This window comes from Clostridioides sp. ZZV15-6388, assembly GCF_020657755.1.
Taxonomy (GTDB): Bacteria; Bacillota; Clostridia; order Peptostreptococcales; family Peptostreptococcaceae; genus Clostridioides.
In genome coordinates, this window is record NZ_JAGWCU010000023.1 from 1 (window position 1) to 57,671 (window position 57,671).

Annotated in this window: 43 protein-coding genes, 1 tRNA gene and 3 riboswitches (1 of these 47 running past the window's edge); of the genes, 9 read left to right on the forward strand and 35 right to left on the reverse strand. The window is 27.7% G+C overall.

Features of this window, described 5'->3' with window-relative positions:
- Nucleotides 1–147 precede the first annotated feature (147 nt).
- Entirely contained in the window at nt 148–1,425 is a 1,278-nt protein-coding gene (locus KGF48_RS13600) for an amidohydrolase family protein (RefSeq protein ID WP_227868142.1), read from the forward strand.
- A gap of 263 nt (nt 1,426–1,688) precedes the next feature.
- Here KGF48_RS13600 and KGF48_RS13605 read toward each other — a convergent pair whose 3' ends face one another.
- The 5 genes from KGF48_RS13605 to KGF48_RS13625 form a co-directional block, all read right to left on the reverse strand.
- Nucleotides 1,689–2,423: a hypothetical protein gene (locus KGF48_RS13605; RefSeq protein WP_227838832.1), complete on the reverse strand. Its 735-nt coding sequence runs from the start codon at nt 2,421–2,423 to the stop codon at nt 1,689–1,691.
- Nucleotides 2,416–4,659: a M1 family aminopeptidase gene (locus tag KGF48_RS13610; RefSeq protein WP_227868143.1), complete on the reverse strand. Its 2,244-nt coding sequence runs from the start codon at nt 4,657–4,659 to the stop codon at nt 2,416–2,418. Before KGF48_RS13610 ends, KGF48_RS13605 begins: the two co-directional genes overlap by 8 nt.
- Nucleotides 4,659–5,534 (reverse strand): ATP-binding cassette domain-containing protein, encoded by an 876-nt coding sequence (locus KGF48_RS13615; RefSeq protein WP_227868144.1) that lies wholly within the window; start codon nt 5,532–5,534, stop codon nt 4,659–4,661. The genes KGF48_RS13610 and KGF48_RS13615 overlap by 1 nt, the downstream gene beginning before the upstream one ends.
- A gap of 197 nt (nt 5,535–5,731) precedes the next feature.
- Nucleotides 5,732–7,222 carry a sensor histidine kinase gene (locus KGF48_RS13620; protein ID WP_227868145.1) on the reverse strand — a complete coding sequence of 497 codons (1,491 nt, stop codon included), beginning with the start codon at nt 7,220–7,222 and terminating at the stop codon, nt 5,732–5,734.
- Nucleotides 7,209–7,889, reverse strand: a complete 681-nt coding sequence (locus tag KGF48_RS13625; RefSeq protein WP_227838836.1) for a response regulator transcription factor — start codon at nt 7,887–7,889, stop codon at nt 7,209–7,211. The genes KGF48_RS13620 and KGF48_RS13625 overlap by 14 nt, the downstream gene beginning before the upstream one ends.
- Nucleotides 7,890–8,203: 314 nt before the next feature.
- On the opposite strand from KGF48_RS13625, the gene KGF48_RS13630 reads away from it, so the two are divergent.
- On the forward strand, nt 8,204–8,521 hold the full coding sequence (locus KGF48_RS13630) for a pyrimidine/purine nucleoside phosphorylase (RefSeq protein ID WP_227829710.1): 318 nt from the start codon (nt 8,204–8,206) through the stop codon (nt 8,519–8,521).
- 94 nt (nt 8,522–8,615) lie between these two features.
- Here KGF48_RS13630 and KGF48_RS13635 read toward each other — a convergent pair whose 3' ends face one another.
- From KGF48_RS13635 to KGF48_RS13665, 6 genes are all read right to left on the reverse strand, one after another.
- Nucleotides 8,616–10,973: an HAD-IC family P-type ATPase gene (locus KGF48_RS13635; RefSeq protein ID WP_227868146.1), complete on the reverse strand. Its 2,358-nt coding sequence runs from the start codon at nt 10,971–10,973 to the stop codon at nt 8,616–8,618.
- 236 nt (nt 10,974–11,209) lie between these two features.
- Nucleotides 11,210–12,157: a DMT family transporter gene (locus KGF48_RS13640; protein ID WP_227868147.1), complete on the reverse strand. Its 948-nt coding sequence runs from the start codon at nt 12,155–12,157 to the stop codon at nt 11,210–11,212.
- Nucleotides 12,158–12,325: 168 nt separating this feature from the next.
- Nucleotides 12,326–13,783: an aminomethyl-transferring glycine dehydrogenase subunit GcvPB gene (gcvPB, locus tag KGF48_RS13645; RefSeq protein ID WP_227838840.1), complete on the reverse strand. Its 1,458-nt coding sequence runs from the start codon at nt 13,781–13,783 to the stop codon at nt 12,326–12,328.
- Nucleotides 13,783–16,257 (reverse strand): aminomethyl-transferring glycine dehydrogenase subunit GcvPA, encoded by a 2,475-nt coding sequence (gene gcvPA / locus KGF48_RS20365; RefSeq protein WP_255642524.1) that lies wholly within the window; start codon nt 16,255–16,257, stop codon nt 13,783–13,785. Before gcvPA ends, gcvPB begins: the two co-directional genes overlap by 1 nt.
- A gap of 206 nt (nt 16,258–16,463) precedes the next feature.
- Nucleotides 16,464–16,568, reverse strand: a riboswitch (glycine riboswitch).
- Between the two features lie 701 nt (nt 16,569–17,269).
- Nucleotides 17,270–17,350: transfer RNA gene (locus KGF48_RS13660), tRNA-Leu, on the reverse strand.
- 111 nt (nt 17,351–17,461) lie between these two features.
- Nucleotides 17,462–19,192 (reverse strand): Na+/H+ antiporter NhaC family protein, encoded by a 1,731-nt coding sequence (locus KGF48_RS13665; RefSeq protein WP_227868148.1) that lies wholly within the window; start codon nt 19,190–19,192, stop codon nt 17,462–17,464.
- Between the two features lie 144 nt (nt 19,193–19,336).
- A riboswitch (Lysine riboswitch) is annotated at nt 19,337–19,513 on the reverse strand.
- Between the two features lie 168 nt (nt 19,514–19,681).
- Between KGF48_RS13665 and KGF48_RS13670 the strand changes: the two genes are divergently transcribed.
- The 3 genes from KGF48_RS13670 (at nt 19,682) to KGF48_RS13680 (ending at nt 22,477) form a co-directional block, all read left to right on the forward strand.
- Nucleotides 19,682–20,668, forward strand: coding sequence for a lipoate--protein ligase (locus tag KGF48_RS13670; protein ID WP_227868149.1), 987 nt, complete (start codon nt 19,682–19,684; stop codon nt 20,666–20,668).
- A gap of 90 nt (nt 20,669–20,758) precedes the next feature.
- Nucleotides 20,759–20,864: riboswitch (SAM riboswitch) on the forward strand.
- 113 nt (nt 20,865–20,977) lie between these two features.
- Nucleotides 20,978–21,775, forward strand: coding sequence for a MetQ/NlpA family ABC transporter substrate-binding protein (locus tag KGF48_RS13675; RefSeq protein ID WP_227868150.1), 798 nt, complete (start codon nt 20,978–20,980; stop codon nt 21,773–21,775).
- Between the two features lie 102 nt (nt 21,776–21,877).
- Nucleotides 21,878–22,477, forward strand: a complete 600-nt coding sequence (locus tag KGF48_RS13680) for a TerD family protein (protein ID WP_227838844.1) — start codon at nt 21,878–21,880, stop codon at nt 22,475–22,477.
- Nucleotides 22,478–22,720: 243 nt separating this feature from the next.
- On the opposite strand, the gene KGF48_RS13685 is transcribed toward KGF48_RS13680, so the two are convergent.
- The 7 genes from KGF48_RS13685 to KGF48_RS13715 form a co-directional block, all read right to left on the reverse strand.
- The gene (locus tag KGF48_RS13685; RefSeq protein ID WP_227838845.1) at nt 22,721–24,580 is read right to left on the reverse strand and encodes a putative bifunctional diguanylate cyclase/phosphodiesterase; all 1,860 of its coding nucleotides are present in this window, start codon (nt 24,578–24,580) and stop codon (nt 22,721–22,723) included.
- Nucleotides 24,581–25,991: 1,411 nt separating this feature from the next.
- Complete coding sequence (locus tag KGF48_RS13690; RefSeq protein WP_227868151.1) at nt 25,992–26,960, reverse strand: ABC transporter substrate-binding protein; 969 nt, start codon at nt 26,958–26,960, stop codon at nt 25,992–25,994.
- A gap of 84 nt (nt 26,961–27,044) precedes the next feature.
- Entirely contained in the window at nt 27,045–27,800 is a 756-nt protein-coding gene (locus KGF48_RS13695) for an ABC transporter ATP-binding protein (protein WP_227829720.1), read from the reverse strand.
- Nucleotides 27,797–28,753: an iron chelate uptake ABC transporter family permease subunit gene (locus tag KGF48_RS13700; RefSeq protein ID WP_227838847.1), complete on the reverse strand. Its 957-nt coding sequence runs from the start codon at nt 28,751–28,753 to the stop codon at nt 27,797–27,799. Before KGF48_RS13700 ends, KGF48_RS13695 begins: the two co-directional genes overlap by 4 nt.
- Nucleotides 28,743–29,696: an iron chelate uptake ABC transporter family permease subunit gene (locus tag KGF48_RS13705; protein ID WP_227868152.1), complete on the reverse strand. Its 954-nt coding sequence runs from the start codon at nt 29,694–29,696 to the stop codon at nt 28,743–28,745. Before KGF48_RS13705 ends, KGF48_RS13700 begins: the two co-directional genes overlap by 11 nt.
- Before the next feature lie 239 nt (nt 29,697–29,935).
- Nucleotides 29,936–30,919 (reverse strand): membrane dipeptidase, encoded by a 984-nt coding sequence (locus KGF48_RS13710; RefSeq protein WP_227838849.1) that lies wholly within the window; start codon nt 30,917–30,919, stop codon nt 29,936–29,938.
- Between the two features lie 58 nt (nt 30,920–30,977).
- Nucleotides 30,978–32,180 (reverse strand): DUF819 family protein, encoded by a 1,203-nt coding sequence (locus tag KGF48_RS13715; protein ID WP_227838850.1) that lies wholly within the window; start codon nt 32,178–32,180, stop codon nt 30,978–30,980.
- A gap of 197 nt (nt 32,181–32,377) precedes the next feature.
- On the opposite strand from KGF48_RS13715, the gene KGF48_RS13720 reads away from it, so the two are divergent.
- Nucleotides 32,378–32,932, forward strand: a complete 555-nt coding sequence (locus KGF48_RS13720; RefSeq protein WP_227838851.1) for a cupin domain-containing protein — start codon at nt 32,378–32,380, stop codon at nt 32,930–32,932.
- 100 nt (nt 32,933–33,032) lie between these two features.
- On the opposite strand, the gene KGF48_RS13725 is transcribed toward KGF48_RS13720, so the two are convergent.
- The 10 genes from KGF48_RS13725 to KGF48_RS13770 form a co-directional block, all read right to left on the reverse strand.
- Nucleotides 33,033–33,824 carry an HAD hydrolase family protein gene (locus tag KGF48_RS13725; RefSeq protein WP_227838852.1) on the reverse strand — a complete coding sequence of 264 codons (792 nt, stop codon included), beginning with the start codon at nt 33,822–33,824 and terminating at the stop codon, nt 33,033–33,035.
- A 27-nt stretch (nt 33,825–33,851) separates the two neighbouring features.
- Complete coding sequence (locus KGF48_RS13730) at nt 33,852–34,940, reverse strand: cysteine protease StiP family protein (RefSeq protein ID WP_227868153.1); 1,089 nt, start codon at nt 34,938–34,940, stop codon at nt 33,852–33,854.
- Nucleotides 34,941–34,993: 53 nt separating this feature from the next.
- Nucleotides 34,994–36,232 carry a phosphoribosyltransferase family protein gene (locus KGF48_RS13735; RefSeq protein WP_227838854.1) on the reverse strand — a complete coding sequence of 413 codons (1,239 nt, stop codon included), beginning with the start codon at nt 36,230–36,232 and terminating at the stop codon, nt 34,994–34,996.
- The gene (locus KGF48_RS13740) at nt 36,210–37,286 is read right to left on the reverse strand and encodes an HpcH/HpaI aldolase/citrate lyase family protein (protein ID WP_227838855.1); all 1,077 of its coding nucleotides are present in this window, start codon (nt 37,284–37,286) and stop codon (nt 36,210–36,212) included. The genes KGF48_RS13735 and KGF48_RS13740 overlap by 23 nt, the downstream gene beginning before the upstream one ends.
- Before the next feature lie 60 nt (nt 37,287–37,346).
- Nucleotides 37,347–38,483 (reverse strand): toxic anion resistance protein, encoded by a 1,137-nt coding sequence (locus KGF48_RS13745; protein ID WP_227838856.1) that lies wholly within the window; start codon nt 38,481–38,483, stop codon nt 37,347–37,349.
- Nucleotides 38,484–40,046, reverse strand: a complete 1,563-nt coding sequence (locus tag KGF48_RS13750; RefSeq protein WP_227838857.1) for a YceG family protein — start codon at nt 40,044–40,046, stop codon at nt 38,484–38,486. It abuts the gene before it with no gap.
- Between the two features lie 86 nt (nt 40,047–40,132).
- On the reverse strand, nt 40,133–42,892 hold the full coding sequence (locus tag KGF48_RS13755; RefSeq protein ID WP_227868154.1) for a calcium-translocating P-type ATPase, PMCA-type: 2,760 nt from the start codon (nt 42,890–42,892) through the stop codon (nt 40,133–40,135).
- Nucleotides 42,882–43,511, reverse strand: coding sequence for a TerD family protein (locus tag KGF48_RS13760; protein ID WP_227829733.1), 630 nt, complete (start codon nt 43,509–43,511; stop codon nt 42,882–42,884). Before KGF48_RS13760 ends, KGF48_RS13755 begins: the two co-directional genes overlap by 11 nt.
- A gap of 85 nt (nt 43,512–43,596) precedes the next feature.
- Nucleotides 43,597–44,175: a TerD family protein gene (locus tag KGF48_RS13765; protein ID WP_227829734.1), complete on the reverse strand. Its 579-nt coding sequence runs from the start codon at nt 44,173–44,175 to the stop codon at nt 43,597–43,599.
- A gap of 34 nt (nt 44,176–44,209) precedes the next feature.
- Complete coding sequence (locus tag KGF48_RS13770) at nt 44,210–44,788, reverse strand: TerD family protein (protein ID WP_227829735.1); 579 nt, start codon at nt 44,786–44,788, stop codon at nt 44,210–44,212.
- A 328-nt stretch (nt 44,789–45,116) separates the two neighbouring features.
- On the opposite strand from KGF48_RS13770, the gene KGF48_RS13775 reads away from it, so the two are divergent.
- Nucleotides 45,117–46,553, forward strand: coding sequence for a trypsin-like peptidase domain-containing protein (locus KGF48_RS13775; RefSeq protein ID WP_227850443.1), 1,437 nt, complete (start codon nt 45,117–45,119; stop codon nt 46,551–46,553).
- A gap of 73 nt (nt 46,554–46,626) precedes the next feature.
- Here KGF48_RS13775 and asnB read toward each other — a convergent pair whose 3' ends face one another.
- Nucleotides 46,627–48,510, reverse strand: coding sequence for an asparagine synthase (glutamine-hydrolyzing) (gene asnB, locus KGF48_RS13780; RefSeq protein WP_227838860.1), 1,884 nt, complete (start codon nt 48,508–48,510; stop codon nt 46,627–46,629).
- A gap of 171 nt (nt 48,511–48,681) precedes the next feature.
- Here asnB and KGF48_RS13785 point away from each other — a divergent pair, with 171 nt between their 5' ends.
- Together KGF48_RS13785 and KGF48_RS13790 are read left to right on the forward strand one after the other, a co-directional pair.
- The gene (locus KGF48_RS13785) at nt 48,682–49,386 is read left to right on the forward strand and encodes a superoxide dismutase (protein WP_285891640.1); all 705 of its coding nucleotides are present in this window, start codon (nt 48,682–48,684) and stop codon (nt 49,384–49,386) included.
- 112 nt (nt 49,387–49,498) lie between these two features.
- Nucleotides 49,499–50,035 (forward strand): metal-dependent hydrolase, encoded by a 537-nt coding sequence (locus KGF48_RS13790; protein ID WP_227829738.1) that lies wholly within the window; start codon nt 49,499–49,501, stop codon nt 50,033–50,035.
- 127 nt (nt 50,036–50,162) lie between these two features.
- On the opposite strand, the gene KGF48_RS13795 is transcribed toward KGF48_RS13790, so the two are convergent.
- The 6 genes from KGF48_RS13795 to KGF48_RS13820 all read right to left on the reverse strand — a co-directional run.
- The gene (locus KGF48_RS13795; RefSeq protein WP_227829739.1) at nt 50,163–50,783 is read right to left on the reverse strand and encodes a TVP38/TMEM64 family protein; all 621 of its coding nucleotides are present in this window, start codon (nt 50,781–50,783) and stop codon (nt 50,163–50,165) included.
- Nucleotides 50,784–51,000: 217 nt separating this feature from the next.
- Nucleotides 51,001–53,532, reverse strand: a complete 2,532-nt coding sequence (locus KGF48_RS13800; RefSeq protein WP_227868155.1) for an FAD-dependent oxidoreductase — start codon at nt 53,530–53,532, stop codon at nt 51,001–51,003.
- A gap of 107 nt (nt 53,533–53,639) precedes the next feature.
- Nucleotides 53,640–54,257, reverse strand: a complete 618-nt coding sequence (locus tag KGF48_RS13805; RefSeq protein ID WP_227868156.1) for a PepSY domain-containing protein — start codon at nt 54,255–54,257, stop codon at nt 53,640–53,642.
- Between the two features lie 448 nt (nt 54,258–54,705).
- Nucleotides 54,706–55,590, reverse strand: a complete 885-nt coding sequence (locus KGF48_RS13810; protein ID WP_227841478.1) for a mechanosensitive ion channel domain-containing protein — start codon at nt 55,588–55,590, stop codon at nt 54,706–54,708.
- 184 nt (nt 55,591–55,774) lie between these two features.
- Nucleotides 55,775–57,025: an MFS transporter gene (locus KGF48_RS13815; protein WP_227829743.1), complete on the reverse strand. Its 1,251-nt coding sequence runs from the start codon at nt 57,023–57,025 to the stop codon at nt 55,775–55,777.
- A gap of 258 nt (nt 57,026–57,283) precedes the next feature.
- A protein-coding gene (locus KGF48_RS13820; RefSeq protein ID WP_227829744.1) for an ABC transporter permease crosses the window boundary here: on the reverse strand, nt 57,284–57,671 show its 3' portion. 377 nt of this gene lie beyond the right edge of the window; only the last 388 of its 765 coding nucleotides appear in the window; the start codon falls outside the window, past its right edge — the gene reads right to left on this strand; its stop codon occupies nt 57,284–57,286.

Sequence of the window (57,671 nt, forward strand, 5' to 3'; positions counted from 1 at the left end):
AACAAACGTATTTCACTACTATTTACTATTATTTAATAGTATTTATAACTCAGATTTGATATAATACATATGGTAAAATTTTAATCAATAAAGCCTATATATTACTTATATATTAAAGTTAACAAATTTAAAACTAAGGAGAGCTATATGTTAAAAGCAATAAAAGGAAATATAATTTTTACAAAAACTTCAGATACTTTTACAGTATTTGAAAATAGCTACATTATACTAAACAAGGGTAAAGTAAAAGGTGTCTTTAAAGATATCCCTAAAGAATGTAAAAATTTAGAAATCATAGACTACACTGATAAACTTATAATACCTGGTATGAACGACCTTCATTGTCATGCACCCCAATTTAGAAATTTAGGCATGGCTATGGATAAAGAACTTATACCATGGCTTGAAACTTATACATTCCCAGAAGAATCAAAGTATATAGATATAGAATATGCTACAAAGATGTATAAAAAATTTGTAAAAGAAGTCTGGAAAGCAGGTACTACTAGAATAGCTGTATTTGCAACAGTACATAAAAAAGCTTCTATGAAACTTATGGATATTTTTAAAGAAGTTGGTCTTGGAGCATATGTTGGTAAAGTAAATATGAACATGAATTGTCCTGACACTCTACTAGAAAATACGGAGGATTCTATCAACGATACAGAAGAAATAATAAGCAAATACAATGACATAAATTCTATTGTAAAACCAATTATAACGCCTAGATTTATACCTAGTTGTACAAGTAAACTTTTAAAAGAATTAGGCGATTTATGTTTAAAATATAATGTTCCTATACAATCGCATTTATCTGAAAATCATGATGAAATTGAATGGGTTAAAAGTTTAGAACCTGAATCTAAATTTTATGGAGATGCCTATAATAGATACAATTTATTTGGTCAAACCCCTACATTAATGGCTCATTGTATTCACTGCTCTCAAGAAGAAATAGATTTAATGAAAGAAAATGAGGTTATGGCTGTTCATTGTCCTGCTTCTAATTTTAATGTTGGTAGTGGAGCTATGCCTATTAGAAAATTACTTGATAATAATATTAAACTAGCCCTTGGTTCTGATATAAGTGGTGGCCATACACTATCAATATTTAAGGCAATAGTATCTGCAATACAGTTATCAAAATTATACTGGGTAAATTCTAATAAGAAATGTAATTTTCTATCTTTATCTGAAGCCTTTTATATTGCAACTAAAGGTGGAGGAAGTTTTTTTGGAAATGTTGGTAGTTTTGAAGAAGACTACGATTTTGATGCATTAATTATTGATGATTCAGATTTAAATCATGACAATTATTCTATACCTGAAAGACTTGAAAGATTTATATATGTTGGTGATGACAGAAATATCATTCATAGATATGTATGTGGAAAATTAATTGAAGAACCTAATATAGAATTATAATAAAAATTTTGATTATATAGAATTTGTTTATATAATTTGTTTAATTTATATAACTATAACTAGTAAAAGAGTATATTTTGAACCTAAAAAACTATAGGTTAAAATATACTCTTTTTCTTTAGTCTATTTATAACTTTAGTAATTATATCATATTTCCCTTAATATAATCCCCTATTCACATCTTAGATTATCTATATACATCCAAATATAAAAAAATAATTATGATTTTATAGAACTAATCAATTTTTTCTTTGTAAGCATTTTTAAACTTTATTTTTACTTTTGTTGTATGCTTTACATACACTAACTATTAAGAGTATACCTATAACTCCAAGTGATATTCTACTGATTACAAATCCCTGTGGAATATTAAATGCAAGATTCCCCATCATATCTGCAACTTTACTCTCCAGTATAGAGTTTACTAGACTCTTACCAGATATAATAGATAGTGCACCAGAATTTGTTATAAGAAATATTATTGGAATAAAAATATATAGTAAATTTCCATTTATATTACCAATAAACATACCCATCCCTAATACAAATAATACAGATGGTATTAAAATAAGAAATATAGGCTGTACAAACTGACCAAAGTTATTGAATTGAAATACTCTATTGTAAAAAATAAAACTTATCGCAATTACAATTACAACTGTTAGAAGATATGCAACTGCTATTGTAATACTTTTTAAGCAAAAATATGTTGTAGGCTTTATCTTAGTTGTCATAGTAATCGTCCTTACTGCTTCTTCTTTTTTTGAAAATATATATGTACAAAACATAAGAACTATAACTAGTAAAAATGGATTTACATCAAGTAAAAAACTTGAATAGCTCCACTCTGAAAATGGTGCTGTATCATTTAAACCATAGATTGTTTTTGTCTTAAGAACATTGTAGGAGAACCATCCTGTTATTAATAGTAAAACTAAATACACCTTAGAAAATAATAGTCTCTTCATTTCATATTTCATTATTTTTAAATTATTCAAGATTCAATTCCTCCCCTGTAAGATTACAAGCTTTTAAGAAATCATCATATTTTAATATATTGTACTTGTATTTATCATATAAACTTTTGAGAATAGTTTCAAATTTATCTTGACCTAAAATCTCTTCCGCCTTTAAAAGTTGTAGTGGCATTTTGTTGTAAAGAAGTCTCATAGAATTAGGTGATAAAATATTAAATACATAGTTCTCAGGTAACTTTTCTAGATATTGTGGATTATTCATATAGAAATTTCTCTTAAGTTTATCATTTTCTTTTTTCCAATTATCTATAGTTTTTTTACTATACTCTTTTCCATATTCATACTCCATAAACTTATTAGTCGCATAATTTGTTATACCTTCTGCTGACCAAGGTGATACCATTGGATCAACTTGTACTATAATTCCCCACCATTGATGACATATTTCATGTGCCAAAACTTCAGCCCCATTACTACCTTCTCCTATACTATTTTCAAATACATCTGGGTTGAAAATACTTTCATCCATATAACTTATATTCTCATATGCTTTTCCTCCAGCCCCAATGCTTGATGTAGCTCCTCCTTCTACTAACTTAAGTGGAATAACTTTATAACGCTCTAATTCTCCATATTGCTTCGTATAAAAAGCAATAGAACCTTTTATAATTTTCTCTGCATTCATTTTGTTTATCTTGTCTTCATTCTTTCTATTATAATAAAACTGTACCTTAATCCCACCTGCTTGTATATCTTTTTTTACATAGTCCGCAGCTATTATAGTTAATCTAGTTCCTTGTGTATTGAATTTCCATGTACATTCATTATTCTTTTTATCAACTTTTAGTTTTTCTGTACTGATTCCACTTATTACAGGTGTTGTACCTGTAGGTAAAGTGATGTTACCGTGAATCATTGATTCCATTGTATTCATAACATCAATTTTAGGTTCTGGGTATATTGAGCTACTAACTATCTTAATATTCTCTTCACTTATTATATATCCTGAAAGAATTTCTTCTAGCAATTGATTATTTATTAATTTACCTCCATACTCAATTTCAATTTTAAGATTTTTTTCTTTAGTTGTATCTAAACTAATTCGTCCTTCTGGTTGCTTCTTTTTAGAGATATCAAATTTAGCTTTTTTACCATTTATCTTGATATCTTTAACATTGTATCCAGGATTTAAATCAAATTTCAATTTTTGTTCTTTACCACTATTATTTTCCATAGTATATTCTATTTTCCCATCCAAGCTTGCCTTCTTAGGATTTATTTTTATATCAAGACTTGAATCAATTAATTTTATATCCTTATTTAACTTTTCATTCTCTTTAGTAGCCATAACTACACCTGAACCAGATTTCTTATCTACTACATTCTCCATTTTAGTTGGAGGACTATCATCATAGTACGGTTCTAATGCATATATACTATAAGAACTAGCAATTAACACTACAGTTAAAATTGATATTGATACTTTCTTCATATTAAACATCATAGATGAAAAGATATTTTTTTCATATTTTCTTGTGCATATTACACCCATTAAATAAGTTGATATTGACACGAAACTCCAAAGCAGTCTATTCCAATATAAAGCTCTTAATTGCAAGGCATTTCCAAAACTAGAAGAGTAAATAGTTACCTTTGTCTGTACCCAATCAATAAGATAACTATCTTTTACATTTATAGATAAAAATATTAGTATAAGTAACATAATTATACTTAAATCAATGCGTCTTGTTATAGAGTAAAATCCAGCTGAAAGTAAAATACCAAATAATATAGCTGGTAACATTAAAACTAAGTAATTTATCAGATAAATATTTAAACTAAAATCCTCACTCATCTTAATGATAGAGTATGGTAGACAGATAATCATTGAAATTATTACAGATACTATAGCTGATACAAGAATAGAAATTACCTTAGCTAGATTTAAACTTTTGGCATCCATGATAGTTTCTATAATCCCATTAGTTTTGTTTCTGTAGACATTATCCATCTCATATATTGTAAACATCGAAAATAAGACTGTGCCTATTAAAGCCCCTAGTTTTGCTGGATTAAGTAAAACAGGTACACTCAAACTAAGCTCTTGTCCTAAATTACTTTGTAGTAATAATTCAGGCATTTCATACATTATTATTGATAAACCTGGTATCAATGCTATTACTAATATGAAAGTCCATGTAATCTTTGAACTAAAAAGCCTCTTTATCTCATCTTTGATAAATTTAATTGATTGCATTACTTTATCTCCTCCTCAGATATTAAAAACATATATGCATCCTCTAGGGATGGTTCTACAGATATTGCAAAATCTGGAAGTTTATGACTTACAATACGATATGAAGTTCCTGTTGTGGTAAGAATACTTGATGTAACTTTAAATTTGCTTTTTCCATTTTTATGTATTTTTCCATTTTTATCTTCATAAATACCAACATGTCCTTGTGCTTTTTTAATTAACTCTTCTGAGCTTCCATCAAACAGTACATTTCCTTTATTTATCACGATTAGTCTATTACATACTGACTGAACATCCTCTATAATATGTGTCGACAATATTACAATTTTATCTCTTGAATTTTTTGAAAATAAGTTACGGAAGTTTATTCTCTCCTCAGGGTCTAATCCAACTGTAGGTTCATCCAGTATTAATAGTCCTGGATTTCCCATTATTGCTTGGGCTATACCTACTCTCTGTTTTTGTCCCCCTGACAGGGTTTTAATTTTTGAGTTTCTTTTTTCTAATAAATTGGTCTGATTAATAACTTCTTCTATTATCTTTTTTGTGTTTTTATTAATACCTTTTAAAACTGACATATATTCGAGGAATTGATACACTGTCAATTCATCATATAATCCAAATTCTTGTGGTAAATATCCTAATTTACTTTTTAACTCTGTCTCACACTGTTGAAGAGGTTTACCATTTACTAAAATCTGACCTGAGGTTTGTAATATTCTTGAAGTTAGTAGCTTCATTAAAGTGCTTTTTCCTACTCCATTTGGACCCAATAAGCCTATAAAATTTGGACTTTCAAGACTCATATTTATATTTTTTAGTGCTTCCTTCCCTGCTTTATAAGTCATATTTAAATTTTTAACATCGATTTTCATATTTCACTCACCTTTCATATTTTTAGTTTCTTATTACATTTTTTATTATATAAATGAAGTATGTAGTTAATATGTTCTTGCCTTGTTTTTTATATGGTACCTAAATACTTTTTAAATACATATTTATACTCAAAATAACCCTATACTAAAATTTAACTTTAAAATTTTAGTATAGGGTTATTTTATTTATAAAATATTTACTGCAATGTATTTTTTAATGCGATAGGAAATATAGCTGTAAATTTTACACCCACTGATGTATTTTCAATTTTATATTTAACCTTGTGCATATCAAATATAATTTTAATAATATACAATCCTAAACCACTTCCGCCAGATTGTCTGCTTCGTGACTTATCTACACGATAAAAAGGATTAAAAATATTTTCTATCTCAGATTCTTCTATAAATATATTTGAATTTTCAACCTCAAAAACTCCACATTCATTATTCTTATACAATTTTATATTTACCAAAGCACCGTTTTTTGAGTGCTTAATTGAGTTGTTAATAATATTAGAAATAGCTTTTTTCATCAATTTTATATCTACAAAAGAGTATAAATTTTTTTCTATATCACTAAGAATATCTATATTCTTATTTTCTGCTAATATTAAGTAATTTTGTATTGATTTTTGTATTAATGAACTCATATTGATTTCTACTGTATTTAATTTAAATCCAGATGACTCCATACGAGAAATATCAAGAATTTCACGTACCATTTCTTCCATGCTTTCCATTACCTTAAGTGAATGTCTTAAATAAGTATCTCTATCCTTATACATGCCAATATTATATATCATGCCTTCAAGTTGACCTTTTATAATCGTAATTGGCGTTTTTAGCTCATGAGATACCGCTGCAAAAAAAGCTCTTCTACTTATTTCGTTCTTTCTTTCCTTTTCAATATCTTCTTGGAGCTTTGAATTTGCATATTCAAGATTATTAAGTGTAATTGATAAATTATGTGCAAGTTCATTTAAACTTAAGGCAAGAGAACCTATTTCATCGTGACTTTCTACATCACATCTAACATCTAAATTCATCTGTGCAATTTTTTTTGAAGTGTTACTTATCTTGACAACAGGTTTTGTAATTACTCTGGAATAAATAAATGCAGTAACTAGTGATATTATCAAAATCATTATTGCGACTACTGGTATCAATTTTAATAAAATTATAGAAGCTTCATCAACTACCATCAATTTTGGTACAACAGAGAGAATATATTTATCTGAACTATCTTTAAATGTAATCTCAGTGGATATAGCACTTACATAGCTACTTCCCGAAATTTGATTATTATTTAAGTACTTATATAAAAAATTATCTTCATTGAATATAGCTTTTTGCTTCTTATTTGATATAATATTTTCATCACCTAATTTACCATACTTTATATTAGATGGTATTTCTACTAATTTTCCATTTTTCACTAAATCAATAGACACATTATTTTCAATTATAAAATCATAAAATTTAGGTGCTGAATCCTCATATTTAGTATTCTCAATAACTTTAACAAATTCATCAAGATTTTTTTTGATATCATCAGTTAGGTATGATTTATATGTTTTGGGCATTGACATCATGATAAATATATAAATTAGCGTACAGGACAAAATAAGTATCAAGGTTGTACTTAAAAAAACTTTTCTATTTAGACTTTTCTTAATCCAATACATCAATCCTATATCCTACCCCTCTTATTGTTTCTATGTAATCCACATCAAGTTTTTTTCTAAGATTTTTTATATGTGTATCTACAACCCTTTCATCTCCTAAAAAATCATACTTCCACAGGCTATTTATTAAATTTTCTCTAGTAAGTACACGACCCTTGTGTTCTATTAATTCCTTTAGAACTTCAAATTCTCTAGCAGTCAATTCAATCTTTTTACCATTAACAAAAACTTTATATCCTTCAACATCAATATTGATATCTCTATATAATAAAAATTCCCTATCTTCATGATTTTCTTCTTTGTCACCGATTCTTCTTAATACTGCCTCTACTCTTTTTAGAAGAACAATTGTAGAAAAGGGCTTTGTAATATAATCATCCACTTTTAATTCAAATCCTTTTACTTGGTCTGTTTCTTCATCCAATGCTGTAAGTATAATAATTGGAATATTAGATTCATTTCTTATCATTTCACAAACTACAAAACCGTCTATCTTTGGCATCAAAATATCCAATAAAATCAAATCAAATTGTTGTTTTTTAAACTTCTCAATCCCATCAAGACCATCATTTGCTGTTATAATAGTATAACCTGCATTTTCTAAAAATGTTTTTATTATATTTTGGATATCTATATCGTCTTCTATGACCAATATTCTCTTTGACAAGTTTATCCCCTCTTTCTATAACTATAAACTTTAGGTTGTATAATATATATTTAGATTATACATTATCTTTATGTTTTTAATGTGTAGCATAAGGCAATTCTCATAAACTCCTCTCCTATTATATATTGGTAAAATTGTCAGTTCAATATAATATTTCTATGAAATTTTTACCATTTATTATTTTAAAAACATTCTCTTATTTTATTTTGATTAATTTTTTTTAGAAATACTAAATTTTATTTGTAAATATATAGTAATTTTTACATTATTCTTATATAATATATATGAATAAATAATTTTGGAGGGCTTGTCTAATGAGTGAATTTAAAAATGTTAATGCAGTGAAAAAAGCAAACGTTTATTTTGATGGTAAGGTAAGTAGTAGAGTACTAATATTTCCTAATGGCGAAAGAAAAACTTTAGGATTGATGTTACCTGGAGAGTACACTTTTTCTACTAGAGAAGAAGAAATAATGGAAATGCTTGCTGGAAGCATGGATGTAAAACTGCCTGGAAGCAATGAGTTTGTAACATATACAGAAGGTCAAAAATTTAATGTTCCTTCTGATTCAAGCTTTGATTTAAAAGTAACTGAAGTTGTTGACTATTGCTGTTCATACATAGCTGATTAATAAATATACATGATATTCTTATATAAAATTTAATGTAAATAAAAAAAGAACAACTCTATTTAATATTAAGTTGCTCTTTTTTATATTATTCAAGTCAGTTTAAATCTGGAGCTATTGTGTCTAGTATCTCATCTAATACAAATAACATAACTTTTATCATAATTGGCATTAATACCGCTAATACCATAGTTATAAGGATTAGCTCTTTACTTAGAGCTACAAAGGAGAATAGTCCACCTAAAAATAGAATACCAATAACAAATGATATAGTCATGCTTACAATTAAAAATAATCTTTCTTTATTAAATGGCAAGCATTGCTGTCTTAATATCAAAAGACCACATATACCAGTTAATATAGCACACATTGTAGAAAATACACTTGAACTATAACCTAAATATTCGACTATATTGTAAACAATAATTACATTTAATGTTACACATAGTGCTCCTGGTAAAGCATTTTTTAATATATTAAGCAAGAAATTTCCTGAAATTCTACTTCTATTTGCCTCAAGAGCTAAAAAGAATGATGGTATACCTACTGTTACAGCTCCAATCAAGGATAATTGAATTGGTACAAATGGATATTGTCTACTAAAGAAAAATAATGTTAATAGTGACAAGAAGAATGAAAATATTGTCTTTACTAAAAACAAAGAAGATGCTCTTTGAATATTATTGATTACCTTTCTTCCTTCCATAACAACCTTTGGCATGGATGCAAAGTTTGAATCTAATAAAACTAAATTAGAAACATTTTTGGTAGCATCACTTCCAGATGCCATAGCAATACTACAGTCAGCTTCTTTAAGTGCTAACACATCATTTACACCATCTCCTGTCATTGCTACTGTACGATTTTGTTGTTTTAATGCTATAATCATTTGTTTCTTTTGTTGTGGGCTTACTCTTCCAAAAACACTATATTTATCAACAGCATGATATATGTCTTTATCATTTTTAAGTGTTGTTGCATCAATAAATCTATTAGCTGTTTTAAGACCTGCTTTTCTTGCTACTTCACTTACTGTTATAGGATTATCTCCAGATATAATTTTTATATCTACACCTTCATTATAAAAAAATTCTAAAGTTTCCTTGGCCTCATCCCTAATTTTATCTAATATCAGTATAAAAGCAAGCGGTTTTATATCTTCAGGTATATTATTATCTTCCATATAAGAGTTACTATGAGCTAAAGCTATTACTCTATTTCCTGCTTTAGAATATTTTTCAATCTCTATTTTTAAGTCTTTATATCTATCTTTAAAAATAAACTCAAAAGCTCCTATTAGGTATGTACCTTCATTTTCAAAAACAACACCACTGTATTTTCTTGCTGATGAGAATGGAATTAAATTTTTAACTTTATATGTATCTGAAATATCATATTTATCTCTTATAGCATTTAATGTTGCATTGTCATCTTTAAGAGAATTACACAAATTTCCCATTATCTCGTTTATATCAACTTTTTCAAGCATTACTACATCATCAACTTGCATTTTACCCTCGGTAATTGTACCTGTTTTATCAAGACATAATGTGTCAACTCTAGCAAGAGTCTCTACACAATATAATTCTTGAACTAAAGTCTTGTGACTTGCAAGCTTTATTGTCCCAACAGCTAAAGCAATACTTGTAAGTAGCGTTAATCCTTCTGGTATCATTCCATTTACAGCTGCCACAGTACCTACTACAGATGTTACTATAGAATCTCCATTTCCAAAATGTTGTTTTACAAACAAGATAATTCCTAAAGGAATAATTATTACACCAACAACTTTTAATATTGCATTTAATGAATTTCTAAGTTGAGAATTGTGTTTCTTGGAAATTTTAGCATCATTAGCTATCTTATTTGCATAGTTATCTTTTCCTATGTTTTCAACTTTTACAAATGCCTCTCCAGAAACTACAAAACTACCAGAATATAAAAAATCGCCTTTGTTTTTTACAATAATATCAGATTCTCCTGTGATTAGAGATTCATTTATCTCTAACTTTCCTTCTAAAACTTTTGAATCTGCACAGATTTGATTTCCTGTTTTTAAAATCATAATATCATCTAGCACTAATTCCTGAACATCAATCTCTCTTTTCTCTTTTTCCCTTATAACAGATACTTTGCTTGATACTATAACAGATAGATTGTCCAACAATCTTTTTGCTCTTATTTCTTGAATAACACCAATAATAGTATTAATTACAGCAATAAATATAAATAAGGTATTTTTAAAAGAGCCAACTGAAACTAGCAAACAAACTAAAACAATATTTATAAGATTAAAAAGTGTAAATATATTATCTTTAAAAATTTGCTTGTATGTTTTAGTTTTTCCATTGTCAAATACATTAATTAAATTATCATCTATTCTACTTTGAAGTTGTTCACTGTTTAATCCAACATTTATATCACAATTATATCTTTTTAGGTTAACTTTATCCATATTATACTCCTTTCAACTTAACTTTTTCTTTAACATTAATATCTATAAATATATTGTAAAATTCTAATTTAGTTTAATATATCTTATTATAGTTTATATAATAAAACATAAATCTAAAGATTTAAATATCATAATTCTTAAGATTTCCTAAATTTTTTATGAATTTCGATATATTTTTATTAAGTTTAAATTAAGTTAAAAGAATAAGTAGATTTATTATATCCTATAAAATAAAACTACTCTGTATATTCAGTTTCCAAATCTTCACATTTTTCTTTACCATATATAACCATTCCTATAATTGAAATTATTATAAGCACACTTCCTACAATACTATAAAGATTGAACTCTTCATTCAGTAGAAATACTCCTGCAAATATAGATACCACTGTAGCTATGTTTGATAATATTGATGATTTTACAGCCTCTAGTTTAGACCTTGAGTAGTTATTTAAAAACATAGCTAACAAAGAACACCCCATACCCAAATAAACTATTGGAAATACAATCTCCATATTAAATAATCCTTTTGCATATTCTATTAGACTCCCTGATATCAATTCACCACCAACAGATATTGATGTAAATGATATTGTTCCAATTAGTTGCATTGCTGCTGTTATTTCAATTGGTGTAAATTCGCTTTTAGATAATTTTCTTACATATACACCATATGCACCAGCACAAATTACTGCCCCAAGTATCATTACTCTTCCAAGCATGCTACTTGTTTGATTCCCTGTATTTTGTAAGTTTACTATTATAACTCCAAAAACTGCAATTGCGATGCACACTACTTGTTTCAAGTTCATTTTTTCATTTAAAAATATAATTCCCATAATTCCTGTAACTACTGGTATCATAGATATCATAACACCAACTTCTGATGTAGATGTATACTTAACTCCAAGTGTCTCAAGCATAAAATATAGAAATGGTTGAAACATACATAAAATCAAAAGTGATTTAATATCTTTACCTTTAAAGTTTAAGCTTATAAATTTAAACTTATATAATGCTATTACTGCTATCAATCCAATTGTAAATCTTAATGATAATACTGTAAAAACCTTATTGTCAACCAAATTTAATACTGTCTTAGTAAAATAAAAAGAAAAACCAAATAGAATATTTGCCAATACCCCTAAAGTATAACCTTTTGTTACATCACTTACCTTGTTCATAAATTTAACATCCTCACATTTTCTAATAATATATAAAAAACTTTAACAGTACATACCATGTATGTCAACATATACACAAAAAAGCTATCTAATTTAAGATAGTTTAGATAGCTTTTTAATACAAATATAAAATTTTTGTATATTTAAATTATTTATTATTTTTATTATTTATCTTTGTGACCATGTTAATATAGGCTTTTTCACTGCTCTTGCATCATCAACTCTTTTAACTAAAGTATTATGTGGAGCAGTTTTTAGTAATTCTGGTTCTTCCTTAGCTTCTTTTGCGACATTCTTCATAGCTTCAATAAAACTATCTAATGTTTCTATACTCTCACTTTCTGTAGGCTCTATCATAAGCGCCTCATTTATAATAAGAGGGAAATACATTGTTGGAGGATGATATCCATAATCCAACAATCGCTTTGCTATGTCAATAGTTTTTATATTTGCTTCTCCTCTTGGTAATCCGCCTAATACAAACTCATGTTTACATAAAGTATCTATTGGTAAAATATAATCATCTTTTATACTTTCTTTTATATAATTAGCATTTAGAACTGCCATTTCACTAGTTTCTTTAAGTCCATCTCTTCCCATTGTTAATATATATGTGTAAGCTCTTACAAGGACACCAAAGTTTCCATAAAAATTTTTAATTTTTCCGATAGATTTTGGTCTGTCATAATTTAATACATATTTATCTTCTTGTTTTTCAATTACTGGAATTGGTAAAAAAGACACTAACTCTTTTTTTGCTCCAACAGGTCCAGCCCCTGGACCACCGCCACCATGAGGAGTTGAAAATGTCTTATGAAGATTAAGATGGACTACATCAAATCCCATATCTCCTGGTCTTGTTATTCCCATAATAGCATTCATGTTTGCACCATCATAATACAAAAGACCACCTGCTTCATGTACAAGGTCAGCTATTTCTTTTATATTTTTTTCAAATAGCCCAAGAGTGCTTGGATTTGTAAGCATAAGGGCTGCTACTTCATCATTTAAAACTTCTTTTAACGCATCTATATCTACAGCACCATTTTTATCAGATGTTATTTGAATTACATCAAAATTCGCCATAGCTGCACTTGCTGGATTTGTTCCATGTGCAGAATCTGGAATTATTACTTTAGTTCTTTTATAGTCTCCTCTATTTTCATGATACGCCTTTATCAGCATAAGACCTGTAAATTCACCATGTGAACCTGCTGAAGGTTGAAGTGTCACTTCATCCATACCTGTAATTTCTGCAAGCTTATTTGATAAATCATACATAAGAGCAAGAGACCCTTGTGCTGTATCTGGAGATTGATATGGATGCATTCCAGTAAAGTTTGGAAGTGCTGCCATATCTTCATTAATTTTAGGGTTATATTTCATTGTACAAGAACCTAAAGGATAAAAACCAGTATCAACACCAAAATTCTTATTTGACAATAAAGTATAATGTCTAACTAATTCTAATTCACCAACTTCTGGTAAGTTTAATTCATTTTGTCTAGCCATACTTGGGTCAATCATATCTTCTATTTTTATATCATCTATATCTAACTCTGGAATTGAGTATGCTTTTCTGCCTTTTTTAGATATATCTATCAACAAACTATTATATTCTTTCATTATAACCCCTCCATTATTCCAACTAACTTATCTATTTCATTTTTACTTCTTTTTTCAGTTACACAAAGTAAAGTTGAATTTTTTAATTCTGGATAATTGTGTTCTAAATTATAACCACCTAATATATTTTCTTCTAAAAGTTTATCGTTTATAGTATCTATATTATGATTTCCTTGTACTGAAAATTCTTTAAAAAATCGGCCTTTAAATATAGGTCTGTATTTTCCTGTTTGCACAAGTTTATTATAAGCATAGTGTGCTTTTTTCATTGATTGCATACCAACTTCTTTAAATCCTTCTTTACCCATAGTAGCCATGTATATTGATGCTACAAGAGCATTTAGAGCTTGATTGGAACATATATTAGAAGTTGCTTTTTCTCTTCTTACATGTTGCTCTCTAGTTTGTAAAGTTAATACATATGCAATTTTCCCTTCTGTATCTAAACTTTGCCCAACTATTCTTCCTGGCATTTTTCTTGTATATTTAGATTTACTAGCCAAAAATCCTACATAAGGACCTCCAAAATTAAGAGGATTTCCTAGTGATTGAGCTTCTCCAACAACAATATCTGCTCCTATTTCACCTGGTGTTTTTAAAACACCTAATGATATTGGGTCAACACTCATAATTAACATGGCTTTATTTTCATGAGTTATCTTTTCTATTTCTTCCATTTCTTCAATAATCCCAAAGAAATTAGGAGTTTGTATAAGGACACATGCTGTATCTTTATCTACAGAAGCTCTTAATTTTTCTATATCTGTAGTTCCATATTCACTACAAAAATCAATTTCTACTATTTCACAATCTTTATATTGTAAATAAGTTCTTAGTACTGATAAAGTTTCTGGATGTGTAGTCTTTGATACTACTATTTTACTTTTTCTAGTTTGATTCATTGCCATTATACATGCTTCTATTGCAGCAGTAGCTCCATCATACATTGATGCATTTGCAATTTCCATACCAGTAATTTCTGCAATCATGGATTGAAACTCAAACACTACTTGCAAAGTTCCTTGACTTATTTCTGCTTGATATGGAGTATATGCTGTATAAAATTCTGACCTTGAAGTTATATGTTTTATAATTGATGGAATATAATGGTCATACGCACCAGCTCCAAGAAAACAAGTTAAATCTTCTAGACTTAAATTTTCCTCTGACAATCTTTTTACTATTTTACTAACTTCTAATTCAGATTTTCCACTGTCTAGATTTAAATCTCTTTTTAATTTTAGTTCATCTGGTACATCTGAAAATAATTCATCAACTGAGTTTAATCCAACTACTTTTAACATTTTTATCTTATCTTCATTTGTAGCAGGTATATATGAAAATTTATTTTCTTTATTTACTACAACATTATCTTTTTTATATTGTTTTTTATAAAAAGGCTTCTTAACTGTTATAGCAGGAACAACTTTTTTTCTAATGGCTATACCTATTTCAGTTCCTGCTTTTGCATATTCAGCATCTATAATTCCCATACCTAAGATTTTCCCTGTTGTTGGAGATGCACACCCAGTAGTTACAAAACCAACTGTTTTATCTCCAACTTTTATATCATATCCATTTCTAGGCATCCCTTTGCCTTGCATTTCAAATCCTACTAATTTTCTTTTAATCCCATTTTCTTTTTCTCCTGCTAAGATTGATTTGCCAATAAATGATTCCTTATTTACTTTTACAAAAATAGATAATCCTCCTTCAAGTGGAGATATGTGTTCATTTATTTCATGTCCATATAGAGGTAAGGCTGCTTCAAACCTTAAAGTATCTCTACAACCTAGACCAGCTGGACATATATCTTCTCCTCCAACTTTTAGGACTTCATCCCAAATTGCTTTTACATGTTCATTTTTGCAATATATTTCAAAACCATCTTCTCCAGTATATCCTGTTCTTGAAACTAAACAAGAGTATCCAGATACTTTTACTTCTGGCATTGACTTATAAAATTTTATTGATTCTAAATTTATGTCTGTGATTTTTTGAAGAATTTTTTCTGCTTTAGGTCCTTGAACTGCTAATTGACAAACTTCATTAGATATATTTTTTATATTTACTTTATATCCTTCACTTTGCTTGATTATCCAGGCAACATCTTTGTCTATATTTCCTGCATTTATTACTAACAAATAATCTTCTTCCCCAAACTTATATATTAATAAATCATCAACAACTCCACCATTTTCATAGCACATAGGTGTATATATGATGTCATTGACTTTTAATCCACTTATATCATTCGTAACTAGGTTTTGTATAAATTTTTCTGATTCTACTCCTTTTACTTCTACTTCTCCCATGTGAGATACATCAAATATACCTGCACTTTTTCTAACCATTTTATGCTCTTTGTTTATTCCTTCATATTCTAAAGGCATCTCCCAGCCAGCAAATTCAACAAGCTTTGCACCAAGCTCTTTGTGTGTATTATACAAAGGCACTCTTTTTAATTCATTCATATATAACCCTCCCCATAAAATTAAACCTATTATATTTAAGCAACTTCACCACTATGTCCTGTATTTTCTCATAAAAAAAATATATAAGCATAGAAAATAATCCTAGCCTATATATCCCTGTTTGTATACCTGAAAGATTTAATAATTTAATATTATTCTGCTTCTTCGGTGACTTATAGTATTTAACTTAAGTCTCTCCAGAGTCCCATCAATTAGCGATATTTTTGCCTGAAAGCTTCTCTAAGGATTGGCATTTCTTAAATTTCTTCTTCGGCGCCTTTTTGTATAAAGTTCTCTCTCGCTAATCTCACTTGGAAATATTTATTTTCAATTTTATTTTATGAATATTTAAATCAAATGTCAACACATTATATTTATTTTTTTTTATGTATTAATTTTTTTGTTAAGTTTTTATTATCAATTATTTCTCTTTTATATTATTCACTCTTCTGCAAAGATATTATATATTAATGCAAAATAACATTTTCACTTAATTTATTATTAAAATAACACACAAATAACAAAATGTAAATTTGTATTGAGATTTACTATAACATGTTAAAAGTATATTCATACACTTGATGAAATCGTTTACAATTTTAAACTTGTGAAAAATAAGATTTTTAAAATAGAATATTTTTAATAGAATTACAACTACTGAATGGTTATGTGACTTGAATATTTCTTAAAATTTTAGTCATTTAAAAAAAGCACCTCATATTAAAGTGCCAATCTATCATATATTGATTTTTCTATTATTTTTCATCGTATCAAGACTCATTTATAAGTAGTAAATTAGTGGTAAAATAACTTCTTAAAGCCTTTGTAACTGCTTATAATTTCAATGTTTATGTGGATAATCTAACTTTTAGTTATTTTTTCGATTAAAAAACAAAATGGAAATGTTTGCATTATGTTTTAAGATAGTTATTTATCAAAAAATAAAAACGGGATAGCCCACTCCGAAAGCCAGCAACCCCAGTTTTTTTCAGCACAACTAAGTACTGTAAAGTGCGGATGAAGGGAGTCGAACCCCCACGCCAATGGCGCTAGATCCTAAGTCTAGTGCGTCTGCCAATTCCGCCACATCCGCTTATATCACTCTTTTATTTTACTATATTTCGCTATTATTTTCAATAACTTTTTAAAATTATCTAAAAATAAACAAAATAATGATAATAGAAGGTGAAATTCATTTACATCCTTATTCTGCAAGTTCTACTTCTACTTCATCTACTTTCTTACCTATAATTTGAAGACCTACAAATACAGCTGCTATAGCAACTGGCAATACTATATATATTGGCAATCCAAATCCAGCTGGTATATATCCAAATACAATAGTAATTACTGCTGTAAATATGGCATATGGCATTTGAGTATTAACATGGTCTATATGATTACATCCAGCTCCCATTGAAGAAAGTATTGTTGTATCTGAAATTGGGGAACAATGGTCTCCAAATATTGCACCTGTTAAAACTGCGCTTGTACTTACTATTACATAAGACATATCAGGATTTAGTGAATATGCAAGTGGTATTGCAAGTGGCATAAGTATACCCATTGTTCCATAAGCTGTTCCAGTAGCAAAAGATATTATTGCTCCTAATCCAAATATTAAGCTTGGTAGCAAGAATGGAGGCAATGAACCTGATAATAAATGTATCAAGAATTTAGCTGTACCTAACTCTTTTATTACTGAACTTAATGACCAAGCAAGTATTAATATTACACCAGTGATTACTAAACTTTTCATTCCATCTATCCAAACATCAATTGCTTCTGATACTGTAAAAATCTTTTTAACTACAGCCATTATAATAGCAACTAAACTTGCAACTAATGCAGATTGGAATAATGCTCTAGATGCATCAGATGCACTAAATGCTTCTTTTATTGCTTCAAAAGAATATGGTGAATTTGTAAATAATTGTATTAAAGTCTTATCTTCACCTCCCATTATAGATGTATATCCACTATAATAGAATGATGCTAGTGCAACTACTATCAATGTACCTATTGGAATTATAGCATTCCATACACTTAATTTTACTCCATCTTTTGGAGCTAAATCATCCAATTCTTCAACGCCTTCATCAAGGTCTGTGCCAATTTTTCTACTTCTAGATTTTATTTCAGCTTTTCTCATTGGTCCAAATTCTTTTAATAATAACGCTGAAATTACAATAAATGCTAATATTAATATGTTATAAAATCTAAATGGTATTGTATTTAAAAATATGCCAAACGCATCAACATCTACACTTATACTTTCAAAAGCATCATGTATTAAACCAACTTCAAGACCTATCCATGTAGATATTATGGCAAGCCCAGCAACTGGTGCTGCTGTAGCATCTATTATAAATGCTAATTTTTCTCTTGATATTTTCATTTTATCTGCAACAGGTCTCATCATAGGCCCTACAATTAATGAATTAGCATAATCATCAAAGAAAACTAAAAGACCTAAAAACCAAGTTATAATCTGTGTCCCTTTAGCTGATTTTGCTCTCTTTGCAAGTGCTTCAGCTATAGCCTTGGCACCACCCATCTTGGCAACAAGATTTATTACTCCCCCAATTGCTAAGACTTGTAGTATTATCCCCGCATTCCATGGGTCTGATAGAGATACTAAAGCTCTATCTACTAAGTCTAAAAATGCTTGTATAAATGCAGCAAATACATTAACGCCACTGACTTGAATTATAAAACTCCCAGAAAGAATTCCTAGCAACAAAGAAATTATTACATTTTTAGTTATAAATGCAAGTATTATAGCAACTAATGGTGGTATTAAAGTTAAGATTCCAAATTTTTCTGCGTTAGCTAATGCAATAGTATCTATATCTTCCTCTGCAAATACCATTACAGTTGACATTATAAACATAATTGTCGTCAGAAAAATAATGTTAAATTTTTTATTTCTCATATAAATCTCCCTCTCTTTTTAATTTTGTGAATTATATAGGGTATTATGGGTTATGATAAAATAAAAAAGCCTTGAGTGGTAAACACTCAAGGCTTAAACATTACATACATTGATAATACTAAAAAACAAATATAATATAATTCCTTAAATGATAGCTCACCACAAATAAACCTGTGACAGTTGTACATATATTTTATGTACCCCCAGCAATATAATCTTAAAGCATCGATTATAAAACTTCGGCAATATCCCCTTTCCCAATAATTCTTTGTGCTTAACTCCTTATTAGTACTGATAGATTATTGCGCCTCTACCCTTTTATTCACTTTTATTAAATATATTTTGAGTATATATTATTTATTTAAACTTTGCAAGGAAGTTTTAAAAATTTTACTTTAAAGGATTTTTTATATCATTGTCGAATTATAAAATTAATTGTACTAAAATCAGCTAAAAAAATTTTATCAATTATATGGAGGAATTACTTTAATGTTATTAATTTACAATGAAAAAACAAACCCTTATTTCAATTTAGCAATGGAAGAATATCTACTTAAAAATTTTGACGAAGATTTATTTATTTTATGGAGGAATGAATCATCTATAATTGTTGGAAAAAATCAAAATACACTTTCTGAAATAAACTTAGAATATATAAGAGAACATTCAATACCAGTTGTTAGAAGACAATCTGGTGGAGGAGCTGTATTTCATGATTTAGGAAATATAAACTTTACATTTATAGCTTGTAATAATAATAGTTTTAGTGATTTCAGAAGATTCACTCAACCAATAATAAACTTACTTAAAACCTTAGATGTCAGTGCTGAGTTTTCTGGAAGAAATGACCTTCTTATAGATGGCAAAAAATTCTCTGGAAATGCTCAACATAACTATAAAAATAAAGTAATGCATCATGGGACACTTTTATTTTCATCTGAGATAAATGACCTTTCAAATGCACTAAAAGTAAAACCCATAAAATTTGAGGGTAAAGGTATAAAATCTGTAAAGTCTCGTGTAACCAATATAAGTGAACATTTACAGTCTGATATGGATATACTTGAGTTTAAAGATGCTATAATGAATTATCTTTCTGCGACAAATGCTGATAATACAAATTATTCTCTAAGTAAACATGACATAGAGGAAATAGAAAAACTTACTAAATCAAAATATGAAACTTGGGATTGGAACTTTGGTAATTCACCGAAATACTCTCTTTCAAATGAATTAAAATATGTTGGTGGAAATGTAGAATTTAATTTAAATGTTGATAAAGGTATAATAACTAGTATAAAGTTTTTTGGAGATTTCTTTGGGAAGTACGATGTATCTTTTGTAGAAGATAAACTTATCGGTACAAAACATGAGGAAAATTCATTGAGAACTATTTTAGATACAATTGAAATAAATGACTATTTCTTGGGTGCTGATACTAATATTTTAGTTTCTGGAATTTTAGGTGTTAAGTAAAAATAACAAAAATTTTAAAATATTTATAAAATTATGTTTACAGATACAAAAAATCATGCTAATATTTATAACATAATTAAAAATTAATACTTCTTATCCAGAGTGGTGAAGGGACTGGCCCTATGAAACCCAGCAACCAGTATATTTTAATATACATTGGTGCTAAATCCTGCAGTATTGTACTGAAAGATGAGTTTAAATTAGCTTTTAAAGCCTGAGTTTATACTCAGGCTTATTTTATTTTCACAATGTGATAAAAAGAGGGTATTTTATTTTTAACTAATCAATTATATTCAGGAGGGAATTTTTATGAAATTCAAAAAATTATTAAGTTTGTTATTATGTCTAGTATTTACTTTATCTGTAGTTGGATGTTCAAAATCTAAAGACGATAAAAAAATTGTTGTTGGTGCTACTTTAGTTCCAGGTGGAGAGTTGTTAGAAGAACTAAAACCACTTATTGAAGAAAAAGGTTATACTTTAGAAGTTAAAAACTTTGACGATTACATACTTCCAAATGAAGCTTTAAATAATGGCGAAATTGATGCAAATCTATTTCAACATGAACCTTATCTAAAAGAAGCTATTAAAGCTAAAGGCTATAAAATAATGGCAGGAACTAAACTATATGTATGCCCAGCCATACTTTACTCTTACAAAATAAAATCTGTTGATGAATTTAAAAAGGGAGATACAATTGCAATAAGCAACAATCCATCTTCTTGTTCTAAAGACCTTAGATATCTTGAAAGTATGGGACTTTTAACTTTACCTAAAGAAAATAATTTAGTTAGTCCTAAAGATATAATTGAAAATCCAAAGGGCATACAATTCAAAGAATTAGATATTGCTCAAATACCATCTTCTCTTCCAGATGTAACTGCTGCATTTATAGACACTACTTACGCAGTACCTGCTGGTCTTGATGCTAAGAAAAATGGAATCTACACAGCACCAGTAAATGATGAGTATGCTAATCTTTTAGCATTTAGAACTGAAGATAAAGATAGCGAAAAAATTAAAGTTCTACAAGAAGTTCTTACATCAGATAAAGCAAGAAACTTAATTGAAGAAAAATACAAAGGAATTGTAATTCCTGTTTTTTAGTAGAATTAGTATAATTTGAACATTATTATTGTAATCTTGTTGAATATTGACTTATTAAGTGCTACCATTTAAATAAATCTATGTTTGTGGAGGAAGATTACTATGGCTATAGAATTGAAAAAAGGACAAAAAATAAATCTTACAAAAAAAGAAAATACCGATTTAGGTGAGATTTTAGTTAATTTAAATTGGAATCAAAAAGTACAAAAAAAGGGCTTTTTTGGAGCTCTAAGAAGTAGTAATATAGATTTAGATTTAGGCTGCTTGTTTGAAATGAAAAATGGTGCAAAAGGTGCTGTTCAAGCATTGGGCAATTCCTTTGGTAATTTAGAACAGCCTCCTTTTGCTCAACTAGATGGAGATGACCGAACAGGAAGCAATACACAAGGCGAAAATATAAGAATCAATGGTAACAAGATAAAAGAAATAAAAAGAATATTGATTTATGCTTTTATTTATGAAGGTGTGGCTAATTGGTCAGAAGCTGATGGAATTGTAACTATTAAACAAAAACAAGATTCTGATTTAGTGGTTAAGCTTGATGAGCATAAAAATGGCTATAATATGTGTTCAATAGCATTAATAGAAAATGTAAATGATGAAACATTTAGCGTTGAAAAAGTAGTTAAATACTTTAAAGGACATAGAGAAATGGATAATGAGTTTAACTGGGGCTTAAAATGGGTTGCAGGAAAAAAATAATAATGTTTAAGAAGGTTCATCTTATCCAAAACATAACTTCATATTATTTACACCTCACATAAAACTTTATAAGAATTTATAGTTTTCATATAATTATTTATTTAAAATCGTATATCATATATATTGATGTTATTCTCAGTACTTATACCACTATACGTTTTTAAATAGTTAACAAAATCTAATAAAGTACTTATAATATAAGTACTTTATTAGATTATTATATATTAAAATATACTTTAACTATTATAAACTATAAACAATTTCTTTATCTAATATTTTTTCAAACTCTAACATTGGCATTGGTTTATAAAAGACAAACCCTTGAACCAAATCACACCCAATCTCTTTAAGAAACTCAACCTGTTCTTTATATTCAATACCTTCAGCAACAGTTATAATATTTAACTCTTTTATCATCTGTATAATATTTTTTATTACTATCTTCTCTTTTTCTTTGTTTAAACTCTCTTTAAAAAACATCGAGTCAAGCTTTAAAACATCAAATGGTAAATCCTTCAAAACACTTAGAGACGAGTATCCCTTTCCAAAATCATCCAAAGAACAAGTAAAGCCACTTTCATGTAGGTCATGTACAATTTCTAAAAGATGCTCTTGATTTTCAAAAGCAACACTTTCTGTAAATTCAATTTCTATAGTATTTTTAGGTATATTATATTTATTTTGTATGTGCGAATAAGTTTCTACAAACTTAGCATTATAAAATTGAATCTTAGAAACATTAACTGAGATAGGAACAATTGTTTTATTTTCATCTAATCTCTTTCTAATCCATCTACATACCTCTTCAAACACATATTGGTCTACCAAACTAATAAAAAACTCCTTTTCCAGTATTGGAATAAATATCGCTGGAGATATCACACATTTGTCTGGTGTCATCCAACGTACTAAGGCTTCTGCACAATCTATTTTTTGATTATGTAAGTTAACTTTAGGTTGAAAATAAACAACAAATTCTCTTCTATTGAGTGCTTCATGTATTCTACTCTTAATTGTATTTTCTTCAATCATTTTTTTACGAATATTTTCATTATAAAAAGCATACTTAGTACCTGGTTTATTTTTGACAGTCTTTTGTGCAAAGTTTGCACGATTTATCAAATCATCTATATTTAATTTCTCATTCACATCTTCAATACAACAAATTCCACTAACAATAGTAATACTATATTTATTTTTAATTTCATCTGTAATGTTAATCAACTTATCATCTACAACTTGTTGTCTTCTTAGCAAAGTCTCCTTATCTACATAACATCTTAATGCAACAAATCTATCTGCAATCTCTCTTGCAAATACTTCGTATTTTCCAATATCATCCATCATGATATTAGAATAGCGTTTTAATATCATGTCACCATAATCGTATCCAAATATATCATTGATATACTTAAAATTTTCAAAATCGATATAAAATATAGCAAATTTCTTATCTTTATACTTATAAATATACTGCTCTGCATCCAACTTAAACTTTTCTATAGTATTTGCTCCTGTAAGTTCATCTTTATATGCAATATTTTTTAAATCTACGTTTAGTTTTTCAAGTTTAATTAATCTTCTATTGTACTGTATAATCAATATAATCCATGCTACTATGCCTACAATCGATATTATAATTATTAAAGTCATTAAGTAATTGCTTTTTTCTTTAGAATAATGTTCTATTTCGAATACTGTGTCATTTGCAATCTTAAAAAATTCTTCACTTGTTTGTAATAACTGACTACTATCTTCTTCCATCCTTACTTTTTTAATTTCAATATTTAAATCTTCCCATTTTCTTTCTAGTAAAGATAAATACTCATTATATTTTTTACAGTCAGTGACTACTAGACCATATTTTCCATGTCCTGTATTTAATTCATGTAAAATTTCATCGATATATTCTACTAGTTCATCATTTGGTTGAAGATTCATTTCTAATTTAGTTAGACGTTGACTAGCTCCACGAACAATACCAACATAATTAATCAACTTTCCATAATCTCCAATGTTGTGAATTAATTGAACAGAAATGTAACTTATAGAAATTAATAAAACAAATAAAACTAAGATAGTCATCTTTAAAAATCTCTTCATAAAATACCTCTATCCCCTATATTTTCACGTTTATCAGATATTCTACAATTATGCTAACTAGGTTTTTTATATGTTATAAATAATTAGTATGATTTCAATTTTCTAAACATTTTTAATAACCAACTTAGTAAAAATATTGTATAATCATTTTTCTCAAATAACGTGTATTAAACTTTAATAAAATTCTCTTATCACTTAAAATATAAATAAGCTTCCTTAATTCCATCTTCTTGTGACTTAATTACATTTAAAAATTCTGCTCTTTGTTTAGTAGAACTTTCAGCTTTATTAAATTTTTAATAATCATATGTAATTAATCTGGGTTGTTCATTCTCGTTTGTAGGTGGTATTGAAAACATCAATGTGTTTTTTTATAATCATACTCAATAAAATAATCATCCATAAGTTCATACACACGTAAATGTTTTTCAAGTTCTGTTGTACAAAGTATTTTTCATGTAAACTAGTTGAGAAATAAGGGTCTATTTGATAAATATTAGAAATAGCTTAATCTAGTCCTTTAATCAAACCATTATTATCGCCTCGGCCAGTCATGAAATAGAAGGGTTTTAGAGAAAATTTGGCAATTGTTTTTACATTTTCAATATAATTCGTATTATAGTTAAGCATGTCTTCTGAGAACCATCTTGCATAACCTGTATCTGTTCTTTTTCACTATCACAATATACATATTGTGGTATAAAGACTTCTTTTACAATATGCTTCTAAATCTTTTATCATTTTATTGTTATTTCTAATTACTACAACCCTCAATGTCTGTGTAGCTTGAGCGTCAATAATAATGTCTTTTGTATCATCATACAATACTTGTAAAACAGTGTCAGATACTACATAACTATGACTTGAATAGTTATATATTTTTCCAAAGTCATCATTTAAATTATAGCTCCCATTAAATCAATTTAGCCCAATTCTACCTTCTTTCTTTAGTGCATATGCTGTAGGTGTTATATGGATAAAAGCAATAATTAGTACTAAAAATAAAAAAACGTTTTTTTAGAGATTTTCTTCTTATATTTAACCCCCCTTCTGGGAAATTATATAATAAATAAATATATATCCATTGAATTATTAATATAATAACATAACCTTGTTCATGTATATATTAGATTAATTGTATCAAAATAACTAATAAACCGCAAGTTCTAGCTAGTTTTTTAAACATAGAATGATAAAATACTTACAATCAAAGAAATTTTTTCACAACATTATATTTATGTTAAATAGTATTGTACATAATGAGCTATATCTTTCAATTAAATAAACTATATAAAGCAAAGCTTATAATGTTATTAACCACAGAAATATTTAAATCATAAAAAATCAGCCACTTTAAAGTGGCTGATTAATATAATCATTATATAAAGCACATTTGCTATAAACAATATGCTTACTTATTAACTGCTTTTGAAGCATCATCTATCATTTTATTTAAAGATGTAAGACCACCATCATTTACATACCATGTTGGTGCATCTAAGTATATTATATTATCATTTTTATAAGCATCCATAGATTTTATTACGTCATTGTTTAAAACAGATTTAGCTGTTAAACCAGCTTTCACATCACTACCAGTAGCTATACCTCTATCTATAACAAACATAATATCTGGATTTTGTTTAGCTATATATTCAAAAGTAATATTTTGACCATGACTTGATTCCTTTATATCTTTATCTTTATTCTTAAATCCAAAACTATTGTATAATATGCTAAATCTAGACTCTTCACCAAATACACTTAAATTCCCCTCATTTACCATAAGAGTTAAAGCATTTAAGTCTTTCTCTGTTACTTTTTTATTTAAAACTTCTATTTTCTTTTCAATTTTAGCAAATTCTTGATTAGCTTTCTCTTCTACTCCAAATATTTTAGCTATTTTATTTATATTATTTTTGACAGATTCTAAATACTTCTTATCATCTTTACTTGTACTTATTGTTGGTGCTATCTTAGATAATTGCTCATAAAAATCTTCTTGTCTTCCATTTATTATAATTAAATCTGGATTTGTTGATTTTATACCTTCTAAATCTGGTTCTTTTAATCCACCTAAGTCTGCATATTTTTCATCTTTATACTTTTCTAAAGATGCTGGCAAACTTGATTTTGGAAGTCCTACTAAACCCTCACTGACACCTAGTGCATCCATTGTATCTAGTGCTGAATAATCAAATACTACTACTTTTTTAGGCTTTAACTTTACATCTGTTTCTCCTAAGCTATGAGTTATTTTTATAGTAGCATCTGAAGCATCTGCTGTTTTCTTCTCACTTTTTTTACTCCCACCTAATGCAAATACTGCTACTAATCCTACTATAGCCACTGTTGCTATTATTGCTGCTTTTTTATTCATCTTAATGTCTCCCTCATTTTTTATTAATATTCGTCTTAGTTTAAATTTTGATTAGAAAATTCATAGATTCCTATCTATAGTGTCTTAAAAATAAACACATATTCTATTTCCATTTATATGCTTAATGTCAAAGTTCATTTCGTAAATATCTCCTAAAACTTTTTCATTGACTATTTCATCTGTACGACCTACCTTTTCAATTTTTCCATTTTTAAGTGCAACTATATTATCTGAATAGCATGAAGCAAAATTTATATCATGCATGACCAACACTATAGTCTTACCTAATTCATCACAAAGACTTCTAAGTACCTTCATCATTTGTACTGAATGATTCATATCCAAATTGTTAAGTGGTTCATCAAGTAATATGTACTCTGTATTTTGGGCTATTACCATTGCTATATAAGCTCTTTGTCTTTGACCTCCACTTAATTCATCCAAATATTTGTCTTGTATATCAGTTAGTTTCATATACTCTATAGCTTCATTAATGTATTTTTCATCATCTTGAGTTAAATTTCCTTCACTGTATGGAAATCTTCCAAATCCAACTAATTCTCTTATTGTGAGTTTTAAAGTTATATTATTAGATTGTTTAAGTATAGCTATTTTTTTAGCTAGTTCTTTATTATTGTAAGAATTTAAGTTTTTTCCTTCTATTAATACTTCTCCACTATCACCGCCTATAAGTCTTGTTACTATTGATAATACAGTACTTTTACCAGCCCCATTTGGACCTATAAAAGATGTTATTTTCCCTTTTTCTATATTAAAAGAAACATTATCTACAACATTTTTATTTTTATATTTTTTAAATATGTTTTTTATTTCTATCATCTATTTGCCCCCTTTAATAATAATTGGATAAAGTAAATTCCTCCTATAAAATTTATTACTACGCTTAATGTTGTATCAAATTTGAATATATGTTGTATAAAAAATTGACCTATTATTAATGTAATTATTCCTAGCAATATAGAACCTAAAATTAAATATGTATGTTTATATGTTTTAAAAACTTCTCTAGCTATGTTGGCTAGTAAAAGCCCTAAAAATGTCATAGGTCCAATAAGTGCTGTTGATACTGAAACTAAAATTGCTATTAGGATTATCATTTTTTTTACTACTTTATCAAAATCTACACCTAAATTAATCGCTTGCTCTCTACCTAATGACAGTACATCTAAATATTTTATATCATCATATATAAAAGGTATTGTTGCAATAACTATTATAAATGCAATTAATAATACATTTGTATTTATATTATTTAGACTAGCCATTATGCTAGTTTGTAGTGCTAGAAATTCATTAGGGTCTATCATTACTTGAATAAATGTTGTTGCACTTTTAAATAGAGTTCCAAATACCATTCCTACTAGGATTAAAAAGAAAATATTATTTTCTTTTCTTTCAAACAATGCTCTATACAATAGCATTGAAGCTACAATCATTATAGTAACATTAATGATAAAATTATAATTTTCATTTATGATAAGAATACTGGTTGCTCCAAATATAAATACTATTATAGTTTGAATCATTACATATAAGGAATCTAACCCTAGTACACTTGGTGTCAATATCTGATTGTTAGTAATCGTTTGAAATACTACAGTAGTAAATGCTATACATCCTCCTCCAAGTATCATCGCAAGTATTTTTGGTATTCTTTGTGATAATGCATAATCTAGATTATTCATGTCTATTCCATAGGTTAAAAAAAGCACCATTGATATCAAGAGTAATGCAGTCATCAAATAAATTTTTTTATTAAGACTAAGCTTCATTTATATTCCTCCTTAGTATTAAGTAAAGGAATAGTATACTTCCTATAACGCCAACTGTAAGCCCTATAGATATTTCATATGGATAAATGATAATCCTTCCAAAAATATCACATATAAGTACAAATATTGCCCCAAATAATCCCGTATGCCATATACTATCTCTTATATTATCACCCATATACAGAGATACAATATTTGGAACTATTAGACCTATAAAAGGTATATTACCAGCAGTAACAACTACACATACTGTGACAAGAGCTACTATTATTAAACCTAAATTGACGACTTTTTTATAACTTAGCCCTAAGTTAGTTGCAAAATCCATCCCCATTCCAACAACAGTAAATCTATTTGCATAAATATATGCTACTATTATGAGAGGTATTGTTATGTATAATATTTCATAATTTCCTTTAAGTATCATAGAAAAATCACCCTGCATCCAAGAACTTACATTTTGACTCAAATCATATTTATATGCAATAAAATCAGTCATAGAACCTATTATATTTCCAAACATTATACCTACTAATGGTACGAATATTATACTTTTAAACTGTAACTTCCTTATTATTTTCATAAACATAAATGTTCCTATAAGAGAAAATATAAATGCGATTATAGTCTTCGTGAAAATCGATGCACTTGGTATTAAAAGCATACAAATTACTATACCAAATTGAGCCGCATCTATTGTTGCTCCTGTAGTAGGCGATACAAATTTATTTTTACTTATCTGTTGCATTATAAGGCCTGATATACTCATTCCTATACCTGCAATTAATATACTTATTAATCTTGGTATTCTACTCATGACAAATATCATAAGTTTATGCTGATTTTTTGCAAATATATGCATTATGTTTATATCTTCTGCTCCTATAAATAAGGAAAAATAAGATAAAATTATTATTCCTATAATTAAATATCTCTTTTTCATTCTCCCTCCTTAATTTTTACTAAAAATGATAATAATTATCATTTCTTTTATAGTTTATCAATAATAATTATCATTGTCAATATATATAGATATTTGTTTTTTTATATAAAAAATGTTACTAGAATTTTTAATTCTAGTAACATTTAAATTTAATCTAATCTATATACCATATATAAACCTATATATATGAATGCTTATTATTAAGTATAGCATTTTCTACACCTAATTTAGTTAATATCTTACTTTAGTATCTCTTTAAATACTCTATAAAAGTTTCCACTAGATATTAAGTTTATATCACTCTTTTTATATCCTCTTTTTTCAAGCTCTACTATTATATTCTTAGCTTCATATGTACTTTTAAGCCCATCTACACTTGGATTTTTGGAATTTTCTTCAGTAAAAGAACCTATAGTCTCTTCTCCTAGATAGTCACTAAAATCAAAACCAAAAGATACATGCTCTATACCTATAAGATTCACCATATAGTCTATATGGTCAACTAAGTGTATTAAATCTTGCTTTTTCGGATTGATATTTGTAAATCCTCTAAAACTATTTATTCCCACTAATCCACCTGTTTTTGAAATTTCTTTTAATTGATTATCTGTGAGATTTCTTTTTGCATCACATAGATTTTTAACATTAGAATGAGATGCTATAACTGGTTTGCTTACAACAGACATCAAATCCCAAAATGATTTTTCATTTAGATGTGATACATCTATTAGCATACCTAATTGTTCTAACTTCTCTACTGCTTTTTTTCCTATTTCAGTCAATCCTCTGTTTTCATCTCCTAAACACCCTGTAGCAAGTTCATTCTGTTCATTCCAAGTTAATGATGCATGTCTAGCTCCAACTTCTTTATAATAATATTCGATTAAGTCTAAATTTTTTCCAACATGGCTTAAACCTTCAAGACCTATTAAAATATTTATTTTATTCTCATTTAGACCTTTATTTATATCAGAATATTTTTTTACTATATTTACAATATCCTTCATATCTTCAATTTCTTCTTTTATACATTCTATTATCTGCTTAACTCTCTTTTCCGGCTTTTTATCATATGGTGGGTCTATCCATATTACAAAAATAGCCCCTTCAATATTTGCTTTTTTAAAATTTTCAAGATGGATTCTTCTAAATACATCTTTCTCTCCATTAAGCCTTCTTATCGTTACATCTGACCAAGTATCTGAATGTCCATCAAAAATCATGACAACCTCCAATTAAATAAAGTTTTTTCAAACGTTTGTTTTTCACTTTTTATAAAACTTATATTAAAATATTTCCTACCAAAAGACCAAAATAATTACCAACTATATATCCAAATGTCCCAACTATAAGTATTGGCCCTACTAACTTAGACCACCCTTTTGATATTGCCATAGCTGCTGCTGTTGTAGGTCCACCAATATTTGCATTAGATGCAAGAATAGCTTCTTCCAAGGTAAACTTAAATATTTTGGCAACTATAAATGTAACTAACATGTTTATAAGTACCATTATTCCACAATATAAAAGTAATAATGGAGATTTTTGAATTATTAATGGGATTGAAGCAGGAACACCTACTACAACAAAGAAAATGTAGATTAAAAATGTGCCCAGCTCTTGAGCTCCTTTTATATCACTAAAGAAATTAGGCATAAAGGTAGCAAATATCATAGTTAAAGTAGTTATTATTAGATATTGATTGCCAAATAAAGTATTTAACATTGCTAAAAATGGACTTGACGTTGGTATTATAGATTTAAACCAACCTGACAATTCTACTGATACTGCAACTATTATAAAAGCACTACCAATGGCTATTGCTATATCTTTTAAAGATATTTCTTTTCTTCCCCAATAATTTGCTGCTATTGTTTCGCCTTCATTTACACCTATGCTTTCCATCTCATCTACATGTGGATGTTTAAAATGTTTTCTAAAAAATCCAATAGATGGGATGGCTATTAAAACAAAGAAATATAATGCCATCAAAAGATTATCTGCTACAACAGTTGCTGATACCAATTCCCCAGGTGCATCAAATGCTCCTGACATAGCTGCAAAGTTTACATTTCCACCTATATAAGAACCTGTCATCATAGCTGCAACAATATTTAAATCTGGTACTGCATTTTTTAATGCCAAGAATCCAATCATAGCTCCAAGTACAGTTCCTATCGAACCTACAAGAAATATTACAAGTAATCTTCCACTCTCTTTCCATATCTTTTTGATATTACATTGATATAACAACAAAGCTATGGCTAAAGGTACAACATAACCCCAGACTTGGTCATATACAACAGACTCTACTGGTATAATATTTAGATTTGATAATAACATTGCCCCTACAAGAGCTATTATTGCTCCTGATATTTTTGATGCCCAACTATACTTTTGCTCTAAATAAATACTAAACGCTGCCCATCCAGTTACAATTGCCCATAATACCCAAATATTATCAGGACTTACAAAACTCCTCATCTCAACCGCCTCCATTTCATTAAATTAAAATATCAATATTAATATTCAATATATTGAATATTAATACTATTATAATTCATCTTTTCAGAAAATTCAATATAACGATGTAAATACATGCATTACATAACTTTTATTTTATTTTATTAATTTTGGAAACTATATATGTTATAATCATGTTTGAGGGGGGTTTTTATCTAATGGACATAGATGTTGGAAGCAAAATTAGAGCTCTTAGAAAATCTAAAAATATAAGTATAGCTACTTTAGCCAAAGAGTCAGGTTTAAGTACAGGTTTAATAAGTCAAATTGAACGTAATATGGTTGTTCCATCAATTATAGCAATGTGGAAAATAGCAAAATCTCTTGATGTAAACATAGGCTATTTTTTTGATGATATTGGGAAGGATGATTCTAATATAGTAGTAAAGAAAAACAATCGAAAGAAAATAGTAACTAACGATTCTACAAAATTTTATGAGCTTCTTGTTCCTAATCTAATTGGAAAAAAAATAGAATTCATACTTGTTACATTAAATGGACATACAAAAAAAAGTAGCGAATTTGTAACACATGAAGGAGAAGAATGTGGGTACATAATAAAAGGAAAAATGAAAATAACACTTGGTAATAAAGAGTATATATTAGAGGAAGGGGACAGTTTTTATTTTAACAGCACTATACCTCACATATATGAAAACTGTGATGATGATGAATGTATTTCAGTTTGGGCAATGACTCCACCTTCATTTTAATATATTAGACTCTTGTTTAAGTATAAATTAATAAAAATCTGAAATAAATTAGTATGATAAATTTTATCCTAATTTATTTCAGACTTTTCTAGTTTATTGGTTATATATTAAGTAGACAACTTTCATCTAAAATTTTAGATAGTATTTCTTCAGTCCCACTCATTCCATCAAATTTACTTGATATAAATGTGTTTTTTCTTTCATTTTTATTTATATCACCATGCTTCAATACATAAGCTTTATTTGAAATATCGAGCATTCCATAATCCATAATAGAATCCCCAATTGCATAAAAATTTTCTATTCCTAATTCTTTGGTTAGGTATTCGATAGCATTTTCTTTTGAGATTTCTTTTGGTATAAAATAAATTTTTCTACCACTTACATACAATCTCCAATTTTTTGATTCCAATATATTTATATACTCTCTAATTGAATCTAAATTAAATTTTTTAAAATCTACAACTATATAAAAAAATGTATCCTCTGCAACTTTAAAATTAGTTATTCCTTCTATATTCAAATAAGTTTTAAATTTATCTACCATGCTTTCAATAGGCTCATAGTTAAATTTTAATTTGTCTATCTTTTCACTCCATGATTTCAATATTTCATTATCTTTAAGTATAACTCCTCCATTTGAAGTTATACTCCATGGAAAATAAATGCCATATTTATTAAATTCTATACGCTTAAACTGTTCTATTGTTCTAGTGGTAGTTGGTATAAACATACCATAATATTGTATTTGTTTTATTAAATTTATAGTATTTAAAGATATATAAGAGATTTCTTTCTCTTTATAGATTTCTATATTTGTATATCTCTTATCAGTATTTAAAAATTTATCAGAGTAAATAATACTCCTGTCTAAGTCTGAAAAAACAATCATTCAGTATTCTCCTGTCAAATATATTTTCTAAACATCTTTCATATTTTTTATTATGCCACAACACTTGTAAGCTTTTAAATTCATTTCTTCAACTTCAACATTTTTCTCTTTTGCCAAAATAAATATATGCTCTAAAGATTTATCATTTAAGTCTTTAACAAGTATCTTATATGGAACTCTCCTAAGTAAAACTCTTGTTGTTTCTCCTACACCTGGCTTGATAAAGTTGATATCTTTTATATCGTACTTTTCCTTTATATTTAAAACATCAAAATAGCCATCTTTAGTTATAATATCACTTTTCCATTTTTCAACTTCATCAGATATATTTTCAAATTGGTTTTTGAAACATGCCTCTATAGTTTCTATATAATTTATAGACTCATCTTTATCCTTTAAATGGTTATAAAACTTAGCACCATGAAAATCATCCTTACCAATCAAATCGTCTCTTAGCACAGTTCTACTCACTAGCCCAGAAACAGTTGAGTTTAAACATGCACTTGGTATTAAAAAGTCTTCTCTAATTCCATAAAGTCCAGAATATCCAGCAGGGTCAGCTAATACAGCAAGAGTTGAATCAAAATTCTTTTTAAATTTAAATTTAAGCTCATCACATGCTTTTTCTAGCTCTCTTGATATTGTTCCCTTGCCAGTCCATCCATCTAAAAATTGTATGTTTGAATTTGGATGACTATTTATTATATATTCAACTGCATTCATATCTATTCCTTTATCTCTTATTATAGATATTGTATAGTGAGGTAAATTTAAATTATACTTATTTCTTAGGTATCTCTTTGCCAAAATACCAATTGGTGTTCCAGCTCTAGCAAGTGAAACTAGTACAACATCATTTCCATTTTTTTTAATTATCTTTTCACACATAACACCTATAGAAAATGCCAGTTTATTCTTGTTTTGTTCTAGTTTATCATGATATAATTTCAGATAATCTTCGCTAACCTCATACTCTATTGGTATCATTTCTGAATAATGTCTGCCACTTTGTATTTTTAACTCTCTCTCTTTGTTTCCTTCTTCTTCAATTAAATTTGATATATCTTTTAATAAAAAGACAACATCATCTTTAGAATATGTGCTAAATTCTCCCATATGACTCAACTCCTATCTTAAAACTGTGATATATTTTATCTTGATAAAACATTTTAGCTACAACATACTATAGTCAATTTTTTTATGCTTGTTTTTTTAATTATATCAATAAATTCCAGATAAGAATTCTTACTTTTATCTAACTCAACAAATAAATAACACTCAGAAAAATCATGTCTATCTATGTTGTAAATATAATTTTGAACATCAGAATTATAAAAACTCTTTAATTTAAACTTGCTTCTAATAGGATAATTGTTTTTATCAATATTAATTATTGGACTTCTAGTTGTTGAATGATAGTATATATCACATTGATTTTCTTTTTCTTTTGCAAATAACATTGGTATATACATGAATTCTTCAGTACCTAAAAATAGAACCTTTTCTGCTTTCTTTTTTAAAGATTCTTTACTTTCTATAACTATTTTTTTACTTTCTCTTTTTACAATTTCTTTTAATTTAATTTGTTCTCTTTTGTTAATTCCAAATCTACCTGTATATCTTATATATTTTTTATTTCCAATATAATCTTCTAAATCAACATTGACATGATTTACTATTAAATTTATTTTATCATCCTTCATAATACTTGATTGACTAATAGTACAATTATCATTGTAATTTGCAACAATATCTTCATTTATATCAAAATTAAAGTCTCCTTTAAATAAATACACAAATTCTATCTTACATCCAAGTTCTTTTTCCAGACTACTAATTTTTTTTAAATTTTCATCACTTACCCAATTAAGTATAGAACATATAGTATATTTCTTTTTAGGATAAATACTTTGAATCTTTCTAATTATATTCATACACGTATTAGCTGTAGTAATTTCATCATCTACCAAAATTACTTCATCGCCAAATTTAAAGTTATCTAGCATTTCAAAATATAAATTTTGGTCTGTTGCATGAGAGTGTTCTTCTAAAAAGTCTAAATTTTCTAGCTCATCAAATTGCTCCCTAGTGGTATGAATAAATTCATAATCTCCAGATAAGTAATCAAAAAAGCTATGTCCAACAGCTGTACCAGTTTCGGCAAAAGCTATTACAGTCCCATTTGATGCTACCTTATTTTTTTTATTATAAATCGTGGCCATTAGTTTTCCTAAATTATCCATTTCACTTGGTTTACAAGCTAAATGTTTTCCAAGTTTTTTTGATATAAATAAAAAACGTCTCTTACTGTTATTTCTTATTCCTATATCTAAAAAATCATTTAAATCTAAGTTTAATGGATTATCAACAATGTCAATCTCACAATTAAAATTTAAGCAATTCTTCATAGTCTACTCCTTTATTTAATACACCATATATTTTAGATAAAATCAATGTTTTTTTAGCCCATAAAAAATGAGGATTAGTTTCATTCATTCTCTCACCTAATATGCCTTTACTCACACCATATTTACTATTTGCACTATCAAGTATCTCCAAAGCATCAGTAAAATCTTCATATGATACTGCAGATAAAGCTTGTACAATTTGAATTTGCATTGGATGAATTACTGTCTTTCCAACTAATCCATGAAATTTATCCAATAGTATTTCTTCTATATACTTCTTTCTTATCCCTTCGTTTGTCATATCAAAAAATTCCGATACACCTCCACTTATTGGTATATCTATCTCTGGTCTTTGAAGATATGTAATTACATCTAATATAAACGAAGAACAAATCAAATTATTATATATAGAAAAATTTTTATCTCTTCTTATACCATACATACCTAATATATCAGTTAGACCTATTCTAATACTAAGTATTCTTGATTTATATCTTAAAATAGTATTATATAAATTACTGAAGCTTAATTCTTTATTTTCTTTATATATGAATTCTCTTGTTTCTATTATTGGAATAACATACATATTTTGAAGACCTATAGAATTCAAAACTTCTATACAGTTTTCAATTAACTTCGAATTTGCTTTAGGAATCAATATTCCTGTTATAGTATTATTGTTTTTAATTATAATCTCTTTAATTCTTAGCAATTGCTCTACATCTTTTATTCTCACAAAAATTAATGGTATCCCATCTTTATTAGTTATATTTTCATTGCTAATATTTTTCAAAATCAATTTAAGATTTTCTATAGCCTCAGATTCTCCATTTGCCCCAACAGCATCTTCTAAACAAATAGCTAGTGGTCTAACTCCCTTAACATCACCTATAATACTCTTATAAATCATATTATATTGAGTCGCTGGAACGTATAAAAAAGCACCCAGTGCATATTTCAGTACATCTTTTTCAGTATTGGCATTAAAGTCTTCTGGCACTTTCAAAAAAATTTTCTCTAAATCCTCTTTGCAGATATAATCGAAATATTTCAATGTGTGGCCTCCTCATATACATAGAAAGGGCCAACTTTATCCAAATTAGCCCCTAATATACTACTTATTATAAATTATAGCTGTATTTAATTCTTCTAATCTCTTTGTATTATCCTTGATTGTAACTCTATTATTTTCTTCTATTCTCAGAGTTTCATCTATACCAGATTTAATTGTATTGTACATTTTTTCTAATGTCTCTATTTGCACAGAGCTTGTTCCAGCCATTCTAGCTATTTGTGCACTTTGAGAACTTACATTTTGTGCATTTCTAAGCAATAATTCATTAGTTTTATCATCAAGAGCTTTTAGAGACTTTGCTTGTAATTCTTGCTTTTTAAGTAATATAGCTTGAGATAAACATTGTTTAAATACTGGCAAAGTTACAACAAATGCACTATTGATTTTTCTAATTAAACCATAGTTATTATGTTGCATACCTCTAAGCATAGGTATAGTCTGAATAGCTATATTTTCTGCTATTCTTAAATCATAGACTCTTTGATTTAACATATCATAGACTTTTAATAGTTCTTGATAGTTGACGATATCCATTTGGTCTCCACTAGTCTCTGATTTTTGTTTGAAATATGGTAGTATTTCATTATCCATTTCTTCTACTGCCATTTCTCCAGCAACAATATATTTTTGAAGTTCGTTATAAAAGTCAAAATTTTCATTTAACATAGCGCCAATTTGCTTATTAGAAAGTGCTATATCTCTTTCATATTGTTCAAGTTCAATTTGAATCTTTTCAACTTCTCCTCCCAGTGTTTCATACTTTTGAAACATCATTTCAATAGCATTATTAGCTTTTTTGAAAAGTTTTTGAACAAAATTTGGTTCCTTAGTTTCTTGAAAATCATCTAAATCAAATTTATCCATTATTTTAGTTAAGTGAACAAGCATTTTAGAATTTTCTTCATTTCTATTTAATTTTATCGTGTTTAATAGGCTATCAGAAACTCTCGCTACTCCTTCAGATGCTTTTCTACCAAATTGTAAAATTGTATCTGGATTTTCTACTTCTATAAGAGAAGTTAAAGCCTCAACCTCTTTAGACTTTCTAAGTTCAATTTTTTTATTATTTGTATATTCCATTATATCAAATTTTTCTTCTTGTACAGTCGTAGGTAAATTTTCAACAGTTTCTACAGAATTATTATCTTTTGAAAAATTATTTATATTTATCCCCATTTAAAATCGTCTCCTCTTGCCAAAAATTTTTTTAAGTAAAGGTATTTCATCTTCAAGTAAGTTCAATCTAAGGTCATATACCATTTTATCCAACCTGTGTACATCAATCAATTGGTTATTTATAACATTTTCTATATTATTTTCTCCGCCTGGAGATAATATAATAATATCAAATCCAATTTTACTAAGTAAAAGCATTAGAAATACAACTTCTTTATCAAGCACAATGCTCTTATACATATATATAACCAACTTTGGATTTATGAGAGAGTAATCGAAATTATTCATCATGTGAACAAGCTTTTTATCCATATGAAGTACTGTGAATAAGCCTTTTATTTTATCCTCTCCACTTAGTCCATTTAAAAACATGTTACCTTCTATAAGTTCTTCCACTTTTTCTAAAATCATAATTTGTTGATTTAATGATAATGTTGAAATAGAATACTCTTTATTATTTAAAACAGAATTTTTATCTATAATACCTTTTGAATTTAATACAAATGATAGGCTAAAAGCTTCTCTCGTAAATTCTTTTGAAAATCTATCTATATCTCCATTAAATTCAATGAATGTTGAACTTTCTGAATCTCTTAATAAATCTAAAAACTTAATGTATTCATTTTTATCATTATATATTCCATTGATTTTAGAAAAGAAAACTGGAGTTTCTACTGTAGTATCATTAAACTTAAATCCTGGTCTCAATTTTAATGGCTGATTCCAATATATTGATATTTCATCAATAGTTGAACTTAAAAGCAAGCTTTTTATTTTTCTATCTTGAAGTTGCCAAGGTTTTATAAATCCAGAATCATTTAGCAATTCTTCACTTATTCGTTTTGATGCTTCTGCTCCAACAGTAAAAGCTTTTTTTACAGAACCTTTATCTATCTTTTCACCTGAAACGACTCTATCTTCAAAAGAAACATTTTCTTCTATTATATTAGCCTCTTCTAATTCTATCTTATATTTCTCTAAATTTAAGATACTTATATTACTCTTTGAGTTTGGATTAAGGTATAATATATCAAATCCTGCTAAGTACAATATTAAGAGTAAATAAACTTCATGCTTTTTTATGTCTCCATAAAATATTATTTTTGGAGCATCATTTTTATTTATATCTAAGGCACCAATATAAGTCTTTATCCATGCCATTATTTTCACTATAAAATTTTGTTTAACTCTATCATTAGTAAAGTCTTTTTCTTCCTCTTTTAATACTCTATCTATTGCTTGCTTTATTTTATAATCTATTTCTTCAAACCCTAAAATACTTATATCTGTATCTTCTGTGCTGTTTTTATAATTTTTAAGTCCATTTTTAAAATAATTAATAATGTCAAAATCACTAGGATTTGCTATAGCATCAGTAAATAAGGCAATATCTTTTCTACTATCAATATTTTGCTTAGTCTTAAATATTTCAAGATTATACAAAATCTCATCTTCTAAACCAATATATGAAATAAAATAACTCAGATATCCCTTTGAAGGAGTGTAATTTCCTCTATCTGATTGGCTGGAGAATATTTTTTCAAATACCTTTGAGTCACCCATAATTATCCTCCCAATTTAATTGTTTATTGATAACTGACTCAAAATATATATTTTGAGCCAGTTTGTTATTTTTTATAAAATTTATTTTAAGCTGTTTTCTTTGGTTTTACTAATCTTATTACACATTTTACAACTTCATTGACTACAACTACACTTGCTGCAACACATAAAACTTTTACCCATGTCATAACATCCATAGCTACAGAGTTAAAGAAATCTTGGAATAACTGAGTAAATATTACTTGTGCAATACCTGTTAAAACTATTATTTGTAATGCTAGTTTATTATGTGTAAAGTTTGGGAAAATACTATCTGCACTAAATTCTCTACAGTTAAATGCATTAAATAATGCACTAAAAGCAAATAACGCAAACATTACAGTTCCCTTATGAGCTTCATCAACACCTAAGAAGTTAAATGTAGACTGTAACATTAGTATTGCTGTTATATAGAATGCATTTAATACTATTGTATATACCATTGACTTAGAAATTATATTTGCTTTTCTATCAACAGGTTTTCTATTTAACACATGGTCTCTAACAGGCTCTAAACCTAATGCTAGTGCTGGTGGACCATCCATAATTATATTTACCCACAACAATTGTATTGTTGTAAATGGCATTTCTTGTCCCATAACCTGAGATATTATAGCCACTAAAAATGCAATTACATTTACTGTTAATTGGAATTGAACAAATCTTTGGAAGTTATCATAGATTCCTCTACCCCATTTAATCCCTTTTACAATAGTGCTAAAACTATCATCAGTTAAAATTATATCTGCTGCACTTTTTGATACTTCTGTACCAGATATACCCATTGCTATACCAACATCTGCCTTTGAAAGCGCTGGGGCATCATTTATACCATCACCTGTTACAGCAACAACATCTCCACTCTTTTGAAGAGCTGAAACTATTCTCATTTTACTATCTGGCTTACTTCTTGCAACAATCGAAATAGTTTGTATTTCTTGTTTTAGTTCTTCATCATCTAAAGTATCTATATATGAAGCTTCAACTGCTCTCATATTTCCTTTTAATAGACCTAACTCTTCACCTATAGCTCTTGCTGTATTTATATTATCTCCTGTAAGCATTTTTACAGAAACACCAGCTTTATTTGCTGTATTTACAGATTCTATAACATCTTTTCTAAGTGGGTCTCTTATACCAACAAAACCACTAAATACTAACTCACTTTCCATTGCACTCACATTCATAGAATCACTTTCAGCAGTTACTGCTGCTTCTTCTTCAGCTTGCGAGATTTCTTTATATGCAAAACCTAAAGTTCTCATTGATTTTACTTGTAATTTTTTTATTTCTTCTAAAATCTCATGTTTTATACCTTCAGTTATTGGAACTATGTCTTTTCCTCTTTGGATATATGAACATAGCTCAAGCAAGACTTCTGGTGCTCCTTTTGATAACAACACATGATTATTATCTTGACCTATAACAGATGTCATTCTCTTTGAATCAGAAGTAAAAGGGTTTTGAGCTACTATATTAGATTCTTTTCTAACTTGTCTGTAATCTACATTTTTATAATATAGAAGTAGTGCACATTCTGTAGCACTTCCCAGGTACTTAACATCACTATCATTATGCTCTACATCAGCTGTAGAGTTTATCATACAGTTTTCTTCAAAATAACTATTTATTTCTTCTTCTGAACTCTCAATATATCTTCCATCAATATATGCAACTTCTACTGTCATTCTATTTTCTGTTAATGTACCGGTTTTATCTGAACATATTACAGAAACAGAACCTATAGTTTCACAAGCTTCTTTTTTAGTAACTAAGGCATTTATCTTAGCCATTTTTTGCATAGTTATTGCAAGTGTCATATTTATCATAGTTGGCAGACCTTCTGGAACTGCTGCAACTATTAATGCAACACATACTGTAAATGCTGTTTTAACAGGGTCTATCGATTCTAAAAATGGTAAAATTCCAGACATATCAACATTTAATACATTCTTACTTACCATTTGGAAAACCATGAATATAAATAATAATCCTGCTACTGCACTGGAAACTTTAGCTATCAATCCACCTAAATTTCCAAGCTTTATCTGAAGTGGAGTTTGCTCATCTGCGTCTGATAAGTTTTGAGCAATTTTACCCATTTCACTACTATCTCCAATTGAAGTTACAACTAATATTCCTCTACCATAAGCAACAAGTGTACCACCAAATACCATATTTATTTGTTTTGCAGGAATTGGTTCTTGTACCACTAGTGCTCCTTTAGATTCTATTTCTTCCATTGGAACTACTACATCACATTTTTTAGATACATCATCTGATTCGCCTGTTAACATATCTTCTCTAATTTTAAGATTTATAGTTTCTATAAGTCTACCGTCAGCAGGTACCATATCACCAGTTTCAATATATACTATATCTCCTGGTACTAGTTCACTCTTAGAAATTTGATGTATTTCTCCATCTCTTAGTACTTTAACTTCAATATTTTCAGTCATCTTAGAAAGAGCATCTGCTGCTTTCTTAGAACGACCTTCTGTAATCATACCTATTGCTATACCTATTGCTATAGCTCCTATAATCCCGATTGCATCATGAGTTTCTCCAATTACTGCACTTACTACTGCTGCAATAATTAAAATAACTATCATTGGTTCACTTAAACTGTCTTTTAAATCATCCCAAAAGCTTCCTTCCTCTTTTGGTGTAAATTCATTTAAACCATACTTTTCTCTTCTAGTCTTGACTTCTGATTTTGATAAACCTCTGTCAGGGTTAACAGATAAGTCTTTAGTTACATCTTCTTTGTCAACATTATAATATTTGATATCATTATTAAATTCCATATACACACTCAATCCTGTCTAAATTTTGCATTACTTCTTTAAGACCCGCATCTTTTGTTCCTTCACCTATTGCTTTAAACTGCCAACTTCCATCTTTTCTATATATAGCCCCTACTATAAGAGTAGTTTTTTCCGAATAATTATCAGATAAATTATACTTCGCTATTTCCTTTTTATTACTTTGGTCCTCAACTCTTATATAGGCATTTTTTATCATCCCAAAGTGTTGTTTTCTGTCTATACAATTGTATATATTTACTACAAATAATAATCTGTGAATATTTGATGGAACTTTATCTAAATTAACTAGAATTTGTTCATCATCACCCACACCTTCACCAGTTAGGTTATCTCCTGTATGTAAAACTGACTTACAGGCACTTTTTAAGTTTCCAAAATAAATTAAGTCTTTTATACCACTTAATTTTCCTTCCTGATTTAGCATAAATACAGATGCATCGCAATCTATATCAGCTTGTCCTCCGCCAAATAAAGACTTAAGGAATCCTCCACCTGATTGTTGCACAGGGTCCCATCCTAAGCCCACAAGTATACTACTCAATCCAGGGTTGGATTTTTTTAAATCTATTTTATCACCTTTTGATAAATTAATCGACATACTAAACCTCCATAAAATTTTATATAATATAACCTATACATTATTTGTATAGGCTACTTATATTTAATATACTGTGTTACTCATACTAAACACTTAATCCATAGTTTCTGCAAAGTGCTTCTAAGCCACCTTCAAATCCTGCTCCAACTGCACTAAACTTCCATTCTCCATTATATTTATATATCTCACATACTGTAATTGCAGTCTCTATACTAAATTCTTCGCCTAAGTCATATCTTAATATTTCTTCGTCATTTTCAGAGTTTAAAACTCTTATATATGAGTTGCTTACTTGTCCAAAGTTTTGTTTTCTTTCAGCAGCTTCATATATTGTAACTGTTACAGCTATTTTTTGTATATGCTTTGGCATTGTATCTAAGTTTACTAATATTTCTTCGTCATCTCCATCACCTTCACCAGTTCTATTATCACCTAAATGCTCAACTGCTCCAGATGAATGTTTTAAGTTATTATAGAATATAAAATCTTCATCTCTTTCAACTCTTTGAGATTCTCCTACCATAAAAACACTGACATCTAAATCGTAATCATAACCACTATCAAATGAATTTGTATCCCATCCTAATCCAAGTTTAATATTTTTAAGACCTGGATTTCCCTTAGTTAAATCAATTTTTTGTCCTTTTTTTAATACTATAGCCATGGAAAATACCCCCTCTAGTTTATTATATTTAAAATTATAAGTTTATTCCAAAGTTTCCACATAAAGCAGCAAGGCCACCTTCAAAACCAGAACCTAGTGCGTTAAATTTCCATTCTCCATTGTGTTTATATATTTCAGCTACTACTATAGCTGTCTCTATACTAAAATCTTCACCTAATTCATACTTTATTAGTTCTTCATTTGTATCTTTATCTACTATTCTTATATAAGAATTACTTACTTGCCCAAAATTTTGTGTTCTTTCTGTTGCATCATGAATTGTAACTGTAAAAGAAATTTTGCTTATTTCTCCAGGAATCTTAGATAAATCAACAACTATTTGCTCATCATCTCCATCACCTTCACCAGTTCTATTATCACCTAAATGTTCAACTGCTCCAGAAGTATGCTTTAAATTGTTGTAAAATACAAAATCTCCATCATTAGTAACACTTCCACTTACTCCTGTTAAAAATGCTGCTGTATCTAAGTCAAAGTCAAATCCACCATCATACTTGTTAGTGTCCCATCCTAACCCTACTAAAATATTTTTAAGCCCTGGGTTTCCTTTAGTTAAATCAACCTTTTGGCCTTTTGATAATGTTATACCCATAATTTATCGCTCCCTTGTTAATTTTAGCTAAACAAATCTTGCTAATTATTTATCTTTTTCTTTAATCATATTATAACATTTTTTATTCATTTGTGAATAAAACTTAGTTGATATTTTTAAAATATAATTAAAAAAATGTTTATATTTCTTACTTTTTACATAGATTTTACATATTTTTTTAAAGAGATAAAATCTATGTTTAATATGTAATTATATATCATTTATATCTACAAGTATACATTTTATTTTGAAACTACAAAATTCTTGTACTATATTGTTTTAAGATGTTTTATAATAGATTATATCATCTTATTAGAGGAGAAAAAATATGATTTGTACTATTAAACCATTAAAAGTTGTAATAAAGAATTCAAAAGAGCCTTTAAATGAATTTATGTCTAGTAAGTCTTATACAAATAAGAGTTCTTCTTATATTAAAGAAGTCTACTTTACACGATATATAGGTATTGAAGATTCTATTGATAAATACATAAAAAACATCAAAAATATAGATACTCATCTTTTTAATAATACAACTGTTCCCTATATTAGGCTAAACAACTTAAATATAAATTTTGATAAATCCCAAACAGATAAGATGCTCAATACTTTCAATACTTATAATGATGCTAAATTTAACAGTTGGAGCTTATACAATATTGAATTTCCTTGTAAAATAGAAAATGATACCTTAGATTGGACAAAAAAAATTGCATTTAAAAGTACATTAGAGTTGTTTTCTAAAAACACACCAAATTCAACACCTTCTATTGTTAAAAACTTTGCTGTTAAACTTTTATGTTGGATAGATTATTTTCTACCCAAATTATTTTATAATAAAGTCAAAATTGATGTTTCACCCAAAGTAGTGTATTTTGGAAATATTAAAAGACAGGAACTTTTTTTCTTGTATTTTTTATCACAGCTTGGATGTGATATTTTGTACATAAATCCTCATAAAGATATCCTTGATTTATATCCTGAATGTTCTAGATTTTCTACTTTAGTTGAACTTTCTAAAAAAAGTCCAACTATGCTAGATATACCTTTAGAAAAATTAAATACAGATATAAATAAGAATATCAATAATAACAAAACTTATACGCCTATAAATAAACCTCAATCTGAACAAACTTCTGTTGACACAAGCTTTACATCTGGAAAAAATAAAAAAGATAAAGAAATAGAACTTACATATGAAGAACTCGCAAAATTATCAACTTCTGTTGTTATGATTGTTGTGTGTGATAATGAAAATAAACCATTCAAGAGTGGCTCTGGAGTAGTCATAAATAGTGAAGGTTATATACTTACAAATCTCCATGTAGTTAATGAAGGCTATTCATTTTTAGTTAGATTTGAAAATGATGATAAAGTTTATACATCGTATCAAATCATAAAGTACCACTCAGATTATGATTTAGCTGTAATAAAAGTTGATAGAAAATGTAAAGCGATACCAGTCAAGGTCAGCAAAAAACCTGTAAGAGGTCAAAAAATAGTTGCGATTGGAAGCCCTTTAGGTCTTTTCAATACAGTTTCAGATGGAATTATCTCTGCTTTTCGTGACTTTGAAACAGTTCAAATGATACAATTTACAGCTCCAATCTCTAGTGGTAGTTCTGGAGGGGCTCTTTTAGATATGTTTGGCAATTTACTTGGATTAATTTCTGCTGGGTACGATGATGGACAAAACTTAAATCTAGCAGTGGAAAGTCATCTTGTCAAAATATTTGCCAGTAATTTTATCGAAATAATAAACTAATTTGCTCTTGCTTCATGCCAATAGAGGGGGCGAGAACATTATATATGTTCGCCCTCTGTATGTCATGCAAAAATTAATATTTGATGTTTTTATGCTCTATAAACAATTGATACCATAGACAAAATGTAAATATAGTCCATATTTTTCTTGAATTATCTTTGTGACCTTTTAGATGTTCATCTAAAAGTTTTATTATATATTTTTTATCAATAAACTCGTCTACATTTGCATTAGAAATAGTATCTCTTACAACATCGCCTAAATCATCTTTTAACCAAACTCTTATTGGCGTTGGAAATCCTAATTTTTTTCTCTGAATAACATGTTCTGGTACTATATCTTTAAAGGACTCTCTAAGTAGCACTTTTGTATTATTTTTTGTTATTTTTTGTTCAACTCTTAAATTTTTTGCTACATCAAATACATCTTTATCTAAAAAAGGTACTCTAAGTTCTAGATGCTCAGCTACAGAGAATTTATCAACTTTTTGAAGTATATCACCTTGAAGCCATGTATTTACATCTATATGTTGCATTTTACTTATATAATCGTAATTATTTTTCTGCGCTTCTCTGTATAAATTTGATAATAAATACTCATGTATATTCTTTTCCTTATATTTAAAAAAGAATCTTTTCACTTCATTATTTTCAAAAATCTTCGCATTTCCTATATATCTCTTTTCTAAAGGTGTTGTAGCTCTATAAAGATAATTTTTGCCTTTTATATTAGGCATAAGCTCTGAAACTCTATTTAATACACCTCTAATATACACTGGTGAGTTTATAACTGATTTCACATTATTATATTCCTTGTATACATTGTATCCTCCGAATAATTCATCAGCACCTTCTCCAGACAACGCTATTTTAACATATTTACTAGCTTCTTTAATTAAAAAATAAAGACCTACTCCTGATGGGTCTGCCACAGGGTCATCCAAAAAATAAATTACACTAGGCAATGCTTTTATATAGTCATCTTGTGTTATGTTAAGTGGAATGTTTTCTATGCCCAATTTATCAGCTGTTTTTTTAGCTATTTCCAATTCACTATATCCTTTAACATTAAAACCTAGTGAAAAAGACTTTATATTTGGATTAATTTGTGAAGCTATAGATGTTATAATTGATGAATCTATACCACCAGACAAAAATGTTCCAACAGGTTTATTTTCTGATACCTGTCTTCTTACCGAATCTATTACTACATTTCTCACTTCTTCTTCGCCTATATCTCTATTTCCTAAATGGTTCTTACTGTAAAAAAATTTTGTACTACTCCTAAATTCAAGTTTATTATATCTCTTTAAAGATAGTATTCCATTTTCCACTCTAAAAAAATGTCCTGCTGGTATCAATCTTATCCCTTGTATCATAGTATCTTCAGGAAGAACATATTGAAACGAAAAATAACTCTGTAAACTTCGTTCATTTATGTTTAGTTTTTTAATATACTCCAGTATAAATTTATATTCTGATGCAAAGATTATCACTTTTTCTTTATTTATATAGTAAAGTGGTTTTATTCCAAATAAATCTCTTGCCCCAAATATACTTTCATCTTTTTTATCATATATTATAAAGCTAAACATCCCTTTTATCTTATGTACACAATTTTTTCCAAATGCTATATAAGATGTTAATAAGATTTCAATATCACTATCTGTAGAAAAGCTGTACCCTTTTTTAATCAATTCTTCTTTTATCTCACAACTATTATATATCTCACCATTTAAAACTATAACCTTTCCATCTTTTTCAAATGGTTTAACTCCATGTATAACATCTATTACATCAAATCTATTAAAATCAAACTCTTTTTCCTCACCTTTTAAGTATTCTCTACTATCAAGACTTATATGATTTATATTATTTACAGATTCTTTTATTTTAAATTTAATATCTTCTTTTCCAGATATATCTCCTTTATAATAAATTGAAATATTGCCACACATATTATCAAATTTCCTTCCTATTTTTTAGTATTATCCTGTATTTCATAGTTTTGTCTTTGCCTTCAAAACTTATTCAATTTTAAAAAAATTACTATCAAATTTTTATAAATTATCTGCTAATCTTTCATAATTTTTTAATTTCTAGAAATACTATATTAGGAGGTGATTTTTATGAAGAAAAAAATGTTAATACCAGTTATTATGTCTTTATTTATACTTTCACAGTGTATAACTTTATTTGCTTTTACACCCGAAAATAACAAGTTTAAGGTTAAACCATTACCTTATGCTTATGATGCACTTGAGCCCTATATAGATAAAGAAACTATGATTTTACATCATGATAAACATTATCAAGCTTACGTTGATAAGTTAAATGCAGCTCTTGAAAAATATCCTGAGCTTTATAATTATTCTTTATGTGAATTATTACAAAACTTAGATTCTTTACCTAAAGATATTGCTACAACAGTAAGAAATAATGCAGGTGGTGCTTACAATCATAAATTCTTTTTTGATATAATGACTCCTGAAAAAACTATACCTTCTGAATCTTTAAAAGCAGCTATTGACAGAGATTTTGGTTCTTTTGAAAAATTCAAAGAAGAATTCCAAAAAGCAGCTTTAGATGTTTTTGGTTCTGGTTGGGCTTGGCTAGTAGCTACTAAAGATGGTAAATTGTCCATTATAACTACTCCAAACCAAGATAGTCCTGTAAGTAAAAACTTGACTCCTATCATAGGTCTTGATGTTTGGGAACATGCTTACTATTTAAAATATCAAAACAGAAGAAATGAATATATTAACAATTGGTTTAATGTAGTTAATTGGAATGGAGCTTTAGAAAATTACAAAAATTTAAAATCTCAAGATTAATTAAATATTAAAATCCTTTTGAAAAAAACTTATGTTTGCTATATAATATAATAAAAGATAGTCTAAATTTACCAATATTATGTTTATAGTGACGATTCAGGAGGATTTTTATATGATAAAAGAAACACATGAAAGGGGAGGATATATATTAGCACTTTTGATACTCCCCTTTATAAATAATATATATTTAGTCAAATACGATACTACATATAAAATAGTATTAATTATAGTCTATATCTATTTTGCATATTTAGGTTCATTATTTCCAGATATAGATATGAGAGGTTCTTACATAAGCAAAAAGTTTATATTAATTTACAAGTTATTTGGAAGTAGGTTTAGACACAGAGGGTTTACTCATAGTCTTCTTGCCTTATTACTCATTGGTAGTTTTTTTAAGTCTCTAACAATCTTTACTAACAACAATATAGTTTTTTCATGTCTGTCTAGTGGATTTATAATAGGATATTTTTCTCACATGTGTCTTGACCTTATTACGAAAGAAGGTATCGAATTGTTTTTTCCCATTACTATAAACATTTCCTTACTCCCTATAAAAACTAGCTCGAAAACAGAAAAATTCATATCTAAACTTTTAAACTTCATAGTTATTTTTTTAATCGGATATCAATTTTACATTTTATTTTAATATATTTTTATAGCTATATATTTATAAATCAATTAATAAATTAAAAAAATTGTCTTAAAAGAATACTTTTAAATTTAAAATTTATTTAAATCTAATTCTTTTAAGACAATTTTATTTTTTTGACAAGTTAAATTCTTTTGTTATTTCTATCATTATCGTGTTTTTTATGATGAAATTCATAATTATGATTTTCAAGGTTTTTATTAACTTTACTTCCAATTTTCCATGATAAAAATACTAGTAGTATAAATGATGCTATCTTTAGTGGGCTTGTTATAAATCCTTCTATATCACTTGCCACATAACTTATTACTATAAACATTACAAATTTTCCTGCCAACATTGCTGGAACAAAATCTTTTATATCTTTTTTACAAAAAGCTGATGCAACAGTAACTAAACATCCAGGCATAAATGGACAAGCATATGCTATAAATAGCAGTTTAAATCCCTGTTTGTCCATCCAACTTATTGCTCTTTCAGTTTTACTATTTCTCAACTTATTAAAAAGTCTACTATCAGTAAATCTACTTATTAATAAAAACAATGAGGTTGTCCCAAGCCCTGAGCCAATCCATGATAACAAACACCCAAGTAATAACCCTTGTATCGCAGCATTTGCTGTAACTATCGCCACAAGTGGTAAGGCTGGTATAAAGCTTTCTATAAATGCACTTAATAAACCAATTATTGTGGCTAACACCCAATAGTTTTGAGTTAAATCAAGTAATTCTTGTATATACTGCATATTGCTTTTCCCCTTTTTTTAACTTTAACTATTATTATATACTCTATATTACTATTACATACCAATTTCAAAAAGGAATCTAATATTCAAAAGTAAATAATTTATGTAAATTTACAGTTAAGGTATATTTATTTTATTATATATTATAACAAAAAAGTCTTAAAATATGAATCTATCATATTTCAAGACTTTTTCTTTTTATCTGGATATATTTAAACTATAGTATATCTGACTTCATAATATCTTCAAAGTCCCCTTTTTCAGATATCAATCTTATCAATTTAACAGTACAACTTAAATCATTTATAAGTATAGCTCCTACTAATGAACCATCTTTCATAAATAACTTTTTATATACTCTTTTACCTTCATCTTTTGATGAAATTTCTTTATCAAAATCTTGTATATTACCAATACTAAATACTTTAACATTCATTGCATCTAATGAAACTGGATATACATCACTTTCAAATTTCAAACTATCTCCACTTGCATTTGCTCCTGCTATTTTTCCCATTTCTACTGAAGATGGCCATATTGCTAGACTAGTATTTCCTACTTGTGCAACATCTCCACAAGCATATATATCTTTAACAGTTGTCTGTAATGTATTATCTACAACAATACCTCTATCAATTTTTACAGATGTATCTTGAACCATTTGAGTATTTGCTCTCACTCCAATTGAAAAGACTACCATATCACAGTCAACACTATTGCCATCTTTAAATACAACTTTTTGAGCCTTTCCATCACCATCAATACCATCAACTGCCACACCTAATCTTACATCTATGCCTGTATCCCTTACACATTGTTCTAGTATTTTACTTCCTTCTTTATCAAGTTGTTTTGATAATATACCATCCATTGCTTCAACTACTACTACTTCTAAGCCTTTTAATTTGAATTCCCATGCTGCTTCAAGACCTAATAGTCCTCCACCAATTACTACAACTTTCTTAGACTTCTCTAATGCTTCTTTTACATTATATAAGTCTTTTATATTTCTAAGTGTAAATACATTTTCTAAATCATGACCTTTAATTGGTGGTATGAAGTTTCTACTTCCTGTAGCTATTACAAGCTTATCAAATTTAATAGCACCATCATTTACTACAATAGTTTTATTTGCTTCATCTAATTTATCTACATTTGTTCCTAATATTACTACTATATTGTTTTCGTCATACCAAGCTTTATCTTCCATATAGAAATCAGAATTAAGTTCTTCATTTATACCATCAGAAAGTGCAGGTCTGTAGTAAGTTAACTCCTCCTCATTAGAAATCATAGTTATCTTACAAGTCTTATTTCTTTTTCTTATAGCATCTGCTGCATAGAAACCAGCTGCACCATTTCCTACTATAACAAAATATTCATCAGTATCTTTTCTAAAAGTAACCTCATCTTCTTCAACTTCTATAAATTGGTCCTCTTTGGCTCCACATACAGGGCATATACTAGGAGCACTATCTCCTTCAAATACTTCGTTACAAATTACACATTTAAACTTTTTAGTTTTCTTTTTACTTCCAAAAGTAGAGTTTAACTTATCTAAGAATTTTCCTGTATAAGCATATAATTTGTCAACTTCTTCTCCTGATGGTTTAAAGTTAACAGCAAATGGTTTCACTGTTGTCATTCTAAGCTGATTGATTCTCTCCATAGCATTTTCTATACCTTCTCCACTCCATCCATATGAACCAAATACTGATGCAACTTTTCCACCATGAAGAACTGGATTTAAAGATACTAATATATCCCATATAGGTTTTAACGCATCTCCTAATATTGTTGGTGTTCCAAATAATACACCTTGTGATACTGCTATTTTAGCTAGAATTTCTTCTTGCTTATGTTCTATTACATCAAATAAATTCACTTTATAATTGCTATTTTTTTCAATATATGATTTTATAGCTTCTGCCATGATTTTTGTATATCCATGTGCAGAAACATAACAAATTGTAACTTCTTTTTCTAATTTTACTTGTTCATTTACACTCCAATTATAATAAAGGTCTATAATTTTTCTAGGATTTTCAGTCAATACTGGTCCATGACCTGGACACACTATGTCTATATCTAAATCTTTTATCTTTTCTATAGCAGTTACCATAGATGGTTTAAATGGTCCCATTATACAATCATAATAATATCTTAAAGCATCTAAGTAATCCTTTTCTTCATCTTCATTAAGAGTGTTTACTATCTTATCATTACTATAATGACTTCCAAATGAATCACATGTTACAAGGGTTTTATCCTCTTTTATATATGTGTATATAGTATCTGGCCAATGAAGCATAGGTACAGAGAAGAATTCTAAAGTTTTATCACCTATTGATAGCACATCTCCATCTGCAACTGCAATATATTCAAAATCTTTGTTTACGATTTCCTTTAGATACTTAATGGCAGTTTCTGAAGCTACTACTTTTGCATTTTTTGCTAAATCTAAAAGTTTTTCAACGCTTCCTGCATGGTCTGGTTCAGTATGACTTACCACAATATAGTCAATTTTTTCAAAATCTATATTTAAATCATTTAATCTTTCAATATATTTGTCAAAATGTTTATCCTTCACTGTCTCAAATAAAACTGTTTTTTCTGTTCCTTTTAAAACATATGAATTATAAGTTGTTCCATAAGGTGTATACATAATTATGTCAAATACTCTTAAATCAGGGTCGAGCGAACCTACCCAATATAAATTTTCTTTTATTTTCAGTGATTTTAATGACATACCGTACTCCTCCTAAAATAATTATTTAACCTTTTTATACCCTATTTGTTATATTTTAAACAAATTTTATTTAAAAAAGAATTTATTTTAAAAGCAACTTAAAACTTTTAATCTTCTTTTTCTACCTCCAGTATAGTTCCTTTTTTAGAATCTACCTTTATGTCATATTCATTTTTTTCTTTATCTATTCTTATTTTATAAAAAGTAGCATCTAAATCTTTATCTAAACTCCATTCTTTTACTATTCCATCTTGTTCTTTTAATGCAATTTCCATAGCTTTTTGAGGTGTTATTATATCATTTAAATTTAGTTTTTCTTCTCTAGCTTTACCATTTAAATCTTCTGAATCCAATTTTTCAGTTTTATCTTGTAATACATCCTTTGTATTAACATCTATTTTCATCTTATACTCATTGTTATCATCTACACCTTCAACCGTATAAACATATTTATTTAAATCACTTTCAAGACTTAAATCTACTATATCAGCATCCTTATATTTGTCTTTAAATATATTTATTGCATCTGTATAAGGTACTTTGAAATCTTGCTCCATTAAACTTTCATCCATTTTGCCATCTTTTAAATCACTATTTGATGCATTGGCTTCTTTTTTTGTGTCACCATTTTGAGGCGCTTGTCCTGAATTTGAATTTCCACTACATGCAGTCAATAAACCTGCAATAAGTATACTTGCTACTAATAAATATAGTTTTTTACACATAAAAATCCTCCTTAAATAATTAATTTATTCTATATTATGCCCTTTAAATCCTTTATTTACCCTTTTATATTGCAGATACTTCTTACTTTATTTTAATAGTTTCAAGGCCTTATAATCTATACTTAAGAAGCTAAAAATCTATTTTAATATTATTTATATGAAAATTAACCTAAATAATAATATATGAGTATAAATTTTTAAAGTTCTAATATAATACCTGTTTATAAATCATAATTATTCTTAAGAATAGAAATGTTGAATATATCGCTCAAAGATGAAATATTTTTAAAATCTATATAATATAATTTATTATACCAGAATTTTAAAATTTAAATCTATAAGATAGTAAAAATCATTATTAATTAAACATAAATATAAAAAATCTACATAAAGTAAATACAACTGAAAGGGATGCTATTTAAAACATCCCTTTTCTATAATTAAAAACTTAAATTTTATTTAGTTCTCTGACTGTTAAATCCATTTTAGGATATGGTATTGTAATTCCTTCTTCATCAAATCTAACTTTAACCTCTTCTAATAAATCCAGGTAAATTGTCCAATAGTCTTCTGTCTTACACCAAACCCTAATTGCAAATTTAATTGCATTATCTCCATGTTCAACTATTCCTATAAATGGTTCTGGTTCATTTATTATTAATTTATGTTTGTTTACAATTTCTTTTAAGACTCTTCTAACATGTAATATATCATCTTCATATCCTACACTAAAAACTAAATCAACCCTTCTAGTATTTTTTGCAGAATAATTTATCAAACTATCATTTGATACAGAACCATTTGGTATAAGTATCTGTTTATTATCTGGAGTAGCTAATTGTGTATAAAAAAGACCTATTTGCTCAACTGTTCCTCCATGACCTGCTGCTTCTATGTAATCTCCTACTTTAAATGGTCTAATCAGAAGTATAATAAATCCTCCAGCAAAATTTGATAAACTACCTTGCAGTGCCAAACCTATCGCTACCCCTGCTGAAGCTATTACAGCAGCAAAACTAGATAAACTCATACCCCAGTATTCAAGAACAACTATTATAACAGCAACTTTAAGTACACTTAAAAGAAGAGATTTCAAAAACTTTCTTAACGTTAAATCAACATCTCTTTTACCAAGAACTGTCATGACATGGTTTACAATTTTTTTTATTATTTTAAATCCAATGGAAAGTATAAGTAGACCTATTATAAGTTTTACTCCACTTGTAGTTGCCCATTCCAAAAGGCTTTCCATCAAACCGCCCATGTCCATTTTATTAATATCTAGATTATTTAAATCTAACTTACTTATATCATCTATTTTTGTTGTATCCATAGAAAAAACTCCTTACTTTATATTTTAGAACCAATATTATAGTTTAAAGTTCTTATTTTTCTATTTAATATGATACAATATCATTTAATCATAGTAAACAAGATTTATATTCCAGTTAGCTCTTTTTTCTAAATCCAAACCCTCTATTATTTACAGAACTTTATGCTAAGTCACTCCGAAAATGCTACTTAGTTTTAAAATCATCATTTTTTACACCAATATGAGATGCTATTATAGTTATAATACTTAATACTATAAATACAATAAATCCTCTTTTGTATCCATCAACTGTATTGTAGAAATTTATTTGTAAAGATATAGCTATGATTAAATTAATAATACCGCTTCCTATAAATTCAAAAGTATTAATAACACTAGTTGCTAATCCAGAATAAATCTCTTTATTCTTATATTTAGCATCATTAAATACTTGTAAATGTGACATGACTATACACCCCATTATAAAAAATGCTACTGGTAAAAACATTATTGGTGGTTTTACTTTGAAAACAATTACAATTATTATCCATATAAATAAGTCTATCATTGCACCATACTTTATTATGTTAAACTTGCTAGACTTTATTTTTGCAAACACAAAATCCATAATTATTGAACCAAATATAAATCCATATGTAAAAAATGATACTATAAATGCAGAAAAACTCTTGCTAACTCCATAAACGTCCATTATGTATCTTACTCCCCAAAGACTTGTAAATGCACTTGTTAAACCTACAAAAGAAAACATTATTATTGAATTATACCATGTTGACTTATTGACTATAACAGACTTAACCCCTTCAATAATACTAATTTTTTCTGATTCTTCATAAATATCAACATTTACATTAAATCCATATTCTCTTGGTGTATCTCTAACAATAATATACATACAACATCCAATTAAAATACCTATTATACCTATTAATAAAAATGAATTTCTCCAACCAATAAATTCAGATAAAAATACTAGCGGAAAAGTAGCAAGAACTCCTCCCACATTTCCAACAAATGAGAACTTAGCTGTTGCAGAAGCAAACTCTGATTTATCAAACCATCTACCTTGAATTTTTAAGATACAAAGTAGTATTACTGAGGTTCCTGCTCCTACAATTATACGAGAAATATATGCTAATTCTATATTTTGTATTAATCCAAATAATATAGAACCTACACTCGCTGTTATTATTCCAATACTACTAATCTTTCTTGCTCCATATTTATCAATTAATATACCTGCTGGTATTTGCATAAGTGCATATGAGTAAAGGCAAAATGATGCTATATTTGATATTTGTATAGAATTAAAGCCTAACTCTTTTGCTAAATTATCTGAGACAACAGCAGTTGACATCCTTAAAAATAAGACTAAAATAAATGAAAATGTAATTATGCCCCAAACACTCCATTTAGTCTTTGTATAACTTTTCATATTTTCTCCCTCAAATCCATGTAGTTTTAGCTTTTATTACTCTGTTTGTAGACTTTCTATTTGCAGTATTTGCTTATAATAATTTTGTAATTATTTATCAAAATTTTTAGCATTCATTTCTATTATATAATACACATACACATTTAACCATATATAAGAATTTATTTCTGTTTACATAATACTCAATTGGTTACTTATTAAAGTAAACAAGAGCCATCTTTTAGGGTAACTCTAAAAGATGGCTCTTTATAAAAATATCTATTCTAAATTTAAATTTCTATCTAGTATATATTTTGTAGCAATAAATAATATTACTAAAAGTATAATACTACCAAGTATAGCAAACATAAAATGAGAGCTTTGATATAAATGATAAATCATATTAGTATTTTCTCTTGGTAAAAATCTTTCAATTGTATTACCAACAGTTGATATTATCATATTTATAATTATAAAAGAAACAAATGCGGATACATTTCTATGTTTATTAAATCTTGGTAATTGCCCCATTGAAATTGCTGTGTATAGCAATAAAATGAATGAAGTATATGAAATAAGCATTGTTAATAATAACAAGAAAATATCTAAAAAGTTTTCAAATCCCAATTTAAAAACATTATTAAAAAAATCTAAAATCTCAGCAAAT

Bases quoted from the DNA above. Each gene is read 5' to 3' on its own strand.
- KGF48_RS13600 (WP_227868142.1), top strand. From the start codon at position 148: ATGTTAAAAGCAATAAAAGGAAATATAATTTTTACAAAAACTTCAGAT.
- KGF48_RS13610 (WP_227868143.1), bottom strand. From the start codon at position 4,659: ATGCAATCAATTAAATTTATCAAAGATGAGATAAAGAGGCTTTTTAGT.
- KGF48_RS13615 (WP_227868144.1), bottom strand. From the start codon at position 5,534: ATGAAAATCGATGTTAAAAATTTAAATATGACTTATAAAGCAGGGAAG.
- KGF48_RS13620 (WP_227868145.1), bottom strand. From the start codon at position 7,222: ATGTATTGGATTAAGAAAAGTCTAAATAGAAAAGTTTTTTTAAGTACA.
- KGF48_RS13630 (WP_227829710.1), top strand. From the start codon at position 8,204: ATGAGTGAATTTAAAAATGTTAATGCAGTGAAAAAAGCAAACGTTTAT.
- KGF48_RS13635 (WP_227868146.1), bottom strand. From the start codon at position 10,973: ATGGATAAAGTTAACCTAAAAAGATATAATTGTGATATAAATGTTGGA.
- KGF48_RS13640 (WP_227868147.1), bottom strand. From the start codon at position 12,157: ATGAACAAGGTAAGTGATGTAACAAAAGGTTATACTTTAGGGGTATTG.
- gcvPB (WP_227838840.1), bottom strand. From the start codon at position 13,783: ATGAAAGAATATAATAGTTTGTTGATAGATATATCTAAAAAAGGCAGA.
- gcvPA (WP_255642524.1), bottom strand. From the start codon at position 16,257: ATGAATGAATTAAAAAGAGTGCCTTTGTATAATACACACAAAGAGCTT.
- KGF48_RS13665 (WP_227868148.1), bottom strand. From the start codon at position 19,192: ATGAGAAATAAAAAATTTAACATTATTTTTCTGACGACAATTATGTTT.
- KGF48_RS13670 (WP_227868149.1), top strand. From the start codon at position 19,682: ATGTTATTAATTTACAATGAAAAAACAAACCCTTATTTCAATTTAGCA.
- KGF48_RS13675 (WP_227868150.1), top strand. From the start codon at position 20,978: ATGAAATTCAAAAAATTATTAAGTTTGTTATTATGTCTAGTATTTACT.
- KGF48_RS13680 (WP_227838844.1), top strand. From the start codon at position 21,878: ATGGCTATAGAATTGAAAAAAGGACAAAAAATAAATCTTACAAAAAAA.
- KGF48_RS13685 (WP_227838845.1), bottom strand. From the start codon at position 24,580: ATGAAGAGATTTTTAAAGATGACTATCTTAGTTTTATTTGTTTTATTA.
- KGF48_RS13690 (WP_227868151.1), bottom strand. From the start codon at position 26,960: ATGAATAAAAAAGCAGCAATAATAGCAACAGTGGCTATAGTAGGATTA.
- KGF48_RS13695 (WP_227829720.1), bottom strand. From the start codon at position 27,800: ATGATAGAAATAAAAAACATATTTAAAAAATATAAAAATAAAAATGTT.
- KGF48_RS13700 (WP_227838847.1), bottom strand. From the start codon at position 28,753: ATGAAGCTTAGTCTTAATAAAAAAATTTATTTGATGACTGCATTACTC.
- KGF48_RS13705 (WP_227868152.1), bottom strand. From the start codon at position 29,696: ATGAAAAAGAGATATTTAATTATAGGAATAATAATTTTATCTTATTTT.
- KGF48_RS13710 (WP_227838849.1), bottom strand. From the start codon at position 30,919: ATGATTTTTGATGGACATTCAGATACTTGGTCAGATGTAACGATAAGA.
- KGF48_RS13715 (WP_227838850.1), bottom strand. From the start codon at position 32,180: ATGAGGAGTTTTGTAAGTCCTGATAATATTTGGGTATTATGGGCAATT.
- KGF48_RS13720 (WP_227838851.1), top strand. From the start codon at position 32,378: ATGGACATAGATGTTGGAAGCAAAATTAGAGCTCTTAGAAAATCTAAA.
- KGF48_RS13725 (WP_227838852.1), bottom strand. From the start codon at position 33,824: ATGATTGTTTTTTCAGACTTAGACAGGAGTATTATTTACTCTGATAAA.
- KGF48_RS13730 (WP_227868153.1), bottom strand. From the start codon at position 34,940: ATGGGAGAATTTAGCACATATTCTAAAGATGATGTTGTCTTTTTATTA.
- KGF48_RS13735 (WP_227838854.1), bottom strand. From the start codon at position 36,232: ATGAAGAATTGCTTAAATTTTAATTGTGAGATTGACATTGTTGATAAT.
- KGF48_RS13745 (WP_227838856.1), bottom strand. From the start codon at position 38,483: ATGGGGATAAATATAAATAATTTTTCAAAAGATAATAATTCTGTAGAA.
- KGF48_RS13750 (WP_227838857.1), bottom strand. From the start codon at position 40,046: ATGGGTGACTCAAAGGTATTTGAAAAAATATTCTCCAGCCAATCAGAT.
- KGF48_RS13755 (WP_227868154.1), bottom strand. From the start codon at position 42,892: ATGGAATTTAATAATGATATCAAATATTATAATGTTGACAAAGAAGAT.
- KGF48_RS13760 (WP_227829733.1), bottom strand. From the start codon at position 43,511: ATGTCGATTAATTTATCAAAAGGTGATAAAATAGATTTAAAAAAATCC.
- KGF48_RS13765 (WP_227829734.1), bottom strand. From the start codon at position 44,175: ATGGCTATAGTATTAAAAAAAGGACAAAAAATTGATTTAACTAAGGGA.
- KGF48_RS13770 (WP_227829735.1), bottom strand. From the start codon at position 44,788: ATGGGTATAACATTATCAAAAGGCCAAAAGGTTGATTTAACTAAAGGA.
- KGF48_RS13775 (WP_227850443.1), top strand. From the start codon at position 45,117: ATGATTTGTACTATTAAACCATTAAAAGTTGTAATAAAGAATTCAAAA.
- asnB (WP_227838860.1), bottom strand. From the start codon at position 48,510: ATGTGTGGCAATATTTCAATTTATTATAAAGGAGATATATCTGGAAAA.
- KGF48_RS13785 (WP_285891640.1), top strand. From the start codon at position 48,682: ATGAAGAAAAAAATGTTAATACCAGTTATTATGTCTTTATTTATACTT.
- KGF48_RS13790 (WP_227829738.1), top strand. From the start codon at position 49,499: ATGATAAAAGAAACACATGAAAGGGGAGGATATATATTAGCACTTTTG.
- KGF48_RS13795 (WP_227829739.1), bottom strand. From the start codon at position 50,783: ATGCAGTATATACAAGAATTACTTGATTTAACTCAAAACTATTGGGTG.
- KGF48_RS13800 (WP_227868155.1), bottom strand. From the start codon at position 53,532: ATGTCATTAAAATCACTGAAAATAAAAGAAAATTTATATTGGGTAGGT.
- KGF48_RS13805 (WP_227868156.1), bottom strand. From the start codon at position 54,257: ATGTGTAAAAAACTATATTTATTAGTAGCAAGTATACTTATTGCAGGT.
- KGF48_RS13810 (WP_227841478.1), bottom strand. From the start codon at position 55,590: ATGGATACAACAAAAATAGATGATATAAGTAAGTTAGATTTAAATAAT.
- KGF48_RS13815 (WP_227829743.1), bottom strand. From the start codon at position 57,025: ATGAAAAGTTATACAAAGACTAAATGGAGTGTTTGGGGCATAATTACA.